Below are 56,862 nucleotides of genomic sequence, written 5' to 3' on the forward strand. Positions count from 1 at the left end.
TCACATTCCGAACCCGGAAGCTAAGCCTCACAGCGCCGATGGTACTGCAGGGGGGACCCTGTGGGAGAGTAGGACACCGCCGAACAATCATTGAGTGGGTTGGACCCGGAACTTCCGTTCCGGGTCCAACCCTTTTTTGTTCTGTGTCACTTGAAGTTCACGTTGCGCAACCACGATCCGCAGCATGGGTACTGCTGCAATGCTCAGGGCCGCCGGCATCGGAGTCGGTGACGAGGTCATCGTGCCGGCCTTCGGGAACGTCGAGGTCTCGGAAGCCGTGGCTCTGGCCGGTGCGCTCCCGGTGTTCGCGGACATCGACCCGGTGTCGTACTGCCTGGATCCGTCGGCTGTCGAAGCGGTCGTAACTCCGCGTACCGCGGCGGTCGTTGTCGTACACCGCTTCGGTCGGCCGGCGGATGTGGCGCGGCTGCACCGTGTTGGGCAGCGGCACGGGATTCTGGTGCTGGAGCAGGGGGAGTCCGAGTCGCCGTACGACGAGGTGGCTCAGCGACGGCAGCGGGCCGCTTACCTCGATGCCAAGTTGAAAGGTGTGTACACCCCTGATGGCGGTGTCGGGCACACCTATCAGCAATACGTCGTGCGGGTGCCGGGGAACGGGCGGCCGGACCGGGACGCCTTCGCGCGGGCCGTGCGGGCCAGGGGAGTTGAGTGCCGCGTTCCGGTGAAAACCCCGGTGCATCGGCTGCCCGGGTTCCGGCAGTGCGTGTCCTTGCCGGAGACTGAGCAGGCGGCGGCAGAAACGCTTGCGCTGCCTGTGGAAGGGGCTTTGACGAAGCGGGACATGCAGCGGATCGTGTCCGCGTGCAATGCCCTGGGTGGCCTGTTGCAGCCGGCCTTCTGACCGGTCTTGTCTCGGGCGGTCCTGGTTGGGAGCACGGGTCTGTTCGGGGTATGATCTATTCCGTTGCCGCGAGGGAAACCTCGGCAGGCGACCGGCCCCTATAGCTCAGTCGGCAGAGCGTCTCCATGGTAAGGAGAAGGTCAACGGTTCGATTCCGTTTGGGGGCTCCACTACAAGCTCCACTACAAAAGGCCTCCGCCCTTTCGGGCGGGGGCCTTTTGGTTGTTCGGGCGTTGTTTCAGGCGCTGTTGGGTCAGGCGCCGTTCAGGCCGTTGTGGAGACCCGGCACGCGCATGGCCAGGATCGCCATGTCGTCGGAGGGGGCGTCCGTGGCGAAGCGTTCCACGGCGCGCATGACGCGGGCCGCCACCGCGCCCGCCGTGAGGCCGGTGCAGGTGGTGAGGACGTCGGCGAGGCCGTCGTCGCCCAGCATGCGGGCGCCCTCGCGTCGTTCGGTGACGCCGTCCGTGACGCAGAGCAGGACGTCGCCGGGGTCGAGGATGACGGTCTGCTCGTAGAGGTCCAGGTCCTCCAGGACACCGAGGAGCGGCTGGGGCTCGGCCGCGGTCTCGACCGTGCCGTCCTGGCGCAGGCGGAGCGGCAGCGGGTGTCCGGCGCACACCACTTTCAGTTCCGCGCTGCCGTCCTCCTGCGGGCGCATCTCGCCGTACAGGAGCGTCAGGAAGCGGCTGCGGGCGCCCTCGTCGAGGATCGCGGAGTTGAGGCGTTGCAGGACCGCCGGGCCGCTGAGGCCCTCGCGGGCCAGCAACCTCAGCGCATGGCGGGCCAGGCCCGTGACCGCCGCCGCGTTGGGGCCCGTACCGCAGACGTCGCCGATGGCGAAGCCGTAGGCACCGTCGCGGATGGGGAACAGGTCGTAGAAGTCGCCGCCGACCTCGTTGCCCTCGCCGGCCGCGCGGTAGATGACCTCGACCTCCACGCCACCGATCTCGGGGAGCTCGGGCGGCAGGAGGCTGCGCTGGAGGGACTGGCTGATGGCCACGCGCTCCGAGTAGAGACGGGCGTTGTCCAGGGCCAGGGCGGCTCTGCGGGACAGGTCCTCGGCCAGTTCCAGGATCTCCTGGCGGAAGTGTTCGTCGGTCGGCTTGCCCAGCGTCAACATGCCGATGACGCGGTTGCGGGCCACCAGAGGGAGGACGACCGTCTCGCCGCCCACGGCCGAGGCCGTTGCCAGGGTCGGGCCGATTCCCCCGCTGACCGTGGCTGGTTCACCGAGGCCCAGGCTGCGCATGGACGTGCGCAGCGCCGCCTGGTGGGCGGCTTCCGCCGGGGCCGACCAGACGCGGGCGCCCGGGGTGGGGACCGGGTCGGGCGGGGCGATCTTCGACAGGAGGGACTTGATGCCGTCGATGAGTTCCTCGTCCTCGTGCAGGACGTACGACAGATATGGCTCCGAGGCCTGGTCGGCGATCGTGTAGACGGCGCACCAGGTGGCCAGCGTCGGGACCGTCATCTGGGCCATGAGGGCCAGTGTCTGGTCGCGGTCCAGGGTGCCGGCCAGGAGGTCGGAGGCCTCGACGAGGAAGCTGAGGGAGCCGCGGCGCAGACGTTCGAGTTCACCCAGGCGGGCGGATTCGACGGCCAGGGCGATACGGTCGGCGGCGAACTGGAGGCGCAGGGCCTCCTCGTTGGAGTATCTGCCGGGCGCCTCCGCGGCGACGCCGAGGGAGCCGGTGAGGCGGCCCTCGACCTTCAACGGGACCGTGACCACCGAGCGCATGCCGGTGCCGTTCAGCAGCGGCACCGCGCCGGAGACCGCCGTGAGGTCGTCATGGACGGCCGGCATGCGGGCGGAGCCGTAGCGGCCGGGGCCCGCCTCGACGGGGACGCGGGCGAAGCGCTGGCGGGCCGAGGGCAGGCCCGTGGAGGCACGGACCTCCAACTCCGTTTCGTCGTCGGTGGCGAGGAGCAGGAAGGCGGAGTCGCCGTCGAGCATGTCGCGGGCGCGTTCCACCGTGCGCTGGAGGAGGCCGTCGAGGTCGTCCGGGGCGGGGGAGCCGATGAACACCTCGAAGGGATCGGTGTTCTGGCCCTCCGAGGAGGTGCTCGTGTCGGATGCCGGCAGGCGCATCGGCGTCTGCAGGACGGCGCGTTCGTGGTCCCGTACGAGGAGGCAGACCGTGGAGGGCTCGCCGGCCGTGTCGCGGACGCGGAGGTGGGAGGCGTAGACGGGAATCACCCGCCCGTTCGCGTTGCGGATGCCGTAACTGCCTTCCCAGCGGGAGAGTTGAAGGGCCTCCGCGATGCCCGTGCTGGTGCCGGGCGTGTGCGGCCAGGCCGCGAGGTCGGTGAGGGGTTTTCCGGTGACCTGTTCCGCCTGGTAGCCGAACAGCTCCTCGGCGTCGTCGTTCCAGGCCGAGATGGAGCCGTTCCGGTCGATCTGGATGACCGCCACACGGACGCGGCCGTCGGCCAGCGGGAGCAGGTCGGCCGGGAGGGACGGGCCGGCGGTGCGGGTGCCCACCGCGCGCTCGGGGAGGTCGAGTTGGAACCAGACCTGCTTGTGCGTCGGGGTGTACTCGACGCCCCAGCGGCTGGCCAGGGCCGCGCACAGCTGGAGGCCGCGGCCGCCCTCGCGGTCGGGGCTGCCCATGTTGACGGCCGAGCCCTGGAGTGGGACTTCGCGTTCGGGGTAGTGGTCGGCGACCTCGATGCGTACGCCGCCGTCGGTGCGCAGACACAGGACGTCCGCGGTCGTACCGGCGTGCACGACGGCGTTGGTGACCAGCTCGCTGGTGAGGACCACCGCGTCGTCCACGATGTCGGCGTAGCCCCAGCCCTGGAGTGTGTCGCGGACGAAGGAGCGGGCGGAGGCGACCGAGCGCCCGACGGGCTCGAAGCTGGCGGCCGCGCGCGCGGTGATCACGGAACTCCTCGACCTGCTTTCTACGTGCTGGGCCCCGTGGTCGACCGGCTCCCGTCGCGTTTGCGACGGCAGGCCGCTCGTCGGCCGGGGGTCCGGGGGCTGTCCCCCGGGAATCAGTCCGGTGGTCATGTGTGCGGCCGCCCCTCCGATGCCCGCTCGTTCTCGTGCCACCGCCCAGGCCGGACGGACCGGCGCGGCTGGACAGCCGCATGCAAGGTTACTTACCTTCGCCATCCATGCGTGTGCCGGTCTGCAGTGTTTCCGTCCGGAGGGTGTGCGGACGATGTGCGAAGCTGCCGAACTGTTATGGCCTGGTTCGGCAGGGGTGAAACACTGGGCAGGCTTCTGGTGGAGGTTCTGGCAGGCCGAGAGTGTGTTCCGCGTATGGCGGGCAGCAGCCCTGGGTGCGGCCGGTACCCCTGGTGGTGATGGCGGCCCGGTACCGCCGGGCCGGTATACGCAGTAGTAACCGGTACGCCGAGCAGCAGTACCCGAGCACAGCAGTAACGGTCGATCCCTGCGGGAGGGACACAGTGGAGTCTGGCGCAGCGACGCGGGGCACTAAGCCGCGTGCAAAGGGCGGACAGTCCCCGAGCAACCGGAACGGGACCACCGAGGTGGACACGGCTGCCCTGAACCGGCTGCTCGCGGCTCTTGTGTCGATGCGGGACGGAAACTTCCGCAAGCGGCTCACGGTGTCCGGGGACGGCGTGATGGCGGAGATCGCGGCCGTGTTCAACGAGGTGGCCGACCGCAATCTGCACCTGACGGGTGAGCTGTCGCGCGTGCGCCGCGTGGTGGGACGTGAGGGCAAGCTCACGGAGCGGCTGGAGACGGGCGCCTGCGAGGGGTCCTGGGCGGCCGCCATCGACGCCTCGAACGCCCTGGTCGACGATCTCGTATGGCCGGTGTCCGAGGTCAGCCGGGTGCTGTCCGCGGTGGCGGACGGTGATCTGCTGCCCCGGATGGAGTTGCGGACGCAGGCGCCCGACGGGAGCGGGCACCCGCTGCGCGGGGAGTTCCTCAAGGTCGGGCGGACGGTCAACAACCTGGTCGACCAGTTGTCGACGTTCACCGACGAGGTCACGCGGGTGGCCAGTGAGGTGGGCACCGAGGGAAAGCTGGGCGGGCAGGCCCAGGTGCGCGGGATGTCGGGTTCGTGGAAGGACCTGACGGAGTCCGTCAACACGATGGCGTACCGGCTGACCGCTCAGGTGCGGGATATCGCGCTGGTGACGACGGCGGTCGCCAAGGGTGATCTGTCCCGGAAGGTCACGGTTCACGTGGCCGGCGAGATGCTGGAGCTGAAGGAAACCGTCAACACGATGGTGGACCAGCTCTCCGCGTTCTCCTCCGAGGTGACCCGGGTCGCCCGAGAGGTGGGGACCGAGGGCGAGCTGGGCGGTCAGGCGCAGGTGCCCGGCGTGGCTGGCGTGTGGAAGGAGCTCACCGATTCCGTCAACACGATGGCCGGGAACCTCACCGCCCAGGTGCGCGGTATCGCGGAGGTGACGACCGCGGTCGCCAGCGGTGATCTGTCGCGCAAGGTGACGGTGCAGGCGCGGGGTGAGGTCGCGCAGCTCGCCGAGACGATCAACCAGATGACCGAGACGCTGCGGATCTTCGCCGACGAGGTCACGCGCGTGGCCAACGAGGTCGGTGCAGAGGGACGGCTCGGCGGGCAGGCGAACGTGCCGGGTGCGGCGGGAACGTGGAAGGACCTGACGGACTCCGTCAACACGGTGTTCCGGAACCTGACGACCCAGGTGCGGGACATCGCCGCGGTGACGACGGCGGTGGCCAACGGTGATCTGTCGCAGAAGGTCACCGTGGACGTGGCCGGCGAGATGCTGGAGCTGAAGAACACCGTCAACGGGATGGTGGACCAGCTGTCGGCCTTCGGTTCCGAGGTCACGCGGGTGGCGCGCGAGATCGGTGACGAGGGTGAGCTGGGCGGTCAGGCACAGGTGCCGGGTGCGGCAGGGACGTGGAAGGACCTGACGGACTCCGTCAACACGGCGTTCCGGAATCTCACCGGACAGGTGAGGAACATCGCCCAGGTGACGACGGCGGTGGCCAACGGTGATCTGTCGCAGAAGGTCACCGTGGACGTCTCCGGCGAGATGCTGCAGCTGAAGAACACCGTCAACACGATGGTGGACCAGCTGTCGTCCTTCGCCGACCAGGTCACGACCATGGCCCGGGAGGTGGGCACCGAGGGGCGGCTCGGCGGGCAGGCGCGCGTGGAGGGCGTCTCCGGTACGTGGAAGGAGCTCACGGACGCCGTCAACTCCATCACCGGCAACCTGACCGCCCAGGTGCGACAGATCGCCCAGGTGACGACTGCTGTGGCGCGTGGCGACCTGTCGCAGAAGATCACCATGGATGTGCGCGGGGAGATCCTGGAGCTGAAGAACACCGTCAACACGATGGTGGACCAGCTGTCGTCCTTCGCCGACCAGGTGACGCGGGTGGCCCGCGAGGTGGGTACGGAGGGCCGGCTCGGCGGTCAGGCGCAGGTGCCCGGCGTGGCCGGTGTGTGGCGGGACCTGACGGACTCCGTGAACGGCATGGCCGGCAACCTGACCGCTCAGATGCGGCAGATCGCGCAGGTCGCGACGGCGGTGGCGCGGGGTGATCTGTCGCAGAAGATCACCGTGGACGCGCGTGGCGAGATTCTGGAGCTGAAGAACACCCTCAACACGATGGTGGACCAGCTGTCGTCCTTCGCCGAGGAGGTCACCCGCGTCGCCCGCGAGGTGGGCACCGAGGGGAAGCTGGGCGGTCAGGCCGAGGTGCAGGGCGTGTCCGGCACCTGGAAGGACCTCACCCAGTCCGTGAACTTCATGGCGAACAACCTCACCGTGCAGGTGCGCAGCATCGCCGACGTCACGACCGCGGTCGCCAAGGGTGACCTGTCGAAGAAGATCACCGTCGACGCCAAGGGCGAGATCCTCGAGCTCGTCACCACCGTGAACACGATGGTCGACCAGCTGTCGTCCTTCGCCGACCAGGTGACCCGGGTGGCCCGCGAGGTGGGCACCGAGGGCATCCTGGGCGGCCAGGCTCATGTGCCGGGTGTCACGGGCATCTGGAAGGACCTCAGCGACAACGTCAACCTGATGGCCAAGAACCTCACCGTTCAGGTGAGGAACATCTCCCAGGTCGCGGCGGCCGTCGCCAACGGTGACCTGACGCGGACGGTGACGATCGAGGCGCGCGGTGAGGTCGCTCAGCTCGCCGACACCTTCAACACCATGGTGAAGACCCTGAGCTCGTTCGCCGACCAGGTCACCAAGGTGGCCCGCGAGGTGGGTACGGACGGCATCCTGGGCGGGCAGGCGCACGTGCCGGGCGTGGCGGGCACCTGGAAGGACCTCACCGAGTCCGTGAACCAGATGGCGTCCAACCTGACCGGGCAGGTGCGCAACATCGCCATGGTTACCACGGCCATCGCCAAGGGTGACCTCACGAAGAAGATCGACATCGACGCGCGCGGTGAGATCCTCGAGCTGAAGACGACCATCAACACGATGGTCGACCAGCTGTCCTCGTTCGCCGAGGAGGTCACCCGCGTCGCCCGTGAGGTGGGTACGGAGGGCCAGCTGGGCGGCCAGGCACGCGTGCGTGATGTCGACGGCACCTGGCGTGACCTCACCGAGTCCGTGAACGAGATGGCCGGGAACCTGACCCGGCAGGTACGTGCCATCGCGCGCGTGGCGACCGCGGTGACCCGTGGCGACCTGAACCTGAAGATCGACGTGGACGCCTCCGGCGAGATCCAGGAACTTCAGGACTACATCAACAAGATGATCGCCAACCTGCGCGACACCACGATCGCCAACAAGGAGCAGGACTGGCTCAAGGGCAACCTCGCCCGTATCTCCGCGCTGATGCAGGGCCGCCGTGATCTGGAGGACGTGGCCTCACTGATCATGAGCGAGCTGACGCCGGTGGTCTCCGCGCAGCACGGCGCGTTCTTCGTCGCGATGCCGCTCGGCGACGGTGCCGGCGACCAGTTCGAACTGCGCATGCTGGGCTCGTACGGCTACTCGATGGGATCCATGCCGACGTCGTTCCGGCCGGGGGAGGCGCTGGTCGGCACGGCCGCGCAGGAGAAGCGCACGATCCTCGTCGAGAACGCCCCCAGCGGCTATCTGAAGATCTCCTCCGGGCTCGGCGAGGCGCCGCCCGCGCAGGTGATCGTGCTGCCGGTGCTGTTCGAGGGCAAGGTGCTCGGCGTCATCGAACTGGCGTCGTTCACACCGTTCACGCAGATCCAGAAGGACTTCCTCAACCAGATCGCCGAGATGATCGCGACCAGCGTCAACACGATCTCCGTCAACACCAAGACGGAGGTGCTGCTGAAGCAGTCGCAGGAGCTGACCGAGCAACTGCGTGAGCGGTCCGCCGAGTTGGAGAACCGGCAGAAGGCCCTCCAGGCGTCCAATGCCGAGCTGGAGGAGAAGGCCGAGCTGCTCGCCCGGCAGAACCGCGACATCGAGGTGAAGAACACCGAGATCGAGGAGGCGCGGCAGGTCCTGGAGGAGCGCGCCGAGCAGCTCGCGGTCTCCATGCGCTACAAGAGCGAGTTCCTCGCCAACATGTCGCACGAGCTGCGTACGCCCCTGAACTCGCTGCTGATCCTGGCCAAGCTGCTCGCCGACAACGCGGACGGCAACCTCACCCCGAAGCAGGTCGAGTTCGCCGAGACGATCCACGGGGCGGGCTCCGACCTGCTCCAGTTGATCAACGACATCCTCGACCTGTCGAAGGTCGAGGCGGGCAAGATGGACGTCTCCCCGACGCGGATCGCGCTCGTCCAGCTCGTCGACTACGTGGAGGCCACGTTCCGGCCGCTGACCGCGGAGAAGGGCCTGGATCTGTCCGTACGGGTGTCGCCGGAGCTGCCCGCCACGCTGCACACCGACGAGCAGCGGCTGCTGCAGGTGCTGCGCAACCTGCTGTCCAACGCGGTGAAGTTCACCGACTCCGGCTCGGTGGAGCTCGTGATCCGTCCGGCGCGCGACGACGTGCCGCAGAGAATCCGGGAGCAGTTGCTGGAGGCCGGTTCACTGACCGATCCGGACGCGGAGCTGATCGCGTTCTCGGTGACCGACACCGGCATCGGCATCGCGGCGAGCAAGATGCGGGTGATCTTCGAGGCGTTCAAGCAGGCGGACGGCACGACCAGCCGCAAGTACGGCGGTACCGGGCTCGGGCTGTCGATCTCGCGGGAGATCGCTCAGCTGCTCGGCGGTGAGATCCACGCGCAGAGCGAGCCGGGCCGCGGTTCGACGTTCACGCTGTATCTGCCCCTGCACCCGAGCGAGCTGCCGCCGCACGGCTACCAGCAGCCCACGCTCCCCGCGGGGGCCGGCGAGCTCGGCGAGGGCTGGCCGGAGTTGTCCGAGGCGGTCGTGGAGACGCCGGCCGAGGTGAAGTCGTACCGGGAGACGCAGAACGGTGCGGCCGCCCTGTTCCGGCGGCGCCGCAGGACTACGCCCGTCGCCGAACAGCGGGCCCTGCCGCAGGCGCAGTGGCCGGCCGGCGCGGAGGACGCGGACGCGCAGTCGCGCGGCGGGATCCGGTTCGGCGGCGAGAAGGTGCTGATCGTCGACGACGACATCCGTAACGTCTTCGCCCTCACCAGCGTCCTGGAGCAGCACGGGCTGTCGGTGCTGTACGCCGAGAACGGCCGGGAGGGCATCGAGGTCCTGGAGCAGCACGACGACGTGGCGGTCGTCCTGATGGACATCATGATGCCGGAGATGGACGGGTACGCGACGACCACGGCGATCCGTCGGATGCCGCAGTTCGCAGGACTGCCGATCATCGCGCTGACAGCCAAGGCGATGAAGGGCGACCGGGAGAAGGCGATCGAGTCGGGCGCCTCCGACTACGTCACGAAGCCGGTCGATCCCGATCATCTGCTCACGGTGATGGAGCAGTGGATGCAGGGGGAATGAACGGTGGATGTTCACCTGGAGTTGCTGACTCAGGGTGTTGGTAGTCGTGTACAAGTACGGGATTCGGGGAACCTTCTGGTCTCCCCCTACGTTTCTGCTACGTGCACAGTGACATCGCGGTGACAGGGTGTGGCGACAGGCGGGGTACGGCTACGATGACCGGCACGAGGATGGGCGGCGTAACGGAGTCGTCCCACGGGGCGGCGCCCGGTGCACTGCCGGGGCGAGGAGGGCGGGCCATGGTGCAGAAGGCCAAGATCCTCCTGGTCGATGACCGGCCGGAGAATCTGCTGGCGCTGGAGGCGATCCTCTCTGCGCTCGATCAGACGCTGGTGCGGGCATCGTCCGGGGAGGAAGCGCTCAAAGCACTGCTCACGGACGACTTCGCGGTCATTCTGCTGGACGTCCAGATGCCGGGAATGGACGGTTTCGAAACCGCCGCCCACATCAAGCGGCGTGAGCGGACGCGGGACATCCCGATCATCTTCCTCACCGCGATCAACCACGGTCCGCACCACACGTTCCGTGGCTACGCGGCGGGCGCGGTCGACTACATCTCCAAGCCCTTCGACCCGTGGGTGCTGCGGGCGAAGGTCTCGGTGTTCGTCGAGCTGTACATGAAGAACTGCCAGCTGCGGGAGCAGGCGGCGCTGCTGCGGCTCCAGTTGGAGGGCGGCGGCAAGAGCGCGGTCGGCAGCGGCAAGGAGCCGGCCGGTCTGCTCGCGGAACTGTCGGCGCGGCTCGCAGCCGTGGAGGAGCAGGCCGAGGCGCTGTCCAAGCAACTCGACGACGATTCGGCGGACGCGGCAGCGGTGGCGACGGCGGCCCATCTGGAGCGCAAGCTCACGGGGTTGCGGCGGGCGTTGGACGCGCTGGAGCCGGGTGCGGGCGGCGCGGCGTCGGTGCCGTCGCAGAACTGACGTCTGTGCGGGGCCAGTTGCCCGGTGCCCGCGCCGCGGCCGACGGCGCGGCGTTCACCAGTGCGTCACTCCTACGTGAACTCGCGTCAGTTTCACGCCTCTGCAAGGGCGACACGAACGGGTGAAGCAGTGGGCACGCGTGTCCGCTGTCGTCTCCACCGGTAATCTCACACCTATGGCCTCACGTCCCTCCGCAGCCAAGAAGCAGCCCGCGAAGAAGGCTGCCGGTTCCGCGAAGGCTCCGGCGAAGAAGGCCGCTGCGAAGAAGACCCCGGCGAAGAAGGCTCCCGCCAAGAAGGCCGCGGCGAAGAAGCCCGCGCCCAAGCCGGCACCCAATCCGACCGGAGGCGTCTACCGGCTCGTCCGCGCGATCTGGCTCGGCGTCGCGCATGCCGTCGGCGCCGTCTTCCGCGGCATCGGACAGGGCGCCAAGAACCTCGACCCGGCCCACCGCAAGGACGGCATCGCCCTGCTGCTCCTCGGCCTGGCGCTGATCGTCGCCGCGGGTACCTGGTCCAACCTGCGCGGCCCGGTCGGCGACCTCGTCGAGATACTCGTCACCGGCGCCTTCGGCCGGCTGGACCTGCTCGTGCCGATCCTCCTCGCGGTCATCGCGGTGCGCTTCATCCGGCACCCCGAGCAGCCCGAGGCCAACGGCCGCATCGTCATCGGCCTGTCCGCGCTCGTCATCGGCGTGCTCGGCCAGGTCCACATCGCCTGCGGCTCGCCCGCCCGCAGCGACGGCATGCAGGCCATACGGGACGCCGGCGGCCTCATCGGCTGGGGCGCGGCGACCCCGCTGACGTACACCATGAGCGAGATGCTCGCGGTACCGCTGCTCGTACTCCTGACGCTCTTCGGTCTGCTGGTCGTCACGGCCACCCCGGTCAACGCCATCCCGCAGCGGCTGCGGCTGCTCGGCACGAAGCTCGGCCTCGTCCGCGACCCGGCGGACGAGGAGTTCACCGACGACGACGAGCGGTACGACGACCAGTGGCGCGAGGCGCTGCCGGCCCGTCCCCGCAGGCGCGGGCCGGCCCCGCAGTCGTACGACCCCGACGGCGCCGAGCAGGAGGCGCTCTCCCGGCGTCGCGGCCGTCCGAGGCGCTCCGCTGTGCCGCAGCCCGAGATGGACCGGCAGATGGACGCCGTGGACGTCGCTGCGGCCGCCGCTGCCGCGCTCGACGGTGCCGTGCTGCACGGCATGCCGCCCTCGCCGGTCGTCGCCGACCTCACCCAGGGTGTGAGCGTCGGCGACCGCGCGGAGACCACACCGACTCCGACGCCGGTCCCGGCCGCGCGCCCCCAGCAGGAGAAGCTGAAGGGCGAGGTCCCCGACCTCACCAAGGCGCCGCCCCACGAGACCCGCGACCTCCCGCCGCGCGCCGAGCAACTCCAGCTGTCCGGCGACATCACGTACTCCCTGCCGTCCCTCGACCTCCTCACGCGCGGGGGCCCCGGAAAGGCGCGCAGCGCCGCCAACGACGCCGTGGTGGCCTCCCTCACCAACGTCTTCACCGAGTTCAAGGTCGACGCCGCCGTCACCGGCTTCACGCGCGGGCCGACGGTCACGCGGTACGAGGTCGAACTCGGCCCCGCCGTGAAGGTCGAGCGGATCACCGCGCTCACCAAGAACATCGCGTACGCCGTCGCCAGTCCCGACGTGCGGATCATCAGCCCGATCCCCGGCAAGTCCGCGGTCGGCATCGAGATCCCGAACACCGACCGCGAGATGGTCAACCTCGGCGACGTGCTGCGGCTGGCGGCGGCCGCCGAGGACGACCATCCGATGCTGGTGGCGCTGGGCAAGGACGTCGAGGGCGGCTACGTAATGGCCAACCTTGCGAAGATGCCGCACGTCCTCGTCGCCGGAGCCACCGGTTCCGGTAAATCCTCGTGCATTAACTGCCTGATTACGTCAGTCATGGTCCGCGCGACCCCCGAGGACGTCCGCATGGTCCTCGTCGACCCCAAGCGCGTCGAGCTCACCGCGTACGAGGGCATCCCGCACCTGATCACGCCGATCATCACCAACCCGAAGCGGGCCGCCGAGGCGCTCCAGTGGGTCGTACGGGAAATGGACCTGCGGTACGACGACCTGGCTGCGTACGGCTACCGGCACATCGACGACTTCAACGAGGCCGTGCGGAACGGCAAGGTGACGGCGCCGGAGAGCAGTGAGCGGGAACTCCAGCCGTACCCGTACCTCCTGGTGATCGTCGACGAGCTCGCCGACCTGATGATGGTGGCTCCGCGCGACGTGGAGGACGCCATCGTGCGCATCACGCAACTCGCGCGCGCGGCCGGCATCCACCTGGTGCTCGCCACGCAGCGGCCGTCAGTGGACGTGGTCACCGGTCTGATCAAGGCGAACGTGCCGTCACGGCTGGCGTTCGCCACCTCCTCACTGGCGGACTCGCGGGTCATCCTCGACCAGCCGGGCGCCGAGAAGCTGATCGGCAAGGGCGACGGACTGTTCCTGCCGATGGGCGCGAACAAGCCGGTGCGTATGCAGGGCGCGTTCGTGACCGAGGAGGAGGTCGCGGCCGTCGTCCAGCACTGCAAGGACCAGATGGCGCCGGTCTTCCGGGACGATGTCACCGTCGGCAGCAAGCAGAAGAAGGAGATCGACGAGGACATCGGCGACGACCTGGACCTGCTGTGCCAGGCGGCCGAGCTGGTGGTCTCCACGCAGTTCGGCTCGACCTCCATGCTCCAGCGCAAGCTGCGCGTGGGCTTCGCCAAGGCCGGGCGGCTGATGGACCTCATGGAGTCGCGGAACATCGTCGGGCCGAGCGAGGGCTCCAAGGCGCGTGATGTTCTTGTGAAACCCGATGACCTGGATGGCGTGCTCGCATTGATCCGTGGGGAGTCTGAAGCGTAGGGAGACGGGTGTCCTACGGTCGTCGTGCGGTGTGTTGTTCGATCGTGACTCACCCGTAAGCGATCATTGAGCAACCGTTTCCCTCCGGCGTACGTCAAGTTGAGGGAACCGCAAAGCACCTGCCCCATCATCAGTCAACACTCGACCCGCCATCAGGATGTCCGGCCATTCGGATGGCGTACAAAGTCCCGTCGCCCGGTTGCCCCACCCTTTCGTACCCCCCCTAGACTGAACCTCCAGCACAGGTGGCTACACGCTCGAAAGGCGCCCCCGTGTCCATCGGCAACTCCCCTGAAGACGAGCGTCCGTTCGAAGACGTATCCGAGGAAGCCCGCCCCTCCATCGGCCGCGCCCTGCAGCAGGCGCGCATGGCCGCCGGGCTGACCGTCGACGACGTCAGTACCGCCACCCGAGTCCGCATCGCCATCGTGCACGCCATCGAGTCGGACGACTTCGCGCCCTGCGGCGGCGACGTCTACGCCCGCGGGCACATCAGGACCCTGGCCAGGTTCGTCCACCTGGACCCGGCTCCACTCCTCGCGCAGTTCGACGCCCAGCACGGTGGGCGGCCGGCGCCGACACCGGCGGCACCCCTCTTCGAGGCCGAGCGCATCCGCCCGGAGCGGCGGGGGCCCAACTGGACCGCGGCCATGGTCGCCGCGATCGTGGTCGTGATCGGCTTCGTCGGGTTCACCGTGGTCAAGGGTGGCGACACCGGCACCGGCTCCGAGACACCGGTCGCCGAGGGTTCCAAGCCCTCGTCGGCCAAGACGGCCTCGCCCTCGGGCGGCAACAGCAAGCCGGCCGAACCGAAGCCCGACCCGACGGAGAGCGCCATCGCGGCCGCGCCCCAGGACAAGGTCACCGTCCAGGTGAGCGCCGTCAACGGCCGCAGCTGGATCTCCGCCAAGGACCACAACGGCCGGCTGCTCTTCGACGGACTCCTCAAGCAGGGCGAGTCCAAGACCTTCCAGGACAGCTCCAAGATCAACCTCGTGCTCGGCGACGCCGGCGCGATCCAGCTCTATGTGAACGGCAAGAAGATCGAGAGCGACTTCCAGCCGGGCTCCGTGGAGCGGCTCACCTACACGAAGGGCGACCCGCAGGCCGGATAGGCGTCTGAGGGGCTTGTCGTCGCTACGGGGTTGGCCATGATCGGCCAACCCCGTCGTCGTGGGGTGGTCGACATGGGGTGTCAGCGGGACGAAGTAGTCTTGAGCCCATGCCTGAACGCCGTACCGTCGCACTCGTCACCCTTGGCTGCGCCCGTAACGAGGTGGACTCGGAGGAGCTCGCAGGCCGTTTGGAGGCGGACGGCTGGGAGCTCGTCGAGGAAGCCGGGGACGCCGACGTCGCCGTCGTCAACACCTGCGGCTTCGTCGACGCCGCCAAGAAGGACTCCGTCGACGCCCTGCTGGAGGCCAACGATCTCAAGGGGCACGGAAGAACCCAGGCCGTCGTGGCGGTGGGCTGCATGGCCGAGCGGTACGGCAAGGAGCTCGCCGAGGCACTCCCCGAGGCCGACGGCGTGCTGGGCTTCGACGACTACGCGGACATCTCCGACCGGCTGCAGACGATCCTGAACGGCGGCATTCACGCCGCGCACACCCCGCGTGACCGGCGCAAGCTGCTGCCGATCAGCCCGGCGGAGCGGCAGGAGTCGGCGGCATCCGTCGCGCTGCCGGGGCACGCTCCCGCGGACCTTCCCGAGGGTCTCGCCCCGGCCTCCGGGCCGCGCGCGCCACTGCGGCGCCGGCTGGACGGCGCCCCCGTCGCCTCCGTGAAGCTGGCCTCGGGCTGCGACCGGCGCTGCTCCTTCTGCGCCATCCCCTCCTTCCGCGGCTCCTTCATCTCGCGCCGCCCGAGCGACGTGCTGAACGAGACGCGGTGGCTGGCCGAGCAGGGCGTCAAGGAGATCATGCTTGTCTCCGAGAACAACACCTCGTACGGCAAGGACCTGGGCGACATCCGCCTGCTGGAGTCGCTGCTGCCGGAGCTGGCTGAGGTCGACGGCATCGAGCGGGTGCGCGTGAGCTACCTCCAGCCGGCCGAGATGCGCCCCGGGCTGATCGACGTCCTGACCTCGACGCCGAAGGTCGCGCCGTACTTCGACCTGTCCTTCCAGCACTCCGCGCCCGACGTGCTGCGCGCGATGCGCCGCTTCGGTGACACCGACCGGTTCCTCGAGCTGCTCGACACCATCCGCAGCAAGGCGCCCGAGGCCGGCGTGCGCTCCAACTTCATCGTGGGCTTTCCCGGCGAGAGCGAGGCCGACCTGGCCGAGCTGGAGCGGTTCCTGAACGGCGCACGGCTGGACGCCATCGGCGTCTTCGGCTACTCCGACGAGGAGGGCACGGAGGCGGCCACGTACGACAACAAGCTCGACGAGGACGTCGTCGCCGAGCGCCTCGCCCGCATCTCGCGACTGGCCGAGGAACTCGTCTCGCAGCGGGCCGAGGAGCGCCTCGGTCAGACCGTGCGCGTGCTCGTGGAGTCGGTGGACACCGAGGACGGCACATACGGCCGTGCGGCGCACCAGGCGCCCGAGACGGACGGCCAGGTGCTGCTGACGAGCGGCGAGGGCCTGCGTATCGGTCGTATGGTCGAGGCGAAGGTGGTCGGTACGGAAGGTGTCGACCTGGTGGCCGAGCCGTTGCCGGGCGCGTTCGTCGGCGGTCGCGCAGGCGGTCTCCCGGGCAGTGAGGAGGCGGGCAGATGACCGGAGTACCAGCGTCCGCCGCAGGTGGCTCCGCCAAGGCGAACGGTGCCGCGGCCTCCTCGAGAGGGATCGCCGCGCGCGGGGCCTCGAAGGGGAAGGGGGCGGCCGCGGGTTCCACCGGGTCGGGCGCTTCCGGCGCGCAGGACGGGGGGAAGCCGGCGCGCGGCGGGAAGATCGCCGCCGCGGCCGTCGACCAGGCCAGCGTCTGGAACATCGCCAACCTCCTGACCATGCTCCGGCTGGTCCTGGTGCCGGGTTTCGTCGCGCTGATGCTGGCCGACGGCGGCTACGACCCGGCGTGGCGTTCGCTCGCCTGGGCAGCCTTCGCCATCGCCATGATCACCGATCTGTTCGACGGCCATCTGGCGCGCACCTACAACCTCGTCACCGACTTCGGGAAGATCGCCGACCCCATCGCCGACAAGGCGATCATGGGCGCGGCACTGATCTGTCTGTCGGCGCTCGGCGATCTGCCGTGGTGGGTGACGATCGTGATCCTCGGGCGGGAACTCGGGATCACACTGCTGCGTTTCTGGGTCATTCGGTACGGCGTCATCCCGGCCAGCCGCGGCGGCAAGCTGAAGACGCTCACGCAGGGCGTGGCCGTGGGGATGTACGTGCTGGCGCTGACGGGGTGGCTGGCCACCCTGAGGTTCTGGGTGATGGCTGCGGCGGTCGTCCTGACCGTGGTGACCGGGCTCGACTATGTGAGACAGGCCATTGTGCTGCGCAGGCAGGGAATGGCAGAGCGCAAGGCTGCGTTGGAGGAGACGGAAACGTGAGTTCCCCGGCCGCGGAAGTGGTGCGACTACTCACGGTGAGGGGCGAGACGGTCGCCGTCGCCGAGTCGCTGACGGGCGGCCTGGTGTCGGCGGAGCTGACGGCGGTTCCGGGGGCGTCCAAGGCGTTCCGGGGCTCGGTGACGGCGTACGCGACTGCGCTCAAGCACGAGCTGCTGGGCGTCGACGCCACTCTGCTGGCTCAGCGTGGAGCGGTGGATCCGCAGGTCGCACTCCAGATGGCGACCGGCGTCCGGAAGGCGCTGGGTGCCGACTGGGGCATCGCGACCACTGGTGTCGCCGGTCCGGAACCACAGGACGGGCAGCCCGTCGGGACGGTTTTCGTGGCCCTGGACGGGCCCTTCGGACCGGGTTCCGGTTCCGCCGGTGGCGGAAAAGTGGAGCCCCTGAGGTTGAACGGCCACCGCGCGGAAATTCGTATGGAGAGTGTACGGAGCGTACTCGCACTGCTTCTGAGGGAGCTTGCGGGCGAACAGACCGGGAATGAGCGGGCACAGGATACGGAACGGAACGGGGGGTTTTGATGTTTGCAGCCCTGAGTGAACACGACATCGCTCCCCGCACGGCCGCAGCGCAAGGCGGTACGGTGGGGCGTGAAGGATGCGGCTACGCGGTCCGAGGAGGGAGCCACCGATGATTCTGCTCCGTCGCCTGCTGGGTGACGTGCTGCGTCGGCAGCGCCAGCGCCAGGGCCGTACTCTGCGCGAAGTCTCCTCGTCCGCCCGAGTCTCACTCGGCTATCTCTCCGAGGTGGAGCGGGGGCAGAAGGAGGCTTCCTCCGAACTGCTCTCCGCCATCTGCGACGCGCTGGACGTACGGATGTCCGAGCTCATGCGGGAAGTGAGCGACGAGCTCGCCCTCGCCGAGCTGGCCCAGTCTGCTGCGGCCACACCCAGCGAGCCCGTACCCACGGCGGTTCGTCCGATGCTGGGTTCCGTGTCGGTGACCGGTGTGCCGCCGGAACGGGTGACCATCAAGGCGCCCTCCGAGACGGTCGACGTGGTCGCGGCGTGACGTACGCGCGCGTTGGACGCGTGGGCTGACGCTCACGCCACAGGAGTCGTGTGATGCCCCGGCCGGGGCTTCCCGGGAGATCCCCTGGGGAGTGCCGTCGGGGTTTTCGCATGTGTGGGGTCTTGCCTCGGATTCGCTTTGATTCCCGTTCGGGTGCGTTTGCCGGTCCCGGGTGCCGCGTTCATCGTGGAGGGACATGCCGGGCGAGCCAACGGAGGTGCGATGTACGTCGTCAAGAGCCCACTGTCCGATGCGCATCTGATGACCGTCTCCGAGGCGCTGCAGGGCGCACTCGTCGATCTGGTGGACCTCGCCCTGGTGGCCAAGCAGATCCACTGGAACGTCGTGGGGCCGCGCTTCCGGTCGGTGCACCTTCAGCTCGACGAAGTGGTCGCCACCGCGCGAACCCACTCCGACACCGTGGCCGAACGGGCCTCGGCCCTGGGCGTCTCGCCCGACGGGCGCGCTTCGACGGTGGCCGTCGGCAGCGGCATCGGGGCGGTGAACGGCGGCTGGATCCAGGACGGGGACGCCGTGGCGGTGCTCGTCGAGGCCCTCGGGGCGCTGATCGGGCGGATGCGGGAGCGGGTGGCCGCGACCGCGGAGGCGGATCCGGTGTCGCAGGACATCTTCATCGGGATCACGGCGGATCTCGAGAAGCACTACTGGATGTTCCAGGCCGAGAACGGTTGACCGGGGTTGCGCCTGCCCCGGCGGCGGAGCCCGGCGGTGCGGGGTGCCTCCCCCACGCTCGAACGAGCTCGCGCGGGGGCACCCCCATCGCCCACCCGTGCCCATGGGGGTCCGTCCCCCCAGGCCCTTGAGGCACTGAGGAGGCACGACTGCCCGCAGCTCAGCCCGTCCAGTCCGAGCGAGGTGACGGCCATGGTGGCGCGGACAGTGCGCTGGGGGGCCGTTCTGGGACTCGAGGCGGTGTGGTGGTGGGCCGTGCTGCGGCTTGCGGTGGCGCCGGACGCAGGGGCGCTGGAGGGGGTGGTCGCGGCCGGGGGGTGGGGATTGAGCCTGTTGCCGGTGCACTGCGCGCCCAGGGCGCGGGCGGCCGGGGCGCTCGGGGTGGCGCGGTGGCGGAACGCCTTGCGGACCAGCGCTACCAGGGCATCGCCACACCCCCGTTCGGACGCAGGATCTGGCCCGTGGTGAAGGCCGATGCGTCGGAGGCCAGGTGGAGGACCGCGTGGGCGACGTCCTCCGGTTCGCCGACCCGGCCCAGCGGCGACATCCGCGCCATCACCGCCTCGGTGTGCGCCTGGGCCGCGTCGTCGTGGCGGTCGGTCATGGGAGTGCGGATCCAGCCCGGCGCGACCGCGTTCACACGGATGCCGGACCGGCCCAGCTCCGTCGCCAGCGTCTTCGTCAGCTGTACGACGGCCGCCTTGGCTGCGCCGTAGCACAGCAGGCCGGGGCCGCCGGTGTCGACGGCGCCGGACGCCATCGTGATGATGCTGCCCCTGATGTTCCGGTCGAGCATCAGACGGGCCGACTCCTGGCAGGCGTACAGCACGCCCTTGAAGTTGACGTTCAGCACCCGGTCGAGGTCCTCGTCCCGGGTCTCCAGGACCGGGCTGCTGTGCATGATTCCGGCGATCGCGGCCAGCACGTCCAGCCGCTCGCAGGACTCGACGGCCTCTCTGACCTGGGTGCGGTCGGTGACGTCGAGGTGGTGGGTGCGGGCGGTGCCGCCGTGGTCCTTGATCCGGGTCGCCGTCTCGTGCAGGCCCTGCGCGTCGCGGTCGGCGCAGTGCACGGTGGCGCCGGCCCGGGCGAGCAGGACCGCCGAGGCGCGGCCGATGCCGCCGGCGGCGCCGGTGACGAATGCGGTGCGTCCGGTGAGGTCGTACGCCTTCACGGCCATGCTGGGACGGTACGAGCATTCCTGACGGGTCGTCAATTAGTACGGTGACGGGTTCCGTCTCGTACGCGAGGTGCCGGACGTCGGGGCCGGGCCTGGCTGGCAGGTCGGGCACCAGTAGGTGGGGCGCTCGCGGGAGCCGTCGCCCTGGTCGGCGACGCGGACGGGCGTGTGGCAGCGCAGGCAGGGGCGGGGCGCACGGCCGTAGACGAACAGGTCCTGGCCGCGGCGGCCCGTCGTGGTGCGGACCGGGCGGTCGCGGTTGGCCTCCAGGAGTTTCCTGGCGAGGGCCGGGAGCTTGGCCGCGCGGTCGGCGGGGAGGTCGCCGACCGGGAGCCACGGGGTGGCGTTGAGCAGGAAGCAGAGCTCGCTCTTGTACACGTTCCCGATGCCGGCGAGGTTGCGCTGGTCCAGGAGGGCTTCGCCCAGGGGGCGGGCGGGGTCTGCGAGAAGGTTGGCCAGCGCACGGTCCGGGTCCCAGTCCGGGCCCAGCAGGTCGGGGCCGAGATGGCCGACAGCGCGATCCTCGTCGGCGGTACGGAGGAGTTCGAGGACGGGGAGGCGGTAGCCGACGGCCGTGCGGTCGGCCGTGCCCAGGATCGCGCGGATCTGGTGTGCCGGGCCGCCGGTCCAGCGCCGGCCGCTCGCGTACACCTTCCAGGAGCCGTCCATCCGCAGGTGCGAGTGCAGGGTCAGGCCGCCTTCGATACGGGCCAGGATGTGCTTGCCGCGCGGGGTGACGTCCAGCACGGTACGGCCGGTGAGGTCGGCCGTCGCGTATTTCGGCACGCGCAGGTCGGAGCGGGTCAGCACCTTGCCCGCGAGGGCGCCGTGCAACCGCCTCGCGGCCTGCCAGACCGTGTCTCCTTCGGGCATGGGTTCAGGGTGGCACGGGGAGAGGGGCGTGTGCCGGGTCGCGTTGTGGGACGTGGTTCACGCTCGTAGGCGTAGGCCTCTCGGTGTTGCGACGAAGCCTGCTGTTTCCAGCAGGGTGCCTATCGGGGACGTCAGGGCGGGGGTGCCGTTGATGCGTTCCACCGTGACCGTGCCGAGGGAGCCGGCGCGGGCGGCTGCGGCGAGGGCCTCGGCGGCCGCGCCGAGGCGTGGGTCGTCGGTGGGTGTGAGGTCCGGGGCGGTGGGCCAGGCCAGCAGGGTCTTGCCGCCGCGTTCCATGTAGAGGGCCGGCTCGCCGTCGACGAGAACGACGAGAGAGCCCGCCTTGCGGCCCGGCTTGTGCCCGGCGCCCGTCGGGGGCTCCGGCCAGGGGAGAGCGGCGCCGTAGGCGTTCGCCGGGTCGGCGGCGGCGAGGACGACGGCACGGGAGGCGGCGGAGGGGCGGTTGCCGCGGGCGGGGGAGCCGGGGATCGTGCGGCCGCCGTTCTGCCAGGAGGGGGCGCCCTGCGGAGTGCCGGATGTGGGGAAGTCCCGGGGTGAGACATAGTCGCCCGGTGAGGGGTGGGGGAGCGGGGAGTCGGCGTCCAGGGGGTCGTACGCCAGGTCGGCCTGGTAGGCATGGTCGTCGAACGGGCCGAGGGCGTCGGCGGCGGTGAAGTAGCCCTCGGAGGCGCCGGTCCCGAACTGGGGGTCGGGCAGCCCGTCGCCCCGGTCGCGGGCATTGGCCACGGCCCGCAGGCGGTCCACGGCGCCGTCCATCGCGAACTGTGCGGCCCCGAGCCCCTCGACGACATAGCCGCGCCGTGCCTGACCGCTCTCCTCGAAGACGGACAGAATGCGGTACGTCGCCGAGAACCCGCCCTCGACGCCCTCCGAGGCGACGGCTCCCCGGGTCACGACGCCATGCCGGTCGAGGAGTGTGCGGGCCAGGGCGTGGGCACGCACGGTGAGGTCGGGTTCGTGGGCCGGGAGCAGGGACCAGCGGCCGGCGACGGTCGGCGGGCCGCTGCGGGAGGCGGGGCGGGCGGCAGCGGTCAGGGAGCCGTAGCGGCCCCGCGGGACCGTGCGTTTGGCGCGGTGTGCCGTGGAACCCGCGGTGCGGCCGGAGCCGAGCAGGGAGCGCAGGGGCGCGAGGGTGTCGTTGGTCAGTCGGCCGGACCAGGCCAGGTCCCAGACGGCGTCGGCCAGTTGGGGGTCCGTGGCCTCGGGGTGGGTGGTGGCACGGACCTGGTCGGCGATCTGGCGGAAGAACAGACCGTAGCCGCCGGAGAGGGCGTCCAGGACGGACTGGTGCAGGGCCGTCAGCTCCAGCGGATGCGGGGGCGGCAGGAGGAGCGGGGCCGCGTCCGCCAGGTACAGGGACACCCAGCCGTCCTTGCCGGGGAGCGCGCCGGCTCCGGCCCACACCACCTCGCCGGCGGCCGTGAGTTCGTCGAGCATCGCGGGGGTGTAGTTCGCGACGCGGGACGGCAGGACGAGCTTCTCCAGGGCGGAGGCGGGCACCGATGCGCCCTGCAACTGCTCGATGGCGCGCACCAGTCCGTCGATGCCGCGCAGCGCATGGCCCCTGCCGATGTGCTGCCACTGCGGCAGGAACTGCGCGAGCGCGGCCGGCGGGACCGGCTCCAGCTCGTGCCGCAGCGCGGCCAGGGAACGGCGACGCAGTCGGCGCAGTACGGCTGCGTCGCACCACTCCTGGCCGATGCCGGCCGGGTGGAACTCTCCCTGTACGACCCGCCCCGACGCCGCCATCCGCTGCAGGGCGCCCTCGGTGACGGCCACGCCCAGGCCGAAGCGGGCCGCGGCCGTCGTGGACGTGAACGGGCCATGGGTGCGGGCGTAGCGCGCGAGGAGATCGCCGAGGGGGTCCTTCACCGGTTCGGTGAAGGCTTCCGGGACCCCGACCGGCAGTGCCGTGCCCAGTGCGTCGCGCAGGCGGCCCGCGTCCTCGATCGCCGCCCAGTGGTCCGCCCCGGCGATACGGACCCGGATCGCCCGGCGGGCGCCCGCCAACTCCTTGGCCCACTGCGGTTCGGCACCCCGCTCGGCCAGCTCGGCGTCCGTGAGCGGGCCGAGAAGCCGCAGCACATCGGCGACGCCCTCGGCGTCCTTGACGCGCCTGTCCTCGGTGAGCCACTGCAGCTCCCGCTCCAGCTCGGTCAGCACCTCCGCGTCCAGCAGCTCGCGCAGCTCCGCCTGGCCGAGCAGCTCGGCGAGCAGACGCGAGTCCAGCGACAGGGCGGCGGCCCGGCGCTCGGCGAGCGGCGAGTCCCCCTCGTACAGGAACTGGGCGACGTACCCGAAGAGGAGGGAGCGCGCGAAGGGGGACGGCTCCGGAGTGGTGACCTCGACCAGGCGGACCTTGCGGGACTCGAGATCGCCCATCAGCTCGACGAGCCCGGGGACGTCGAAGACGTCCTGGAGGCATTCGCGCACCGCCTCCAGGATGATCGGGAACGAGCCGAACTCACCGGCCACCTGAAGCAGTTGGGAGGCGCGCTGGCGCTGCTGCCACAGGGGCGTGCGCTTGCCCGGGTTGCGGCGCGGCAGCAGCAGCGCGCGGGCGGCGCACTCGCGGAAACGCGACGCGAACAGGGCCGAGCCGCCCACCTGGTCGGTGACGATCTGGTCGACCTCGCCCTTGTCGAAGACCACGTCCGCCGCCCCGACGGGCGCCTGTTCGGCGTCGTATTCCGTGCCCACCTTCATCGGTTCCCGGTCGAGCAGGTCCAGGCCCATGAGGTCGGCGTCCGGCAGGCGCAGCACGATGCCGTCGTCGGCGTGCATGACCTGCGCGTCCATGCCGTACCGCTCGGAGAGCTTGGCGCCGAGGGCGAGCGCCCAGGGGGCGTGCACCTGGGCGCCGAAGGGGGAGTGCACGACGACCCGCCAGTCCCCGAGCTCGTCGCGGAAGCGTTCGACGACGATGGTGCGGTCATCGGGGACGTGGCCGCAGGCCTCGCGCTGTTCGTCCAGGTAGGACAGGACGTTGTCCGCCGCCCAGACGTCCAGGCCGGCGGCGAGCAGGCGCAGCCGGGCGTCCTCCTTGGTCAGTGAGCCGACCTCGCGCAGGAACGCGCCCACCGCACGGCCCAGTTCCAGTGGGCGGCCCAACTGGTCGCCCTTCCAGAACGGGAGCCGCCCCGGGACGCCGGGAGCGGGGGAGACCAGGACCCGGTCGCGGGTGATGTCCTCGATGCGCCAGGAGCTGGTGCCGAGCGTGAAGACGTCCCCGACCCGGGACTCGTAGACCATCTCCTCGTCGAGCTCGCCGACCCGGCCGCCGCCCTTCTTGGGATCGGCACCGGCGAGGAAGACGCCGAACAGGCCACGGTCGGGAATCGTGCCCCCCGAGGTGACGGCGAGGCGCTGCGCTCCGGGGCGGCCGGTGATCGTGCCGGCGATGCGGTCCCACACCACGCGCGGGCGCAGTTCCGCGAACGCGTCCGACGGGTAGCGCCCGGCGAGCATGTCGAGGACCCCGGTGAACGCCGACTCCGGGAGCGATGCGAAGGGGGCGGCCCGACGGACCATGGCGAGCAGGTCGTCGACCTGCCAGGTGTCCATCGCCGTCATGGCGACGAGCTGCTGGGCCAGGACGTCCAGGGGGTTGGCCGGAACCTTCAGGGACTCGATCGCGCCGGTGCGCATCCGCTCGGTGACCACGGCCGCCTGCACCAGGTCGCCGCGGTACTTGGGGAAGACCACGCCGGTGGAGACCGCGCCGACCTGGTGGCCCGCACGACCGACGCGCTGGAGGCCGGAGGCCACGGACGGCGGAGACTCGACCTGGACCACGAGGTCCACCGCGCCCATGTCGATGCCGAGTTCGAGGCTGGAGGTGGCGACCACGGCGGGGAGCCGGCCCGCCTTGAGGTCCTCCTCGACAAGGGCCCGCTGCTCCTTCGACACCGAGCCGTGGTGGGCGCGGGCGATGACGGGCGGGGCGCCCTGGGCGGCACCCGAGCCGCCCATGAGTGCGGCGGGGGCGTGGTGCTCGTCCAGGGGCTCGCCGGTGGCCCGCTCGTACGCGATCTCGTTGAGCCGGTTGCACAGGCGCTCCGCGAGGCGGCGGGAGTTGGCGAAGACGATGGTGGAGCGGTGGGCCTGGACGAGATCGGTGATGCGCTCCTCGACATGCGGCCAGATGGACGGGCGCTCGGCGCCCTCGGAGCCGTCGGCCACCGGGGAGCCACCCAGTTCGCCCAGGTCCTCGACGGGGACCACGACCGAGAGGTCGAACTCCTTGCCGGACTCCGGCTGAACGATCTCCACCCTGCGGCGGGGGGAGAGGAAGCGGGCGACCTCGTCGACCGGGCGGACCGTCGCGGAGAGGCCGATACGGCGGGCCGGCTTCGGAAGGAGCTCGTCCAGGCGCTCCAGGGAGAGAGCGAGGTGCGCGCCGCGCTTGGTGCCGGCGACCGCGTGCACCTCGTCGAGGATCACCGTTTCGACGCCGGACAGCGCGTCGCGCGTGGCCGACGTCAGCATCAGGAACAGGGACTCGGGGGTGGTGATCAGGATGTCCGGCGGGCGGGTGGACAGGGCGCGGCGCTCGGCGGCCGGGGTGTCGCCGGAGCGGATGCCGACCTTCACGTCCGGCTCCGGCAGGCCGAGGCGCACGGACTCCTGGCGGATGCCGGTCAGGGGGCTGCGCAGGTTGCGCTCCACGTCCACGGCGAGGGCCTTGAGCGGGGAGACGTAGAGGACGCGGCAGCGCTTCCTGGGGTCGGCCGGGTGGGGGGTCGAGGTGAGCTGGTCCAGGGCCGCGAGGAAGGCGGCCAGTGTCTTGCCGGAACCCGTGGGGGCGACCACCAGTACGTCCGATCCCGCACGGATGGCCTGCCACGCACCCGCCTGGGCCGCGGTGGGCGCGGAAAAGGCCCCCGTGAACCAGCCGCGGGTCGCGGGGGAGAAGCCGTCGAGGGCTCGGTGCCTGGAGCTCGCCATGGGTCCATCCTGCACCCGGCCACTGACAATACGGCTGACCTGCGCGTTTGCTGCTTCGGGCCAGGCGATGCCGGAGAATGGAGTCATGGCGGGTACCGGCGAGCGGGCGCGGCACTGGCAGTACGCGGAACTGCCCGGTGTTGATCTGTTGCGGGCCCGCTACATCCGGAAGACGTTCGTGCGGCACACGCACGAAAACTTCGTGATCGCCGCCATCGCCGACGGGGTGGAGGTCTTTCACCACGGCGGGGGCGATCAGTACGCGGGTGCCGGGGCGCTGGCCCTGGTCAATCCGGACACCCCGCACACGGGGCGAGCCGGGGTACCGGAGGGATGGCGGTACGGGGCCGTGTATCCGTCGCCGGAGGTGGTGGCGGACATCGCCGCGGAGACGACCGCGATACGCGGTACTCCGGGGTTCGTCCGGCCCGTGCTCGACGATCCGTACGCCGTGAGCCTTGTGCATCAGGTACTGCGTGCCGCCGACGAGGGCAACGCGCTGGCGGCCGACACGCTGCTGCGGGTCGCCGTGACGCGGCTGCTGCGGTTGAACGGCGGAGCACTGCCACAACGCCAGGTACGCACGGCGGGAACGCGGATCGCGGCACGCGCGCGTGAGGTGCTGGAGGAGCGGATGGCCGAGCCGCCGACCCTGGAGACGCTCGCCGGGAACCTCGGCACCAGCCCGTTCGCGTTGCTGCGGGCGTTCCGGGAGGTGTACGGCATGCCGCCGCACGCCTGGCTGACCGATGCCCGCGTGCGCCGGGCGCGCCGGTTGCTGGACGCGGGGACAGCGCCCGCCGAAGCCGCCGTCGCGGTCGGGTTCACCGACCAGCCGCACCTGAACCGGCACTTCAGCAGGATCGTGGGCGTGCCTCCGGGGGCTTACCAACGGGAGCGCAAGAACGTACAAGACGCTGCGCGACGGCTGCACCTACCGTCCGACGTATGGCAGAACGGACAGCTCACGCAGACACGCACGCAGACATACGGGCCGACCGCGGAGGAAGGCCGGACGCCGCCGTCGTACGGGACGCCCTCGGGGTCGGAGTCGCCGTAGGACTGTCGGGGTTCGCCTTCGGGGTGACCTCGGCGGGCAGTGGGCTCAGCTTGTTGCAGACATGTGCGCTCAGCCTGCTGGTGTTCACCGGCGCCTCCCAGTTCGCGCTGGTGGGGGCACTCGCCGCGGGCGGGAACCCGCTCACGGCGGCTGCGGGCGCCTTCTTCCTGGGCGTGCGCAACGCCTTCTACGGGCTGCGGCTGTCGCAGTTGCTGGCCCTCCCGCGCGCGGTGCGCCCGTTCGCCGCTCAGTGGGTGATCGACGAGACGACGGCGGTCGCCTTGGCCCAGCCCACGCGGCGCAGCATCCGGATCGGGTTCGTCGTGACCGGGCTCAGCCTGTACGTGCTGTGGAACCTGACCACGCTGCTGGGTGCGCTGGGGGCCGAGGCCCTCGGCGACACGGCCACCTGGGGGCTGGACGCGGCCGGGCCCGCGGTCTTTCTGGCGTTGCTGGCGCCGATGCTGAGGACCGGGACCGAGCGAGCCGTCGCCGGACTCGCCGTGGTCCTGGGGCTGGGGCTGCTGCCGGTGCTGCCCGCGGGTGTGCCGGTGCTGGCGGCCGCTCTCGCGGCGCCGGCCGTGCTGTTCGTGGAAGGACGCCGAGAGGCACGAAAGGGAATGCGTTGAACGTCTGGATCGCGATCGGTGTCACCGCCGTCGGCTGCTACGCCGTCAAGCTCGCCGGACTCCTCGTCCCGGCCGGTGTGCTCGAGCGGCCCCTCGTCAAACGGCTCGCAGCACTCCTCCCCGTCGCCCTCCTCGCCGCCCTCACGGCCCAGCAGACCTTCGCCGACGGGCAGGCGCTCGTGCTGGACGCGCGCGTGGCGGGGCTTGCAGCGGCGGCGCTGGCGCTGTTCCTGCGCGCCCCGTTCCTGCTTGTCGTCGCGGCGGCGGTCGTGGTGACGGCGGGGGTACGGGCAATGGGTGGGTGAGACGAGCCGAAGGGGCGGCGAGACATCCGCGGTCAGCCAATGGGCCGGCCGTATGCCCTGAGCGTGCGCAGTGCCTCGATCGTCACCATGGGGCGCGCCTCCAGCGCCGGGGCGGGTGCCCACTGACGCCATCGGATCGGCCAGCCGCCGTCTTCCTGCTGTTCGCTCGCGAGGAAGTCCAGGGAGCGGTTCATCTCGTCGTCGGTGAACCACGCGCGCGCGAGGGACTGCGGAGTCTTCGCGTAGTCGTGAGGGAAGTGGTGCTCCCCGGGGGCGTAGCCGGGGGCCAGGGGGTAGGCGTCCGGCTTCTCCGGGTCCAGGACCACGAGGTGTTGCTCGCGCACCAGGCGGCCCAGGCGGTCGGCGGCCGCCTCCGCGCGCGGGCGGTCGGGTGCCGAGTCCAGGAAGGCCACGGCGGCCTCGATCTCGTAGGGGTGGGACCGCTCCAGGGACTCGACCGTGTGCCAGCAGAAGTCCGTGGCCCGGAACAGCCAGGCGTGCCAGACCTCGTTGCGGTGCAGTAGGCCCACCACCGGGCCGGTGGCGAGCAGTTCGCTCGGAGGGTCGTCGACGACCGGCACGAAGGGGGCGGTCGGATAGCCCCGCTGGCTGGGATGGATCGCCGGCAGCGCGCCGTCCGCCGTGGACACGGAGGTCAGGTACCGGCACACACGCTCCACCCGCTGCCCGCCGCAGCGCCCGAGGGAGTCCAGGACGCGCAGGGCGTGGGAGGTGTGCAGCGGCTGGCTGACCGGGCCGCGCAGATCGGGTTCCAGGGCGTGGCCGTATCCGCCGTCCTGGTTGCGGTAGGCGTCCAGTGCGGTCTCCACCGGGTCGGCGCCGCCGTGCAGGAAGTGGTAGGCGAACAGGCGCTGTTCCAGCACGCGCGCGGTGAGCCAGACGAAGTGCTCGGCGCGGAAGAGCGGGGAGTGCGCCGGGGGCGTAGGGGGGAGTGGGGAAGCTCCGGTTTCGGCCATGGGTCAGACCGTAGGGCGGAAAGCGTTCTCGGCAAGCGGTCCCGGCTCGGGCCCACCCTCAGGGGCGGGATACTGGTGTCATGAGGTTGACGGTCTTCTGGGAGCGGATGGCGGAGCACTTCGGTACGGGCTACGCCGAGACCTTCGCGCGCGATCACGTGATGTCGGAGCTCGGCGGGCGCACCGTGCACCAGGCGCTCGACGCCGGCTGGGAGGCCAAGGACGTGTGGCGGGTGGTCTGCTCGGTCATGAACGTGCCACAGGAAAAGCGCTGACCGGTCACGAAGATCGCAGGACCGCATCCGATTGTCACCGGTGTGGGCGAGACTTGCACCGTGGCACCCATAGACGAGACCGGGCAGGCAGCCCAGCAAGCATCTCCCTCCGGCACCGCGCCGCCCGCCCGGCCCCGCGGCCGCGCGTCGGGCGCACGCATGCCGCGTTGGCTGCCACGCGCCATGGTGCTCGCGCTCGCGCTCATCGCCGTGTTCCAGCTGGGCAGCTGGGCCTTTCACCAGCTCACCGGCCTGCTGATCAACATCCTGATCGCGTTCTTCATGGCCCTCGCGATAGAACCCGCGGTGAGCTGGATGGCCTCGCGCGGCATGCGCCGAGGGGCCGCCACCGGCATCGTCTTCCTCGCCGTGATCATCGCGTCCGCGGGCTTCGTCACGCTGCTCGGCTCCATGCTCGCCGGCCAGATCATCACGATGGTCGAGGGATTCCCGGGCTATCTCGACTCCGTCATCAACTGGATCAACGCGCACTTCGACACCGACCTGAAGCGGGTGGACGTCCAGGAGGGCCTGCTCCGCTCCGACTGGCTGCGCAACTACGTGCAGAACAGCGCCACCGGCGTCCTGGACGTGTCCACGCAGGTCCTCGGGGGGCTCTTCCAGCTGCTGACGATCACCCTGTTCGCGTTCTACTTCGCCGCCGACGGACCCAGACTGCGCCGCGCGCTCTGCTCCGTACTGCCGCCCGCCCGGCAGGCCGAGGTCCTGCGGGCCTGGGAGATCGCCGTCAACAAGACCGGCGGCTACCTGTACTCGCGCGGCCTGATGGCACTCATCTCGGGGATTGCGCACTACATCCTGCTGGAGACCCTGAGCGTGCCCTACGCGCCCGTGCTGGCCGTCTGGGTGGGGCTCGTGTCGCAGTTCATCCCCACCATCGGCACGTATCTCGCGGGTGCGCTGCCCATGCTGATCGCCTTCACGGTCGACCCCTGGTACGCGCTGTGGGTGCTGGTCTTCGTCCTGATCTACCAGCAGTTCGAGAACTACATGCTGCAGCCCAAGCTGACCGCCAAGACCGTCGACATCCACCCCGCGGTCGCCTTCGGCTCGGTCATCGCGGGCACCGCTCTCCTCGGCGCGGTCGGCGCGCTGATCGCCATCCCGGCGGTCGCCACGCTCCAGGCGTTCCTCGGGGCGTATGTGAGGCGGTACGACGTCACGGACGATCCGCGCGTGGACGGGAACCACAGACGGGAGCCGGGGCGGCCCGGGGCGCTCATGCGCGCGCGACGCCTGTGGGAGCGGCTGCGGGAGACGGAGCGGAGCTCGACGGCGGAGCGTCAGTAGGGAGCCAGGGGCCGCTGTCGGTGTGCCGACGTAGTCTCGGAAGTGCCGTGTGGCGCGCTTGACACAAAAATCGAACATCCATTCTCATGGAGGCTCCGGCGAGGCTCTGGACGGGGATTTTCCGCAGGATTTGAGGGGGAAGTGCCCGAGTTATCCACAGGCCGGACCCACGTCGGGGCGCATTGTCAGTGGCAGGCGTTAGCGTCTTTGACGTGAAGCGATCGACTCAAGCAAACCGGGTGGAACCCATGGCAGGTACCGACCGCGAGAAGGCACTCGACGCCGCGCTCGCACAGATTGAACGACAATTCGGCAAGGGCGCGGTCATGCGCATGGGCGAGCGGTCGAAGGAGCCCATCGAGGTCATCCCGACCGGCTCGACCGCCCTCGACGTGGCCCTCGGCGTGGGCGGCCTGCCCCGCGGCCGTGTCGTGGAGATCTACGGACCGGAGTCCTCCGGTAAGACGACCCTGACCCTGCACGCGGTGGCGAACGCCCAGAAGGCCGGCGGCCAGGTCGCCTTCGTGGACGCGGAGCACGCCCTCGACCCCGAGTACGCGAAGAAGCTCGGCGTCGACATCGACAACCTGATCCTGTCCCAGCCGGACAACGGCGAGCAGGCCCTGGAGATCGTGGACATGCTGGTCCGCTCCGGCGCGCTCGACCTCATCGTCATCGACTCCGTCGCCGCGCTCGTCCCGCGCGCCGAGATCGAGGGCGAGATGGGCGACAGCCACGTGGGTCTGCAGGCCCGTCTGATGAGCCAGGCCCTGCGGAAGATCACCAGCGCGCTCAACCAGTCCAAGACCACCGCGATCTTCATCAACCAGCTCCGCGAGAAGATCGGTGTGATGTTCGGTTCCCCGGAGACCACGACCGGTGGCCGGGCGCTGAAGTTCTACGCCTCGGTGCGCATCGACATCCGGCGCATCGAGACCCTGAAGGACGGCACGGAGGCGGTCGGCAACCGCACCCGCTGCAAGGTCGTCAAGAACAAGGTCGCGCCCCCCTTCAAGCAGGCCGAGTTCGACATCCTCTACGGCCAGGGCATCAGCCGCGAGGGCGGCCTGATCGACATGGGCGTGGAGCACGGCTTCGTCCGCAAGGCCGGCGCCTGGTACACGTACGAGGGCGACCAGCTCGGCCAGGGCAAGGAAAACGCCCGCAACTTCCTGAAGGACAACCCCGACCTGGCCAACGAAATCGAGAAGAAGATCAAGGAGAAGCTGGGCGTCGGCGTACGGCCCGAGGAGCCCGCCGCCGAACCGGGCGCGGACGCCGCGGTTGCCACCCCCGCGGACGACGCGGCCAAGGCGGCACCGGCACCGACGGCGGCGAAGACGGCCAAGACCAAGGCCGCGGCCGCCAAGAGCTGACCCCGTGACACGGCGAACCGACTGGTCGGAGCACGCCTACTCCGGCCCCCCACACAGACCGGCGCCGGCGAGCGCGGGCGACGGAGGCTTTGCCGGGCACAGTGACGATGAGTCGGACGGAGGCTCGCACCCCGCTGAGGGCGTGAGCGGCAGCGGTCGGCTTCGCGGCGACCGCACAGGGCACGGCGAGGGCGGTTCACGACGTGGGCGTGGACGCCGTCGGCGCGGCTTCGGAGAGCCGTCCGCCGAGGACGGGGACGCCTTCTCCTCGTCGAGGGCCGAGAAGGGGGAGTCCTCAGGGGACCCGGCTGAGCGGGCGCGGGCGATCTGTCTGCGCCTGCTCACCGGGACCCCGCGGACGCGGAAGCAACTTGCGGACGCCCTGCGTAAGCGGGAGATCCCGGACGAGGTTGCCGAGGAGGTGCTGTCACGGTTCGAGGAGGTCGGGCTGATCAACGACAGCGCGTTCGCGGGCGCCTGGGTGGAGTCCCGGCATCACGGCCGGGGGCTGGCCCGCCGGGCGCTCGCCCAGGAGCTGCGGACCAAGGGGGTCGACCCCACGCTGATCGACGAGGCCGTCGCCCAACTCGACTCCGAGCAGGAAGAGTCGACCGCGCGTGAGCTGGTTGCCCGCAAGCTGCGCTCCACCCGCGGCCTCGACCGCGACAAACGACTCCGCCGCCTGGCGAGCATGCTCGCCCGCAAGGGCTACCCCGAGGGCATGGCCCTGCGGGTGGTCCGACAGGAGCTGGAGGAGGAGGGCGAGGACACGGAGTTCCTCGGCGACGAGGGGGTCTGACGCATGTGCCGCGCGCCGGTGACATCCAGAATCCCCGGAACTGCGAACCACGGTTGCACAGCCCACAGCCTCGGTGCGGGAGCAGCTGTGCAAGGGGGCGGGGCGGGGCCCTGTGGCACGGTGGACGCGCGGGGGCGCCGATCGCGTCCAGGGCCCTGCCCCACCCACTCTCGCCGAGCCGTGGTGCCCACGCCCCGCTCTGTCTACGACGTCACCGGAAGCCCCGCCGCCCGCCACGCCTGGAACCCGCCCACCAGGTCGGTCGCCCGGTGCAGCCCCAGCCGGTGCAGGGAATCGGCCGCCAGGCTCGAGGCGTAGCCCTCGTTGCAGATCACGACGACGCGCAGGTCGTGGCTCGTGGCCTCGGGGAGGCGGTGGCTGCCATGAGGGTCGAGCCGCCACTCCAGTTCGTTGCGTTCGACGACGAGGGCGCCGGGGATCAGCCCGTCCCGCTCCCGCAGGGCTGCGTACCGGATGTCCACGAGGAGCGCCTCGCCTGCGCGGGCGGCGTCGTAGGCGTCCTGCGGTTCGACCCGTTCGTATCCCTCCCGCACCCGCTCCAGCAACCCGTCGATGCCGACCGCCGGTTCGTGCTCACCGCTCATCGCCGGCGCTCCGACCCGTTGATGACGAAGCCCTCCTTGTTCGCCCACCCCGCTCACTGCCAGTCCTCCGGGCGCTCGACCTGCTCCAGTCGCAGCACATGCCCCGTACGGCTGTAGCGGCGGATGTGTGGCAGGGGCGGGTAGTAGGCGTGCACGGAGACCGCGTGCCGGTCGAGGGACTCGTTGAGCACCTCGTGAACATGGTGGCGTCCGAAGGAGCGCCCTCGGCCGGCTGGCAGCAGGCGCTCCCGGTCGACGTCGTCCGTGAGTTCGAGAGTCTTCCAGCCGTCGGTGGGCAGCCGGGCGGCGAGCGAGTTCTCCCGCAGCACTCCGCGGGCGGTGAGGAAGGCGCCCACCGAGTCGGCGTGGTCGTGCCAGCCGGTGCCCGTGCCCGGCGGCCAGCCGATCAGCCAGGCCTCGCTGCCGCCGGGCCCCTCCAGGCGCACCCAGGTGCGGCCCTGCGGGTCGAGCGGAAGCGAGTCGATCAGCGCGGCATCGGCGGCCGTACGCCGGACGAAGTCGAGAAGGTCCGCCTGTGTCGGGGTCTTGGCGGACCGGGAGCCGGGGCTGGGAAGGGAAGAAGAAGGGGAGACAGACACGTACACCGTCCTGATGAGCGTTCGCGTGAGCGCGCGCAGCGAGGCGTCAGCGGCGCGCGGGAAGACAGAGAGGCGAGATCAGCAGGAGGGGCGACACACACAGCCCGCATAGCGGACGAGGTCCATATGGACCCTCCGCCACAGGCGTACACAGGTGTCGGTCACGATCCGGAGTACACCATGCCGGCGTGGGCCGGTCAACTCACCGTCACCATGCGGACGCAGCGACGGTGAAGACGAGGCCACACCCCGGTGACGGTAGTCAGCGAGTACCGGCCGTGGCCTCTTCCGGGGCCTTCGCCGGGCCGCCGAGCGTGGCCTCGGCCGCCTCGTACAGGTCGGCCGGGCGTACGCCGTTCAGGGCCGTGACGAGGTGCCCGTCGGGCCGGACCAGGAGCACGGTGTGGGCGGCGGCGCCCGGATAGCTCTCGGCGACGAGCAGCTCGGCGGGGTGCGGCAGCGCGGTGACCGCGGCCGCGAGCCGGGGCATGATCCCCGCGGTCACCCAGTGCTTGCGCTCCCACACCCCGGTGCCTGGGGCGATCAGGACGACGAGTAGCGCGCCGCGGCCGAGCCGGTCGCGGAGCCGTACGAAGGAACCGTCCTCGGCGGTGACCCGTACGTCCGTGACGGGTGCTCCGAGGGCCGTGTGGACGGGTGCCTGGTCCTCGAGGTAGTGGGGGGTGAGCGGGGAGTCGGCGTAGGTGCCCGGGGCGCCCAGCGGACCGCGCCCCAGGTGTCCGTCGGTGAGCAGTGCGTCATGGCCGCGGGCGGTGCCGGGGACGTACGAACGCAGGCTCCCGCTGCCGCGGAGGAGCGGGAGCACCTGGTCGGCGTTGCGCAGCCGGGCGGCGACCACCGCGCGGCGCTCGGTCTGATAGCTGTCCAGCAGCGCCTCGTGCGGCCCGTGGTGCCAGGCCAGCGCCAGCTTCCAGGCGAGGTTGTCGGCGTCCCGGAGCCCCTCGTCCAGACCGTGCGTGCCCAGCGCGCCCAGCAGGTGGGCGGCGTCCCCGGCGATGAACACCCGGCCGACCCGCCAGCGGCGGGCCAGCCGGTGGTGGACCGTGTGGACTCCGGTGTCCAGGAGCTCGTACGACGGTGTGGGGCCGTCGGTCCAGCCCGCGAGGGTCTCCCGGATGCGGGCCACCAGCAGCTCGGGCGTGACCAGGTCCTTGCCGGGCGGCAGCAGCCAGTCCAGCCGCCAGACGCCGTCGGGCAGCGGTCGTCCGGTGATCTCCCCGCCCGAAGGTCCCGACGTCCGCCACGGCGGCATCCGATGGAGCAACGCCCGACCGGGCCACGGAAGTTCCGCCCGCAGCGCGGCGACGGCGTACCGCTCCACCGCGGTGCGGCCGGGGAAGCGGATGTCCTGGAGCTTGCGTACGGTCGAGCGGGGACCGTCGCAGCCGACCAGATAACTGCCGCGCCACCACGTGCCCTTGGGACCTCGGGTGTGCGCGCTGACGCCGGAGGGCTCCTGCTCGATGGTGTCGAGGCGGCTGTCCACGGCGACCTTGACGAGCCGTTCGTGCGCGAGGGCCGCGCGCAGGGCGTTGGTCAGGACGTGCTGGGCGATGTGCAGGGGGGCGAACTCGACGGGAGGCGCGGCCTCTGCGGCCTCCGCACCGTCCGGGCCCTCTTTTCCCGCGTCGCCGAACGTGACCTCGCGCATCACCTGCTTGCGCCGCATCGACCGCCATCCGGCCCAGCGCATCCCGACCTCGTCGAGCGGCACCCCGGTCAGCCGTTCCATGAGGGCGGCGGTGTCCTCGCGCAGCACGACCGTCCGCGCGAGCCGCGGTTCGTCCTTGCCCGGCCCCTCGTCCAGGACGACGGACGGCACTTCCTGACGCGCGAGCGCCAGGGCGAGCGTGAGCCCGACAGGCCCCGCTCCGACGATGATCACCGGGTCCACGGCGCGCCGCTCCCCGTTCCCAGTGGTGCCTCGACGTACGTGTGTGAACAGGAGGTTGGAGCAGGGTGCACGATCACAGAACGTATGCAACCCATTGCCAGTGCTTGCGTCAAGCGACGAGGGGCAGTGGCGATCATGCCACTGCCCCTCGTGTCACCGACGGTTATTGACCGACCATCAGGCCTTGCCGACCGCACCGGCCCCGGGCGCACCACCGACCTCGGCAGCATTGAGGTCGTCCACGTCCTCTACGCCGAGCACGGCACCCGTGCTCCGCTTGCTGCGCCGCAGCCTGCCCTCGAGCCAGCTTGCGAAGCTGGTCAGGATGAAGTTGAGGATGATGTAGATGACGGCCACCACGATGAAGCTCGGGATGACGTTGGCGTAGTTGGCGGCGAGCGTGCCGCGCGAGTTCAGCAGCTCGGTGAAGTTGAGCAGCACGCCGCCGAGCGCGGTGTCCTTCACGATGACGACCAGCTGGCTGACGATGGCCGGCAGCATCGCGGTGACGGCCTGCGGCAGCAGGATGCTGGTCATCGTCTGGCCCTTGCGCAGACCGATCGCCTTGGCGGCCTCCGTCTGGCCCCTGGGCAGGGCGAGGATGCCGGCGCGGACGATCTCGGCAAGGACCGAGGCGTTGTAGAGCACCAGGCCCGTGACGACCGCGTACAGCGGACGGTCTTCGGTGCTGATGTCCGTGGAACGGGCGTAGAACTCGTTGGCGAACAGCATCAGCAGCAGCACCGGGATCGCCCGGAAGAACTCGACCACCGCACCGGCCGGGATCCGCACCCACCGGTGGTCGGACATGCGGGCAATGCCGAAGAACGCGCCCAGCGGGAGGGCGATGACCATGGCGAGCGCCGCGGCCTTCAGTGTGTTGCTGAGGCCGGGCAGCAGGTACGTCGTCCAGGCCTCTGACTCGGTGAACGGCTTCCACAGCGCCCACTTGAGCTGGCCCTTGTCGTCCATGGTCTGCCAGACCCACCACAGCAGCAGGGCGAGCAGGGCGAAGAAGACCACCGAGAGGATCAGGTTGCGCCGCTTGGCCCGGGGGCCGGGGGCGTCGTAGAGAACGGAGGTCACCGCTTCACCGCCAGTCGCTTGCTCAGCCAACCGAGGAACAGGCCGGTGGGCAGGGTCAGTACCACGAAACCGAAGGCGAAGATCGCGCCGATGAGGACCGTCTGAGCCTCGTTCTCGATCATTTCCTTCATCAGGAGGGCCGCCTCCGCCACACCGATCGCGGCCGCCACGGTCGTGTTCTTCGTCAGTGCGATCAGTACGTTGGCCAGCGGACCGATGACCGAGCGGAACGCCTGCGGCAGCACGATGAGCGAGAGGACCTGGCTGAAGCTCAGCCCGAGGGCGCGGGCCGCCTCGGCCTGCCCGACGGGCACGGTGTTAATACCGGAACGCAGCGCCTCACAGACAAAGGCGGCTGTGTAGGCGACGAGGCCGAGCACCGCGAGGCGGAAGCCCTGGAGTTCGAAGTCGTCGGGCGCGCCCATCGTCACCCTGAAGATGTCGGCGAGGCCGAGCGAGGTGAAGACGATGATGACCGTCAGGGGGATGTTCCGGACGATGTTCACATAGGCGGTGCCGAACCCGCGCATGAGCGGGACCGGGCTGACCCGCATGGCCGCCAGCAGGGTGCCCCAGACCAGGGAGCCGATGGCCGAGAAGACGGTGAGCTGCACCGTCACCCAGAAGGCGCCCAGCAGGCTCGGGTCGTCATAGTCTGAAAGAAAGTCGAACACGATCTCCCGCACTTCCGGGTGTGTGACGTACATGGCGGACGCGGCGCGCCGCCGCTGTGAGCACGGCGACGGCGGCGCGCCGGTGAAACTCCGCGTTACCTGCGGGCATCCGCGTGCGTCACGGATGCCCGCTTACTGGACAACCTGGGAGCTACTGAACGATCTGCCCGATCTTCGGGGCCTCCTCGTTCTTGTAGTTCGCCGGGCCGAAGTTCTCCTTGACCGCGGTCTCCCAGGAGCCGTCGCTGACCATCTTCTCCAGCGCGTCGTTGATCTTGTTGACGGTCTCGGTGTCGCCCTTCTTGACGCCGACGCCGTAGTTCTCGTTGCTGAGCTTCAGGCCCGCGAGCTTGAACTGGCCCTTGTACTGCTCCTGCGACGCGAAGCCCGCGAGGATCGAGTCGTCGGTGGTCACCGCGTCCACGGCGCCGCTCTGCAGACCCGCGATGCACTCCGAGTACGTGCCGTACTCCCTCAGCTGGGCCTTGGGGGCGATCTCGTCCTGGACGTTCTGCGCCGAGGTCGAGCCGGTCACCGAGCACAGCTTCTTGCCGTTGAGGTCGGTGCCCTCGGTGATGTCCGAGTCCGCCTTGACGAGCAGGTCCTGGTGGGCCAGCAGGTACGGGCCGGCGAAGTCGACCTTGGCCTTGCGCTCGTCGGTGATCGAGTACGTGGCCGCGATGAACTTCACGTCGCCGCGGGCCAGCGCGTTCTCGCGGTCGGCGCTCTTGGTCTCGACCCACTCGATCTGGTCGGCCTCGTAGCCGAGCTCCTTGGCGACGTAGGTGGCCACATCCACGTCGAAGCCGGAGAACGAACCGTCGGGCTCCTTCAGACCGAGACCCGGCTGGTCGTACTTGATACCGATCTTGATCTTGTCGCCGCCACCCGAGCCCGAGCCCGAACCCGAGTCGCCGTCGCCGTCGTCGCCGCCACACGCGGTCGCGGTCAGGGACAGGACAAGCGCGGCGGCCGCCGCGGCGGTGACCTTGCGGAGCTTCATGGTGAACATCCTTTGCGTGGTGAAGGGGACGCGGGCCGTCCAGTGCGGGTGACGCAGCTCGTCGCGGACACGACGGGCGCGGTCAGTGGTGCAGGATCTTCGACAGGAAGTCCTTGGCGCGGTCGCTGCGCGGATTGCTGAAGAACTGGTCCGGCACAGCCTCTTCGACGATGCGGCCGTCTGCCATGAACACCACACGGTTCGCAGCCGACCGGGCGAAGCCCATCTCGTGCGTGACGACGATCATGGTCATGCCGTCGCGAGCGAGCTGCTGCATGACCTCGAGGACCTCGTTGATCATCTCCGGGTCGAGGGCCGAGGTCGGCTCGTCGAAGAGCATGACCTTCGGGTCCATGGCCAGGGCGCGCGCGATCGCGACACGCTGCTGCTGGCCTCCGGAGAGCTGGGCGGGGTACTTGTCCGCCTGCGAGGCCACGCCGACCCGGTCGAGCAGGGCGCGCGCCTTCTCCTCGGCCTTCTTCTTGTCCGCCTTGCGGACCTTGATCTGGCCGAGCATCACGTTCTCGAGCACGGTCTTGTGCGCGAAGAGGTTGAACGACTGGAACACCATCCCGACGTCGGCACGCAGCCGGGCCAGCTCCTTGCCCTCCGCGGGCAGCGGCTTGCCGTCGATGGTGATCGCGCCCGAGTCGATCGTCTCCAGGCGGTTGATGGTGCGGCACAGGGTGGACTTCCCGGACCCGGAGGGCCCGATGACCACGACGACCTCGCCGCGGGCGATCGTCAGATCGATGTCCTGGAGTACGTGCAACGCGCCGAAGTGCTTGTTGACATTCTTCAGGACCACGAGCTCGCCGGTCGCGGCCACATCTTCCTTGGCCACCGATACTTCGGTCATCGCTCTCAGGCTCCGTCCTCCTCGCGGTTTCGGAGGACAGTAGCTACCCTACGCGACCTGCGTCATTACATCTGAGGCGAATTTGAGTATCACGATCCGGTAGCAGCCGGACACGTGTCGTAGCACTTGTGAGCGGAGCTCGTATCGGCCGGATAACGGAAGCCCTTCGCAACCGGAAGCCTCTTGACGCCGTCCTCACCCATCAGCGTGACTGCCTTGGTGCACGCGCGCGTGCCCGCGATTTCTACACACACAGACCGTACTGCCGATGAACCGAAGGAGGCCGGGATGAGACTGCTCCTCGTCGAGGACGACAACCATGTCGCCGCCGCTCTGTCCGCGGTCCTGGCGCGGCACGGTTTCGACGTCACGCACGCGCGCAGTGGGGAGGAGGCCCTCCAGGCGCTCGTCCCGGAAGGCCCCGGATTCGGTGTCGTGCTGCTCGACCTCGGCCTGCCCGACCAGGACGGATACGAGGTGTGCAGCAAGATCCGCAAACGCACCAGCACCCCGGTGATCATGGTCACCGCGCGCTCCGACGTCCGCTCCCGCATCCACGGTCTCAACCTGGGCGCCGACGACTACGTGGTGAAGCCGTACGACACGGGGGAGCTGCTCGCCCGGATCCACGCCGTCAGCCGGCGCAGCGTCCCCGAAGAGGCCACGGGCAGCAGCGAGAGCGCGCTCCAGCTGGGCCCCGTGCGCATCGAACTGCCCACCCGCCAGGTCAGCGTGAACGGTTCGGTTGTCCAACTGACCCGCAAGGAGTTCGATCTGCTCGCCCTGCTCGCCCAGCGCCCCGGGGTGGTCTTCCGCCGGGAGCAGATCATCAGCGAGGTGTGGCGAACCAGCTGGGAGGGGACCGGACGCACCTTGGAGGTGCACGTCGCCTCACTGCGCGCCAAGCTGCGCATGCCGGCGCTGATCGAGACCGTACGCGGCGTCGGCTACCGGCTCGTCGCCCCGGCCGGGTAGCGGGGCAGGGTGCGCACACGTCTCCTGCCGCTGCTCATCGTCCTGATGGCGGCCGTACTGCTGGCGCTGGGCATTCCGCTCGCCGTCAGCGTGGCAGCGGCCCAGCAGCAGAAGGTGGTCGTCGACCGGATCGACGACACGGCGTTCTTTGCGGCCCTCGCCCAGTTCGTCACCGCCCCGCCCAGTGGATCCCGCCGCACGGACCCGGACGAGCGGCTGGAGACGCTGAGTCGCGAACTCGAAAGCTACTACAAGGTCTACGGCATTCGTGTCGGTGTCTTCTACGCCAATGACGCCCCCATGGCTCATGCACCGACGGACTGGTACCTCCCCCGGGAGGGCGAGGTGCGCAACGCATTCGACGAGGCGCTGCTCAGTCGGCGCAGTGACGACCCCGAGCAGGTGTGGCCGTGGCAGCGGCACCGGCTCGTCGTCGCGTCGCCGGTCATCCGGGACGGCGACGTCGTCGCGGTCGTGGTCACCGACTCGCCCACGGGCCAGATGCGTTCACGGATCCTGTCCGGCTGGCTGGTCATCGCCGCGGGCGAGACGGCCGCGATGCTGCTGGCCGTCGGTGCCGCCCTGCGGCTGACGGGCTGGGTGCTCAGACCCGTCCGGGTTCTGGACGCCACGACGCACGACATCGCCACGGGACGCCTGAAGTCCCGGGTCGCGGCGGCCGGCGGACCGCCGGAACTCCGCAGGCTCGCCCGATCGTTCAACGAAATGGCGGACAACGTCGAGGCCGTGCTGGAGCAGCAGCGCGCCTTCGTCGCCGACGCCTCGCACCAACTGCGCAACCCGCTGTCCGCACTGCTGCTGCGCATCGAACTGCTCGCCCTCGAACTCCCCGAGGGCAACGAGGAGATCGCCTCGGTCCAGGCCGAGGGCAAGCGCCTGGCACAGGTCCTGGACGACCTGCTCGACCTGGCGCTGGCCGAGCACGCCGAGGCCGACCTGAGCCTCACGGACATCGGAGCGCTGACCGCCGAGCGCGTCGCCGCCTGGGCGCCGACCGCCGAGGCCAGGGGCGTCCGGCTGGTCGGGGACTGCCCGCCCACGACCGCCTGGGCGGACCCGGTGACGTTGTCCAGCGCACTGGACGCGGTGATCGACAACGCGGTGAAGTTCACGCCGAAGGACGAGCGCGTCGAGGTCACCGTCGCCTCCAACGGCGACACCTCGACGATCGTGGTCGCCGACGGCGGACCCGGCCTGACCGACGAGGAGCTCACCCGCGTCGGCGACCGCTTCTGGCGCAGCAGCCGCCACCAGAACGTCAAGGGCTCCGGCCTCGGCCTGTCCATCACGCGCGCCCTGCTCGCGGCGGCCGGCGGCTCCATCGCGTACGGCCATCATGAGCCGCACGGGCTGAAGGTGACGGTGACCCTGCCGAGGACCGGACCTACGGCTTGACCGAGCGGTAGTAGCGCCGGGCACCCTCGTGCAGCGGCAGCGGGTCGGTGTAGATCGCCGTGCGCAGGTCGACCAGCTGGGCGGAGTGGACGTGGGCGCCGATGCGATCACGGCTCTTGAGCACCGTGCGGGTCAGCCACTCGGTGAGCTCGGGATCCATGTCCGTGCGGGTGATCAGCACGTTGGACACCGCCATCGTCGGCACGGTGGCCCCGTTCTGGGCGGTGCCGTAGGCCGACTCCGGCATGTTGGTGGAGCGGTAGTAGTGGGTGGCCCGGCCCTGGCGGTGCAGCTCGGACACGAAGTCGGCATCGATCGGGACGAACCGGAAGTCGAACGTGTCCGCGAGCTGCTTCAGGCCGTCCGTCGGCAGTCCACCGGACCAGAAGAACGCGTCGATCTCGTCCCGCTTCAGCCGGTTCGGCCCGGTGTCGATGCCGTCGGACAGCGGCGTGATGTCCTGCTGCGCGTCGATGCCCGCCGTCTTGAGCACCCGGGTCGCGATCAGCCGCACACCTGAGCGGGGAGGCCCTATGGCAACCCGCCGGCCGCGCAGGTCGGCGACGGACTGGATGTCCGAGCCGCGCGGGACGACGAGATGCACATAGTCGTCGTACAGGCGGGCGACCCCGCGCAGCCGCTCGGCGCCGGGCCCGTTGTTGAGCTCGTACGTCTCCACCGCGTCCGCCGCGGCGATCGTGAAGTCGACCTCGCCGGTCGCCACGCGCGCGACGTTCTCCTGCGAACCGTCGCTGGTCATCAGCTGCACCTCGAGGTTCGGCATGTCCTTGGCGAGCTCGGTGCGCAGCAGGGTGCCGTACCGCTGGTAGACCCCGCGCGGTGTGCCGGTGCTGAAGGTGATCGTCCCGCTCGGCGGCTCCTCGCCCAGCGGGAGCAGCCACCACAGCAGCAGCCCGAAGGCGACGAAGCCGGCGGCCGCGCCCTGCAGGGCCCGGCGTCTGCCGATACGGGACAACACCTTGGACATGCGCGCGATCCTGCCAGCCCGTACGCCGTGCTGACCAGGGCCGGAATCACACGGGGTTGTCAGAGGCGGCCGTTAGAGTCGGCGTATGAGCTCCTCGCCCGCCGACCTGGTCCGTGAATTCCACCTCGCCTTCGGCCTCGACGTCCGCACCGCCCCGACGCAGATCCCGCAGGCGCTGGCCGCGCACCGCGGTGAACTGCTGGCGGAGGAGGCCGCGGAGGTCGCCGAGGTGTCGGTGACCGGACCGCTCGACCGGCTCGCGCACGAACTGGCCGACGTCGTCTACGTGGCGTACGGCACGGCGCTCGTGCACGGCATCGACCTGGACGAGGTCATAGCCGAGATCCACCGTTCCAACATGACCAAGCTGGGCCCCGACGGCCAGGTCGCCCGCCGCGCCGACGGCAAGGTCCTCAAGGGGGAGCACTACGAGGCGCCGGACGTGACAGAGGTTCTGCGCCGCCAGGGGTGGGAGCCCGGCGGCGCGTGAGCGGGCGGGGCGGCTCAGTCGCCCCACCCTCAGTCCCCCACCGGTGCCTCCGTTCTGGCATCCTCCGGCGGCCGTACCGGCCTCGGCGTGTCCTTGCCTTCCTTGCCGCCCCGGAATCGGCGGCTCCAGCGCATGGCGAGCGGCTCGGTGTACCGCGCGGTGATTGGGCCGAGGACCACCAGGATGAGGACGTACGCCGTGGCCAGGGGACCCAGCGACGGTTCGATGCCGGCGGTGACCGCCAGCCCGGCGATCACGATCGAGAACTCACCGCGGGCCACCAGAGCTCCGCCCGTGCGCCAGCGGCCCCGCACGGAGATCCCGGCCCGCCGCGCCGCCCAGTAGCCGGTGGCGATCTTCGTGAGGGCGGTGACGGCGGCCAGCGCCAGGGCGGGCAGCAGGACGGGCGGGATGCTCGCCGGGTCGGTGTGCAGCCCGAAGAAGACGAAGAAGACCGCGGCGAACAGGTCCCGCAAGGGACTCAGCAACGTGTGGGCGCCCTCCGCGACCTCCCCGGACAGCGCGATGCCCACCAGGAACGCGCCCACCGCCGCGGACACCTGGAGCTGCTGGGCCACACCCGCGACGAGGATCGTCAGGCCCAGCACGACGAGCAGCAGCTTCTCCGGATCGTCGCTGGAGACGAACCGTGAAATGACCCGGCCGTAGCGCACGGCCGCGAACAGGACGAGCCCGGCCACACCCAGCGCGATCGCCAGCGTCACGCTGCCGGCCGCCAGCCCGGCCCCGGCCACCACCGCGGTGACGATGGGCAGGTACACGGCCATCGACAGGTCCTCCAGGACGAGGACACTGAGGATCACTGGTGTCTCCCGGTTGCCGATCCGGCCCAGCTCGCCGAGCACCTTGGCGATGACTCCGGACGACGAGATCCAGGTGACGCCCGCCAGCACCACGGCGGCCACCGGACCCCAGCCCAGCAGCAACGCAGCGGCGGCACCCGGAAGGGCGTTGAGCGCGCAGTCGACGAGCCCGGCCGGATAGTGGGCCTTGAGGTTGGTGACGAGATCGCTGGCCGTGTACTCGAGGCCGAGCATCAACAGCAGCAGGATGACGCCGATCTCGGCGCCGGTGGCGATGAACTCCTCACTCGCTCCGAGCGGCAGCAGTCCGCCCTCGCCGAAGGCCAGCCCGGCCAGTAGATAGAGCGGGATGGCGGAGAATCCCAGCCGGCCGGCCAGCCGCCCGAGCAGACCGAGGCCCAGGAGCAGGGAACCGAACTCGATCAGCAGGATCGCTGAGTGCACCGGTTCACTCCCGCCCGAGAATCGCGGCGGCGGCCTCGACGCCCTCGCGGGTGCCGATGACGATGAGGATGTCTCCGCCCGCGAGCCGGAAGTCCGGCGCGGGGGACGGGATCGCGTCGGCCCGGCGCAGCACGGCCACGACGGACGCGCCGGTCTCGGTCCGCATCCGGGTGTCGCCCAGAACCCGCCCGTTCCAGTGGGAGGTCGCGCCTACCTCGATGCGCTCGGCCACCAGGCCCAGGTCCGTCGTGTAGAGCAGGCTGGTGCTGTGGTGGGACGGCTGCAGTGCATCGATCAGCGCGCTGGCCTCGGCGCCGGTGAGCCGAAGCGACTGGGCGCAGGAGTCAGGGTCGTCGGCCCGGTACACGTTGACCGACCGGGTGCCGTCGCGGTGGGCCACCACGGACAGGTGGCGGTGTTCCCGGGTCACCAGGTCGTACTGGACCCCGATCCCCGGCAGCGGCGTCGCCCTCAGGCGTGGAGCAGACACGTTTCTTCCCCTTGTTGATCGTTCCTGCGCTCCAGGGCTTCCCGGCCCCGGAACACTGCGCCGAGCCGCCATGCTGTCATCCGCCCGTACGGTGGTGACATGGGTGTCAGCACGGATGGACGGGGCCGACGAGGAGCGGAGAGGCTGGTCAGGGCTGTGCCGTCGATTGAGGCGGGGGAGCGGTCGGCCGGCGTTGCGTTGCCGAACGTCATGACCGGGAGAGGAGTCACCAGAGGCGTGTCGCTGTTCTGGCGGATCTTCTCCCTGAACGCCGCCGGCCTGATCGTGGCCGCCGCCCTGCTGCTTGGCCCGGTCACCGTGTCGACGCCGGTGCTGCCGGGCGAGGCGTTGGTCGTCATCGGCGGGCTCGCCGCGCTGCTGGCGGTCAACGCGGTCGTGCTGCGGGTCGGGCTGGCCCCGCTGGCCGTCCTGGGCCGCGCCATGGCCACGGCGGACCTGCTACGGCCGGGTACCCGGGCCGAGGTCGCCGGCCCCGTGGAGGCGGCGACGCTCATCACGACGTACAACACGATGCTCGACCGACTCGAGACCGAACGCGCCACCAGCGCCGCCCGCGCGCTGTCCGCCCAGGAGAGCGAACGCCACCGCATCGCCCGTGAACTCCACGACGAGGTCGGCCAGACTCTGACCGCCGTGCTCCTCCAGCTCAAGCGGCTCGCGGACCGGGCCCCCGAAGAGTTGCGGGACGAAGTGGGCCACGCCCAGGAAGCCACCCGCGCCGGTCTCGACGAGATCCGGCGTATCGCCCGCCGCCTGCGCCCCGGTGTCCTCGAGGAACTCGGCCTGGCCAGTGCCCTGCGCGCGCTCGCGACCGAGTTCACCGCGCACGGACTGACCGTGCGCCACGACGTCCGGGGCGATCTCCCTCCGCTCCCCCAGGAGACCGAACTGGTGGTCTACCGGGTCGCCCAGGAAGGCCTCACCAACACCGCCCGGCACTCGGGCGCCGACCGCGCCGAACTCCGGCTGGAGCCGGTCGCCGACGGTGTCGAGCTCCTCGTACGCGACAACGGCAACGGTCTCGGTGCGAGGCCGGAAGGAGCCGGAATCGGCGGGATGCGTGAGCGTGCGCTGCTGGTCGGCGCGGTGCTCACCCTCGAACCGGCGCCCGAGCAGGGCACCGACGTACGTCTGCGGATACCGCTCACGGCCGGGAGCAGCTGATGTCGTCCCCGATCCGGGTCCTGCTCGCCGACGACCACACGCTCGTACGCCGTGGGGTGCGCCTCATCCTGGACGGCGAACCGGATCTGACGGTCGTCGCCGAGGCGGGCGACGGCGCCGAGGCAGTCGCGCTCGCGCGCGCGGGCGAGGTGGACCTGGCCGTCCTGGATGTCGCGATGCCCCGCATGACCGGTCTGCAGGCGGCCCGGGAACTCTCACAGCGACTGCCCGCCCTGCGCATCCTGATCCTCACGATGTACGACAACGAGCAGTACTTCTTCGAGGCCCTGCGGGCCGGAGCCTGCGGCTACGTCCTGAAGTCCGTCGCCGACCGCGACCTCGTCGACGCCTGCCGGGCGGCGATGCGCGACGAACCGTTCATCTACCCCGGCGCCGAGCGTGCCCTCGTCCGCTCCTACCTGGACCGCCTGCACCGCGGAGACGGCCTGCCCGCGCGGGCCATCACCGAGCGCGAGGAGGAGATCCTCAAGCTCGTCGCCGAGGGCCACTCATCCAAGGAGATCGGCGAGCTGCTCTTCATCAGCGTGAAGACGGTCGAACGCCACCGCGCCAACCTCCTGCACAAACTCGGCATGCGCGACCGCCTGGAACTCACCCGCTACGCGATCCGCTCCGGGCTCGTCGAGCCGTGACCGCCTGAACTCGCCGGGGACGCCGTCCGCACCGGCACTCATGGCAGTGCCGCATCGTCCGGCGGGAAGCCGTATCGCCCCAGCAGCCGGACGAAGCAGGCCGCGCTCAGCACCCGCAACTGCTCCAGCCCCGACGCGGTGCGCTCGAAGCACACCACCTGCTCGTGTCCGCCCGGCCCGATCGGCTGCACCAGCCGACCGCCCGGCCGCACCTGCGCGACCAGCGGCGCGGGCACCTCCGGGAACGCGGCCGACACGAGGACCGCGTCGTACGGAGCACGGTCCGGCACGCCGCCACTACCGTCACCGACCCGCAGCTCCACGTTCCGCACGCCCTGGCGTGCGAGATCCGCGCGCGCCTGCGCGGCGATGTCGGGCCGCATCTCGATGCTGACCACGTCAGCGGCCAGCCGGGCGAGCAGCGCGGTCTGGAAGCCCAGACCGGTACCGACCTCGAGGACGTGTTCGCCCCCGCCCAGAGCAAGGCTCTCGATCATCATGGCGGACAGCGACGGCTGCGTGGTGACCTGTCCCTGCCCGATGGCAACGGGTACGTCCCGGTAGGCGGCGGCCACCTGACCGGGCGGGACGAATCCCGCCCGGGGCGTCGTTCGCACGGCCTCCAGCAGCCGCTCGTCCCTGATCCCGGCGGCTCTGAGGGCTCGCACGAGGTCCTCGGGCTCCCTGGGGACGGTCACCACACCACCAGGCTAGGCGCCCCGCCCGGTCAGTCGGTGAAGCGTTTGACGAAGGCGAGTGCGGTCTCGGCGACCTCATGCCAGCCGTTGTCGATGGTGAGGGCATGGCCGCGCCCGGGCATTTCGGTGATCTCGGTCACCGCGTGCTCGTTGCGGGCCTGCTTCTTGTACGAGGCGTTCGCGATGGCCCATGGCACGGTGTGGTCCTTCTCGCCGGAAATGATCAGGAGAGGGCCGCGTTCGGGTGCGAGGGTGTCGACCTTCACCTCGGTCCACGGGTTGATGTTGGCGACGGCCGCCTGGAACAGCGGCTCGCCCGGCGCGGGTACGGCGAACCGCTCGTACAGCTCCTTGGCCTCCTCCTCGCTCACCGCGTTGGCGAAGGAGTAACGGAACTGGTCGTAGGTGAGCGGCACCGCGCGGTGGTAGTTCGCCGGGTTGCCCAGGATGGCGCTCGCGGCGCGCAGCGACGAGATCGGCAGCGGCAGCACACCGCGGAAGGGTGCAGGGTCGATGGCGACGGACGCCGCCGACAGCCCGCGGCCGGCGATCATCTGGGTGATGAGGCCGCCGAAGGAATGGCCAATGACGACGGGCGTGCGCTCCAACTTTCCGATGAGGTCCGCGAAGTGGTCGGCGACCTGACCGACGCTCTTGCCCGCGAAGACCTCGGGGTGCGCGTTGGCCTCGGCCACGGTGTCGGGGTCGTCGGGCCAGCCGGGGGTCAGGGGCGCGTATCCGGCCTCTTCGAAGACCGCCGCCCAGCGGTCCCAACTGCTGGGCAGCAGCCACAGACCGTGGACGAACACGACGGGAGTGCGGTCGCCCGCGTTGATGCGCGCGATCTGCTCGAGGTCATTGACTGTCGACATGGAGGGGTCCTCACTCGGGAAGGGCGACACGGGCTCAGGCTGAGGTGACAGTGCGCCCGGCGGTCTTGATCGGACCGGCCACCGCGCGTCCGGACGGCTGTGGAGCGGGATCAGGCCGCACGCTATGACGGCAGGGTTCGCGCGGATTGCCCGTGCGCGCACGGCGTTGTGCCGTCGGTGCACGGAAGCGGACCGCCGCGTTCGGCGTCTCACAGCCGACGCCCCACGGTCAGTTCACGGCGGCGGAAGAGGCTCTCCCAGGACCGCCTACTCTTGAGGCATGACCAGCAGCAGCGACCGGAGCCCCGCAGTGGACGTTCAAGCACCCAAGAGCTACGAAATCCGCACCTACGGGTGCCAGATGAACGTCCATGATTCCGAGCGACTGGCCGGTCTGCTGGAGGACGCCGGCTATGTGCGCGCGCCGGAGGGGTCGGACGGCGACGCGGACGTCGTCGTCTTCAACACCTGCGCCGTACGCGAGAACGCCGACAACCGGCTGTACGGCAACCTCGGGCACCTCGCGCCGAAGAAGGCCAAGCGGCCCGGCATGCAGATCGCGGTCGGCGGCTGCCTCGCGCAGAAGGACCGCGACACCATCGTGAAGCGGGCGCCCTGGGTGGACGTCGTCTTCGGCACGCACAACATCGGCAAGCTGCCGGTCCTGCTGGAACGCGCGCGTGTCCAGGAAGAGGCACAGGTCGAGATCGCCGAGTCGCTCGAAGCCTTCCCGTCGACGCTGCCGACGCGGCGCGAGAGCGCCTACGCGGCCTGGGTGTCGATCTCCGTCGGCTGCAACAACACCTGCACCTTCTGCATCGTCCCGGCGCTGCGCGGCAAGGAGAAGGACCGCCGCCCCGGCGACATCCTGGCCGAGGTCGAGGCGCTGGTCGCCGAGGGTGTCTCGGAGATCACGCTGCTCGGCCAGAACGTCAACGCGTACGGCTCCGACATCGGCGACCGCGAGGCCTTCAGCAAGCTGCTGCGGGCCTGCGGGAAGATCGAGGGCCTGGAGCGCGTCCGCTTCACCTCTCCGCACCCGCGCGACTTCACCGACGACGTCATCGCCGCCATGGCCGAGACGCCGAACGTGATGCCGCAGCTGCACATGCCGCTCCAGTCCGGCTCGGACACCGTCCTGAAGGCGATGCGCCGCTCCTACCGTCAGGAGCGCTACCTCGGGATCATCGAGAAGGTCCGCGCCGCCATCCCGCACGCCGCGATCACCACCGACATCATCGTGGGCTTCCCGGGCGAGACGGAGGAGGACTTCGAGCAGACCCTGCACGTGGTGCGCGAGGCCCGCTTCGCCCAGGCGTTCACCTTCCAGTACTCCAAGCGCCCCGGCACTCCGGCCGCCGAGATGGACAACCAGATCCCCAAGGAGGCCGTCCAGGCGCGCTACGAGCGTCTCGTCGTCCTCCAGGAGGAGATCTCCTGGGACGAGAACAAGAAGCAGGTCGGCCGCACCCTGGAGCTGATGGTCGCCGAGGGAGAGGGCCGCAAGGACGGCGCCACCCACCGACTCTCCGGCCGCGCCCCCGACAACCGGCTGGTCCACTTCACCAAGCCGGAGCAGGAGGTACGCCCCGGCGACGTGGTCACCGTCGAGGTCACCTACGCCGCCCCGCACCACCTCCTCGCCGAGGGCCCCGTCCTCGACGTACGCCGCACGCGCGCGGGTGACGCCTGGGAGAAGCGGAACGCAGCTCAGGCGGCCAAGCCGGCCGGTGTGCTGCTCGGGCTGCCGAAGGTCGGCGTGCCCGCGCCGCTGCCGGTCGCCTCCGGCAGCGGCTGCGGCTGCGACTGACCTCGCACCTCGGCGGAGCAGGTCCCACGCGCGCGTGGCACCCTCTTCGGAGCTACTCTGCCGATCATGCTTGTCGCCGCCGCAGTATGCCCCTGCCCGCCGCTCCTCGTGCCCGACATCGCCTCGGGTGCCGCACCCGAGCTGGATGCTGCTCGTGCCGCGTGCACTGACGCCGTAGGGCTGCTCGCCGCTGCCCGGCCCGACCGGCTGGTGGTCGTGGGGCCCGAGCTCGCGGGCGGTGCCGAGTCGTACCTGACGTATCCGGAGGGCACCCGAGGCTCGTTCCGTGGCTTCGGCGTGGGACTCGATGTACGGCTGGGCCGGGAGAAGGCTGCCGACGCGGACGTGCAGCGTGAGCTTCCGCCTTCGCTCGCGGTCGCGGCATGGCTGCTGGAGCGGACCGGATGGTCGGACGCACCGATCGAGGGACTCGGCGTGGGGGAACCGCTCGGGCCCGAGCGGTGTATCGATATCGGAAGGGACATAGCCGCGCGGGCCGAGCGGGTGGCCCTGCTGGTGATGGGCGACGCCAGCGCGTGCCGTTCGCTGAAGGCGCCGGGCTATCTCGACGAGCGGGCGGAGCCCTTCGACGCGGCGGTCGCGCGTGCGCTGGGGGCGGCGGACGTCGCGGCCCTCGAGGCGCTGGACGTGGGACTGGCGCGGCAGCTGAAGGCATCGGGCCGGGCGCCCTGGCAGGTGCTCGCGGGCGCGGCCGAGGGCACCGGGCTCGCGGGCGCGCTGCTGTATGAGGACGCGCCGTACGGGGTGGGGTACGTGGTGGCGGCCTGGTCGTAGAGGGCGTTCGGAAACAGCGGGGCGTTCGGAAACGCGGCGGAGGCGTCCGGCCACGGCGAACGGCCGGGAGCTTTCTGCTCCGCGGCCGCCCGTCGTGTGCCGTGTGCCCTTCAGGAGACCGGTGGCGGTGGGCCCGGCGGTGTGGCGGGGCCTTCTCCCGCGTCGGTGCGGTCCTTGTGCGCGAGTCGGTCCATGGCGCCCTTGGCCTTGTCGGTGCCCGTGTGGATCCTGTCGCTGTACTTGCCCTTGGTCCGCTCGTCGACGACCTTCGCGGCCTTGTCGATGCCGTGCTGGATCTTGTCCTCGTGCTTCTGCGCGAGATCAGAGACCTTGTCCTTGGCCGGGGTGAGCTTGGCCTTCAGATTGTCCAAGAGTCCCATGGTTCACCTTCCCTCGCGGGAACTCTACGTGTGGGCGCTCTCGTCGGCCTCGCTGTCGGCCGCCTTCCCGGCCGACTGCTGCTGGGGGATCCCGACCGCCTCCGGGCCGGTGCCGTCGCCCTCGTCCGTCGCCGTGGTCGTCTCCGTACCGGCCCCGGCTTCGGCCTCCGCCTCCGTCGTCCCCTTCGCTTCCCCAGCCTCATCCGCCTCGGACCCCGCCGACGGCGTGTCGGCCTGGGTCTCGGCGGTCGCCGCCTCCTCCTTGGCCTTCGACCTTCGGAGAAGTCGCGCAAAAACGCCCATATCAACTCCATACGTTACTCGTGCGGGCGAAATCCCGCGTAGCCCGGTGCGTCCGGTTGCATCGCCCGGGTCACCGCCTCTGTGCACTGGCGGCGAGAACCTCGCAACGGGCAACGACCCCGGACTCCCGCCGTCACGTAACTCGTTCGAGGGCGGGGCGGAAGGTTTGCGAGACTGGTGCAGTGAGTAGCGCACCCCCCACGCCCCGCGTCATCGCCGTCGTCGGACCGACCGCGGCAGGAAAGTCCGATCTGGGTATCCACCTAGCCCGGGAACTCGGTGGGGAGGTCGTCAACGCCGACTCCATGCAGCTCTACCGAGGGATGGACATCGGCACCGCCAAGCTGACGCCCGAGGAGCGGGCCGGCATCCCGCACCACCTCCTGGACATCTGGGACGTCACCGTCACGGCCTCCGTCGCCGAGTACCAGCGGCTCGCCCGGGAGCGGATCGACGCGCTGCTCGACCAGGGCCGCTGGCCGATCCTGGTCGGCGGGTCCGGCCTGTACGTCCGCGGGGCCGTCGACAACCTGGAGTTCCCCGGCACCGACCCCGAGGTCAGGGCCCTGCTGGAGGAGGAACTCGCACTGCGCGGCTCCGGCGCGCTGCACGCCCGTCTCGCCGCCGCGGATCCCGAGGCGGCGCGCGCGATCCTGCCCAGCAACGGCCGTCGTATCGTCCGGGCGCTGGAGGTGATCGAGATCACCGGCAGGCCCTTCACCGCCAACCTCCCCGGCCATGACTCCGTCTACGACACCGTGCAGATCGGCGTCGACGTGGCGCGTCCCGAGCTGGACGAGCGCATCGCCCGCCGGGTCGACCGGATGTGGGAGGCGGGGCTGGTCGAGGAAGTGCGCGCACTGGAGGCGCAGGGGTTGCGCGAGGGGCGTACGGCGTCGCGTGCGCTCGGCTACCAGCAGGTTCTCGCGGCGCTCGCCGGCGAGTGCACGCTGGACGAGGCGCGGGTCGAGACCGTCCGTGCCACCAAGCGCTTCGCGCGCCGTCAGGATTCGTGGTTCAGACGGGATCCCCGGGTGCACTGGCTGAGTGGGGCTGCGGCGGATCTCACGGAACTTCCGCACCTCGCTCTGGCGTTGGTCGAACGACCGGTTACAGCCTGATCACGTGATGGCATCGGGACGCTCCGGCCGTCATCCGGGCCTCCGGCGCCATGCCATCATCGAGCTTCGATCGACCAAGTGGAGTCCAAGTTGGGAGGGCGCGTGGCGATGGAGGCCGGCCCTCGCGACACCGCACAAGGCCCCGAGCGCGCCACCACCGAGCGTGGCGAACCGGAGCGGGACGCCGACGGCCGTCTGAGCCCCGACGGGCTCGACGAGACACCGGACGGCATGACCGACGACGGCCCCGAGCCCGACGAGATGTTCGTCGGCGGGCCCGAGGTCGAGGTCGAACTGCGTCCCCAGCGCCGACTGCGCCTGTGGCAGCTCGCGCCCATCGTGGGCCTGGCCGCGCTCGGCTCCCTGATGTTCGCGTTCCCGCTGGCCTTCGACTTCGGTGACAGCGGGGCCGTGATCGCCATGCTGGGGCTGCTGATCTGCTCCTGTGCGGCCGGGTGGGGCATGATGGCCGCGCGCAGGGTGGGCTACACCTGGCCGGGGCTGCCGCAGCGGGGATCGGGCCGGCGCCCGGACTGGCGGGTGGTGCTGGCCTACATGATCGTGGTCGCCGCCGTGGTGGTGCTGGCCGTCTGGCGAGTGGCCCGGCTCCGCTGACCGGCTGGCTGGCGCGTGACCGGGTGGGTTGCTCCGCTGACGAGCCGGCCGCATGGTGACCAGGCGGGGCGCTCCATGATCAGCCGGTCGCCGCGTAACCGCGTGGGTCGCTCCCGCTGACGAGCTGGGCCGTCGCGTGACCGCCTGGGTCGCACCGTGACCACATGGCCGCGCGCCATGACGTGGGCCGCGCGCCGTGACCTGGGCCACGAGCCGTGACCATCTGGCCTGCCCGTGATCCCCGGCTGTCATACCCACCCCGTACGATCGAGGAATGAGCACGCGGATCGCCTTCCTCAAGGGGCACGGCACCGAGAACGACTTCGTGATCGTCCCGGACCCCGAGAACACCCTTGACCTGCCCCCGGCCGCCGTCGCCGCCCTGTGCGACCGTCGTGCGGGCATCGGCGGTGACGGGCTGCTGCACGTCGTGCGGTCCGCCGCACACCCCGAGGCCAGGGAGATGGCGGCCGAGGCCGAGTGGTTCATGGACTACCGCAACGGCGACGGATCCATCGCGGAGATGTGCGGCAACGGCGTGCGTGTGTTCGCGCGCTACCTCCAGCATGCCGGGCATGTGGCCGAAGGGGACATCGCCATCGCCACGCGTGGGGGCGTGAAGACCGTGCACCTCGCCAAGGACGGTGACATCACTGTCGGCATGGGCAAGGCGCTGCTCCCCGACGGGGACGTCACGGTGAGCGTGGGCGAGCGCAGCTGGCCCGCGCGGAACGTGAACATGGGCAACCCGCACGCGGTCGCCTTCGTCGAGGACCTCGCCCAGGTCGGCGACCTGTTCGCGCCGCCGCCGTTCAGCCCGGCCTCCGCCTACCCGGACGGGGTGAACGTCGAGTTCGTCGTCGACCGCGGCCTCCGGCACGTCGCGATGCGCGTGCACGAGCGCGGCGCCGGCGAGACCCGCTCCTGCGGCACGGGCGCATGCGCCGTCGCCGTGGCGACCGCCCGGCGGGACGGCGCCGACCCGGCCGTCACCGGGACTCCGGTGACGTACACCGTCGATGTCCTCGGCGGACGCCTCGTGATCACCGAACGGCCCGACGGCGAGATCGAGATGACCGGCCCCGCGGTGATCGTCGCCGAGGGCGAGATCGACGGGGAGTGGCTGGCGGGCGCCGTCCGCTGAAAGGGCGGCCCTGGAGCGCGTGTTCGACGCCAGGCCCGCTCCAACTCACGCTGTTGGCAGCCGTAAACCTCCAAACCCTCGCTCGAATGGGTGATCCGTTTCACGCTCGGCGAGAGGCGGTCCGTCGCGCGTGATGGGCTCGGTAGCATCAAGCACCGGCCCGGACGGGGGAGAAGACGCCGACCCCTGAGCCGTGTCCGCCATGGGGCACCCCGTTCGCCGGTCCACGCAGCCGGAGGTGCCCATGAGTGCGGAGGCCACGAACCCTGCGAGCCCAGGCGCGGTGACGGGCCCCGCGACAGGCCCGGTGGCGCCCGCGGCGCCGCGCCGCAGGTCGCTCCCCCGGATCGATCTGCGCCGACTGGGGCGCGCCGCGCTGCTCGGCTCCGCCACCCGCGATCGACTGCCCGACGCCATCGGCCACGTGGTCGACGCGCACCGCGCCCACCACCCCGACGCCGACCTGGAACCCCTGCGCCGCGCCTACGTACTCGCGGAGTCCTCGCACCGCGGCCAGATGCGCAAGAGCGGCGAGCCGTACATCACGCACCCGCTCGCCGTCACCCTGATCCTCGCCGAACTCGGGGCAGAAACCACCACGTTGACCGCCTCTCTCCTCCACGACACCGTCGAGGACACTGAGGTGACCCTCGATCAGGTCGGCGAGCAGTTCGGCGAGGAGGTCCGCTATCTCGTCGACGGCGTCACGAAGTTGGAGAAGGTCGACTACGGGGCGGCCGCCGAGCCCGAGACCTTCCGCAAGATGCTCGTCGCCACCGGAAACGACGTCCGCGTGATGTCGATCAAACTCGCCGACCGGCTGCACAACATGCGCACGCTCGGCGTGATGCGCCCCGAGAAACAGGCCCGGATCGCGAAGGTCACCCGGGACGTTCTCATTCCGCTCGCCGAACGGCTCGGTGTCCAGGCGCTCAAGACCGAACTCGAGGACCTGGTGTTCGCCATCCTCCACCCCGAGGAGTACGAACACACCCGGGAGTTGATCGTCGAGAACGCGGCGCGCCCCGACGACCCCCTCGCCGAGATCGCCGACGAGATGCGCAGCGTGCTGCGCGAGGCCGGCATCCAGGCCGAAGTCCTCATCCGGCCCCGGCACTTCGTCTCCCTGCACCGCGTCTCCCGCAAGCGCGGCCGACTGCGCGGCACCGACTTCGGCCGCATCCTGGTCCTGGTGAACGAGGACGCCGACTGCTACGGCGTCCTGGGCGAACTGCACACCTGTATGACGCCCGTCGTATCGGAGTTCAAGGACTTCATCGCCGTACCGAAGTTCAACCTGTACCAGTCGCTGCACACCGCAGTCGCCCTTCCCCGGGCCCGACCGGACTCGCCGGGGGGCACCGCCATGGACCGTCAGGTCGTCGAGGTCCTCATCCGCACCCACCAGATGCACAAGGTCGCCGAGGCCGGCGTCGTGGCGCTCGGCAATCCCTACGCTCCTCCTTCGGAGGAGCAGTCCCCGGCCGACGGCGAGCGCGTCGACCCCACCCGGCCCGGCTGGCTCTCCCGCCTCCTCGACTGGCAGCAGTCCGCACCCGACCCCGACACCTTCTGGTCCACCCTGCGCGAGGACCTCGCCCAGGACCGCGAGATCACCGTCTTCCGCCCCGACGGCGGCACGCTCGGCCTGCCCGAGGGCGCCACCTGCGTGGACGCCGCGTACGCGCAGTACGGCGAGGACGCGCACGCATGCATCGGCGCGCGGGTCAACGGCCGCCTGGCGACGCTGAGCACGGTCCTGAAGGATGGCGACACAGTCCAACTCCTCATGGGCCAGGACCCCGCCTCCGAGCCCTCCCGGGAGTGGCTGGAGCACGCACACACGCCCGCCGCCCGCATCGCCATCCAGCGCTGGCTCGCGACCCATCCGGCGCCCGCCGCAGCGGACGCCGAGACGCCGACCCGGACACCCCCCGTCGCCGAAGCCGCCCCCCGGCGTGCCGTCGACGGTCCCGCACCGCGCACCGCAGCCGACGCCGTCGTCGTCGACCGGCCCGGCGCGAGCGTGCGACTCGCCGGCTGCTGTACGCCCGTACCGCCCGACGAGGTCACCGCGTTCGTCGTGCGCGGGGGAGCGGTGACCGTGCACCGCGTCGGGTGTGCCGCGGTGGCCCGGATGAAGAGTGCGGGGCGCGCCGAGGTCGGCGTGCGCTGGGGAGACACCGCGGAGTGCCGCGTCACCCTCGTCGCCGAATCGTTCGGCCGACCGCATCTCCTCGCCGACCTCACCGAGGCCATCGCTCTCGAGGGCGCCGAGATCGTCTCGGCCACCGTCGAACCCCCGAGCCAGCAGCGTGTCCGCCACACGTACACGCTCCTGCTCGCGGACGCGGCCCAGCTGCCCTCCCTCATGCGCGCGATGCGCAATGTGCCGGGGGTGTACGACGTGAGCCGGG

General features: G+C 70.5%; 48 protein-coding genes, 1 tRNA gene and 1 rRNA gene (1 of these 50 only partly in view). 30 read left to right on the forward strand and 20 right to left on the reverse strand.

What is annotated here, in order from left to right; translation table 11 throughout:
- From rrf to ACFVJQ_RS35170, 3 genes are all read left to right on the forward strand, one after another.
- A 5S ribosomal RNA gene (gene rrf, locus ACFVJQ_RS35160) occupies positions 1-85 on the forward strand; the annotation flags it as partial.
- A gap of 114 nt (positions 86-199) precedes the next feature.
- On the forward strand, positions 200-862 hold the full coding sequence (locus tag ACFVJQ_RS35165; RefSeq protein WP_385514832.1) for a DegT/DnrJ/EryC1/StrS family aminotransferase: 663 nt from the start codon (positions 200-202) through the stop codon (positions 860-862).
- A 94-nt stretch (positions 863-956) separates the two neighbouring features.
- Positions 957-1,032, forward strand: a tRNA-Thr gene (locus ACFVJQ_RS35170).
- A gap of 83 nt (positions 1,033-1,115) precedes the next feature.
- On the opposite strand, the gene ACFVJQ_RS35175 is transcribed toward ACFVJQ_RS35170, so the two are convergent.
- Positions 1,116-3,878, reverse strand: a complete 2,763-nt coding sequence (locus ACFVJQ_RS35175) for a SpoIIE family protein phosphatase (RefSeq protein ID WP_385514829.1) — start codon at positions 3,876-3,878, stop codon at positions 1,116-1,118.
- A 404-nt stretch (positions 3,879-4,282) separates the two neighbouring features.
- On the opposite strand from ACFVJQ_RS35175, the gene ACFVJQ_RS35180 reads away from it, so the two are divergent.
- From ACFVJQ_RS35180 to ACFVJQ_RS35220, 9 genes are all read left to right on the forward strand, one after another.
- Positions 4,283-9,718: a HAMP domain-containing protein gene (locus ACFVJQ_RS35180; RefSeq protein WP_385789719.1), complete on the forward strand. Its 5,436-nt coding sequence runs from the start codon at positions 4,283-4,285 to the stop codon at positions 9,716-9,718.
- A 239-nt stretch (positions 9,719-9,957) separates the two neighbouring features.
- A complete protein-coding gene (locus ACFVJQ_RS35185) occupies positions 9,958-10,638 on the forward strand; it encodes a two-component system response regulator (protein ID WP_385514827.1) in 681 nt (226 codons plus the stop codon).
- Positions 10,639-10,813: 175 nt separating this feature from the next.
- Positions 10,814-13,522, forward strand: coding sequence for a DNA translocase FtsK (locus ACFVJQ_RS35190; RefSeq protein WP_385514826.1), 2,709 nt, complete (start codon positions 10,814-10,816; stop codon positions 13,520-13,522).
- Positions 13,523-13,794: 272 nt separating this feature from the next.
- A complete protein-coding gene (locus ACFVJQ_RS35195; RefSeq protein ID WP_385514825.1) occupies positions 13,795-14,637 on the forward strand; it encodes a helix-turn-helix domain-containing protein in 843 nt (280 codons plus the stop codon).
- Positions 14,638-14,744: 107 nt separating this feature from the next.
- Positions 14,745-16,241: a 30S ribosomal protein S12 methylthiotransferase RimO gene (gene rimO, locus ACFVJQ_RS35200; protein ID WP_385514824.1), complete on the forward strand. Its 1,497-nt coding sequence runs from the start codon at positions 14,745-14,747 to the stop codon at positions 16,239-16,241.
- Positions 16,238-17,023 carry a CDP-diacylglycerol--glycerol-3-phosphate 3-phosphatidyltransferase gene (pgsA, locus tag ACFVJQ_RS35205; RefSeq protein WP_385514823.1) on the forward strand — a complete coding sequence of 262 codons (786 nt, stop codon included), beginning with the start codon at positions 16,238-16,240 and terminating at the stop codon, positions 17,021-17,023. The genes rimO and pgsA overlap by 4 nt, the downstream gene beginning before the upstream one ends.
- Entirely contained in the window at positions 17,020-17,565 is a 546-nt protein-coding gene (locus ACFVJQ_RS35210; protein ID WP_224735736.1) for a CinA family protein, read from the forward strand. Before pgsA ends, ACFVJQ_RS35210 begins: the two co-directional genes overlap by 4 nt.
- Positions 17,566-17,674: 109 nt before the next feature.
- Positions 17,675-18,055 carry a helix-turn-helix domain-containing protein gene (locus ACFVJQ_RS35215; protein WP_129801119.1) on the forward strand — a complete coding sequence of 127 codons (381 nt, stop codon included), beginning with the start codon at positions 17,675-17,677 and terminating at the stop codon, positions 18,053-18,055.
- A 222-nt stretch (positions 18,056-18,277) separates the two neighbouring features.
- The gene (locus tag ACFVJQ_RS35220; protein WP_224735737.1) at positions 18,278-18,748 is read left to right on the forward strand and encodes a Dps family protein; all 471 of its coding nucleotides are present in this window, start codon (positions 18,278-18,280) and stop codon (positions 18,746-18,748) included.
- Between the two features lie 415 nt (positions 18,749-19,163).
- On the opposite strand, the gene ACFVJQ_RS35225 is transcribed toward ACFVJQ_RS35220, so the two are convergent.
- From ACFVJQ_RS35225 to ACFVJQ_RS35235, 3 genes are read right to left on the reverse strand one after another with little or no spacing between them, the layout of a single operon-like run.
- Positions 19,164-19,928 carry an SDR family NAD(P)-dependent oxidoreductase gene (locus ACFVJQ_RS35225; RefSeq protein WP_385514821.1) on the reverse strand — a complete coding sequence of 255 codons (765 nt, stop codon included), beginning with the start codon at positions 19,926-19,928 and terminating at the stop codon, positions 19,164-19,166.
- Between the two features lie 36 nt (positions 19,929-19,964).
- On the reverse strand, positions 19,965-20,801 hold the full coding sequence (locus ACFVJQ_RS35230; RefSeq protein WP_385514820.1) for an Fpg/Nei family DNA glycosylase: 837 nt from the start codon (positions 20,799-20,801) through the stop codon (positions 19,965-19,967).
- Positions 20,802-20,858: 57 nt separating this feature from the next.
- Positions 20,859-25,769, reverse strand: coding sequence for an ATP-dependent helicase (locus ACFVJQ_RS35235; protein WP_385789724.1), 4,911 nt, complete (start codon positions 25,767-25,769; stop codon positions 20,859-20,861).
- Between the two features lie 85 nt (positions 25,770-25,854).
- Here ACFVJQ_RS35235 and ACFVJQ_RS35240 point away from each other — a divergent pair, with 85 nt between their 5' ends.
- The 3 genes from ACFVJQ_RS35240 to ACFVJQ_RS35250 are packed head-to-tail and all read left to right on the forward strand — an operon-like array spanning position 25,855 to position 27,763.
- Positions 25,855-26,829 carry an AraC family transcriptional regulator gene (locus ACFVJQ_RS35240; protein ID WP_385514818.1) on the forward strand — a complete coding sequence of 325 codons (975 nt, stop codon included), beginning with the start codon at positions 25,855-25,857 and terminating at the stop codon, positions 26,827-26,829.
- Positions 26,718-27,458: an AzlC family ABC transporter permease gene (locus tag ACFVJQ_RS35245; RefSeq protein ID WP_385514817.1), complete on the forward strand. Its 741-nt coding sequence runs from the start codon at positions 26,718-26,720 to the stop codon at positions 27,456-27,458. The genes ACFVJQ_RS35240 and ACFVJQ_RS35245 overlap by 112 nt, the downstream gene beginning before the upstream one ends.
- The gene (locus tag ACFVJQ_RS35250; RefSeq protein WP_385514816.1) at positions 27,455-27,763 is read left to right on the forward strand and encodes an AzlD domain-containing protein; all 309 of its coding nucleotides are present in this window, start codon (positions 27,455-27,457) and stop codon (positions 27,761-27,763) included. Before ACFVJQ_RS35245 ends, ACFVJQ_RS35250 begins: the two co-directional genes overlap by 4 nt.
- A gap of 32 nt (positions 27,764-27,795) precedes the next feature.
- On the opposite strand, the gene ACFVJQ_RS35255 is transcribed toward ACFVJQ_RS35250, so the two are convergent.
- Entirely contained in the window at positions 27,796-28,740 is a 945-nt protein-coding gene (locus ACFVJQ_RS35255) for a hypothetical protein (RefSeq protein ID WP_385514815.1), read from the reverse strand.
- An 80-nt stretch (positions 28,741-28,820) separates the two neighbouring features.
- On the opposite strand from ACFVJQ_RS35255, the gene ACFVJQ_RS35260 reads away from it, so the two are divergent.
- The 4 genes from ACFVJQ_RS35260 (at position 28,821) to recX (ending at position 32,501) form a co-directional block, all read left to right on the forward strand.
- Positions 28,821-29,015 (forward strand): DUF3046 domain-containing protein, encoded by a 195-nt coding sequence (locus ACFVJQ_RS35260; protein WP_385514814.1) that lies wholly within the window; start codon positions 28,821-28,823, stop codon positions 29,013-29,015.
- A gap of 60 nt (positions 29,016-29,075) precedes the next feature.
- Complete coding sequence (locus ACFVJQ_RS35265; RefSeq protein WP_385789727.1) at positions 29,076-30,326, forward strand: AI-2E family transporter; 1,251 nt, start codon at positions 29,076-29,078, stop codon at positions 30,324-30,326.
- Positions 30,327-30,574: 248 nt separating this feature from the next.
- Complete coding sequence (recA, locus tag ACFVJQ_RS35270) at positions 30,575-31,702, forward strand: recombinase RecA (RefSeq protein ID WP_385789729.1); 1,128 nt, start codon at positions 30,575-30,577, stop codon at positions 31,700-31,702.
- A gap of 4 nt (positions 31,703-31,706) precedes the next feature.
- Positions 31,707-32,501 (forward strand): recombination regulator RecX, encoded by a 795-nt coding sequence (gene recX, locus ACFVJQ_RS35275; protein WP_385789731.1) that lies wholly within the window; start codon positions 31,707-31,709, stop codon positions 32,499-32,501.
- A 203-nt stretch (positions 32,502-32,704) separates the two neighbouring features.
- Here recX and ACFVJQ_RS35280 read toward each other — a convergent pair whose 3' ends face one another.
- The 8 genes from ACFVJQ_RS35280 to ACFVJQ_RS35315 form a co-directional block, all read right to left on the reverse strand.
- Positions 32,705-33,106, reverse strand: a complete 402-nt coding sequence (locus ACFVJQ_RS35280; protein ID WP_385514811.1) for a rhodanese-like domain-containing protein — start codon at positions 33,104-33,106, stop codon at positions 32,705-32,707.
- Positions 33,107-33,159: 53 nt separating this feature from the next.
- Complete coding sequence (locus ACFVJQ_RS35285; RefSeq protein WP_385789733.1) at positions 33,160-33,705, reverse strand: cysteine dioxygenase; 546 nt, start codon at positions 33,703-33,705, stop codon at positions 33,160-33,162.
- A 78-nt stretch (positions 33,706-33,783) separates the two neighbouring features.
- Positions 33,784-33,951, reverse strand: a complete 168-nt coding sequence (locus tag ACFVJQ_RS35290; RefSeq protein ID WP_385789735.1) for a putative leader peptide — start codon at positions 33,949-33,951, stop codon at positions 33,784-33,786.
- Between the two features lie 16 nt (positions 33,952-33,967).
- Positions 33,968-35,620, reverse strand: a complete 1,653-nt coding sequence (locus ACFVJQ_RS35295) for an FAD-dependent monooxygenase (RefSeq protein WP_385514809.1) — start codon at positions 35,618-35,620, stop codon at positions 33,968-33,970.
- A gap of 177 nt (positions 35,621-35,797) precedes the next feature.
- Positions 35,798-36,706, reverse strand: a complete 909-nt coding sequence (locus ACFVJQ_RS35300; RefSeq protein ID WP_385789737.1) for an amino acid ABC transporter permease — start codon at positions 36,704-36,706, stop codon at positions 35,798-35,800.
- The gene (locus tag ACFVJQ_RS35305) at positions 36,703-37,380 is read right to left on the reverse strand and encodes an amino acid ABC transporter permease (RefSeq protein WP_224734177.1); all 678 of its coding nucleotides are present in this window, start codon (positions 37,378-37,380) and stop codon (positions 36,703-36,705) included. Before ACFVJQ_RS35305 ends, ACFVJQ_RS35300 begins: the two co-directional genes overlap by 4 nt.
- Before the next feature lie 151 nt (positions 37,381-37,531).
- On the reverse strand, positions 37,532-38,383 hold the full coding sequence (locus ACFVJQ_RS35310; protein WP_385789739.1) for a glutamate ABC transporter substrate-binding protein: 852 nt from the start codon (positions 38,381-38,383) through the stop codon (positions 37,532-37,534).
- An 82-nt stretch (positions 38,384-38,465) separates the two neighbouring features.
- A complete protein-coding gene (locus tag ACFVJQ_RS35315) occupies positions 38,466-39,242 on the reverse strand; it encodes an amino acid ABC transporter ATP-binding protein (protein WP_385789741.1) in 777 nt (258 codons plus the stop codon).
- A gap of 288 nt (positions 39,243-39,530) precedes the next feature.
- Here ACFVJQ_RS35315 and ACFVJQ_RS35320 point away from each other — a divergent pair, with 288 nt between their 5' ends.
- Together ACFVJQ_RS35320 and ACFVJQ_RS35325 are read left to right on the forward strand one after the other, a co-directional pair.
- Positions 39,531-40,217: a response regulator transcription factor gene (locus tag ACFVJQ_RS35320; RefSeq protein ID WP_385514805.1), complete on the forward strand. Its 687-nt coding sequence runs from the start codon at positions 39,531-39,533 to the stop codon at positions 40,215-40,217.
- 9 nt (positions 40,218-40,226) lie between these two features.
- Positions 40,227-41,633 carry a sensor histidine kinase gene (locus ACFVJQ_RS35325; RefSeq protein WP_385514804.1) on the forward strand — a complete coding sequence of 469 codons (1,407 nt, stop codon included), beginning with the start codon at positions 40,227-40,229 and terminating at the stop codon, positions 41,631-41,633.
- Here ACFVJQ_RS35325 and ACFVJQ_RS35330 read toward each other — a convergent pair.
- The gene (locus ACFVJQ_RS35330) at positions 41,623-42,621 is read right to left on the reverse strand and encodes a TAXI family TRAP transporter solute-binding subunit (RefSeq protein ID WP_385789743.1); all 999 of its coding nucleotides are present in this window, start codon (positions 42,619-42,621) and stop codon (positions 41,623-41,625) included. The two genes, ACFVJQ_RS35325 and ACFVJQ_RS35330, sit on opposite strands and share 11 nt — an antisense overlap.
- An 85-nt stretch (positions 42,622-42,706) precedes the next feature.
- Between ACFVJQ_RS35330 and ACFVJQ_RS35335 the strand changes: the two genes are divergently transcribed.
- Positions 42,707-43,111: a MazG nucleotide pyrophosphohydrolase domain-containing protein gene (locus tag ACFVJQ_RS35335; RefSeq protein ID WP_385514802.1), complete on the forward strand. Its 405-nt coding sequence runs from the start codon at positions 42,707-42,709 to the stop codon at positions 43,109-43,111.
- 29 nt (positions 43,112-43,140) lie between these two features.
- On the opposite strand, the gene ACFVJQ_RS35340 is transcribed toward ACFVJQ_RS35335, so the two are convergent.
- Both ACFVJQ_RS35340 and ACFVJQ_RS35345 read right to left on the reverse strand, forming a co-directional pair.
- Entirely contained in the window at positions 43,141-44,379 is a 1,239-nt protein-coding gene (locus ACFVJQ_RS35340; RefSeq protein ID WP_385514801.1) for a cation:proton antiporter, read from the reverse strand.
- 4 nt (positions 44,380-44,383) lie between these two features.
- Positions 44,384-44,869, reverse strand: a complete 486-nt coding sequence (locus tag ACFVJQ_RS35345; RefSeq protein ID WP_385514800.1) for a cation:proton antiporter regulatory subunit — start codon at positions 44,867-44,869, stop codon at positions 44,384-44,386.
- Positions 44,870-45,106: 237 nt separating this feature from the next.
- On the opposite strand from ACFVJQ_RS35345, the gene ACFVJQ_RS35350 reads away from it, so the two are divergent.
- A complete protein-coding gene (locus ACFVJQ_RS35350) occupies positions 45,107-46,054 on the forward strand; it encodes a sensor histidine kinase (protein ID WP_385514799.1) in 948 nt (315 codons plus the stop codon).
- Positions 46,054-46,707, forward strand: a complete 654-nt coding sequence (locus ACFVJQ_RS35355; protein ID WP_129801096.1) for a response regulator transcription factor — start codon at positions 46,054-46,056, stop codon at positions 46,705-46,707. The genes ACFVJQ_RS35350 and ACFVJQ_RS35355 overlap by 1 nt, the downstream gene beginning before the upstream one ends.
- A gap of 38 nt (positions 46,708-46,745) precedes the next feature.
- On the opposite strand, the gene ACFVJQ_RS35360 is transcribed toward ACFVJQ_RS35355, so the two are convergent.
- Complete coding sequence (locus ACFVJQ_RS35360) at positions 46,746-47,408, reverse strand: protein-L-isoaspartate(D-aspartate) O-methyltransferase (RefSeq protein ID WP_385789746.1); 663 nt, start codon at positions 47,406-47,408, stop codon at positions 46,746-46,748.
- A 26-nt stretch (positions 47,409-47,434) separates the two neighbouring features.
- Entirely contained in the window at positions 47,435-48,277 is an 843-nt protein-coding gene (locus ACFVJQ_RS35365) for an alpha/beta hydrolase (RefSeq protein WP_385514797.1), read from the reverse strand.
- A gap of 280 nt (positions 48,278-48,557) precedes the next feature.
- Here ACFVJQ_RS35365 and miaB point away from each other — a divergent pair, with 280 nt between their 5' ends.
- Both miaB and ACFVJQ_RS35375 read left to right on the forward strand, forming a co-directional pair.
- The gene (miaB, locus tag ACFVJQ_RS35370; RefSeq protein WP_385514796.1) at positions 48,558-50,087 is read left to right on the forward strand and encodes a tRNA (N6-isopentenyl adenosine(37)-C2)-methylthiotransferase MiaB; all 1,530 of its coding nucleotides are present in this window, start codon (positions 48,558-48,560) and stop codon (positions 50,085-50,087) included.
- Positions 50,088-50,153: 66 nt separating this feature from the next.
- Positions 50,154-50,882, forward strand: coding sequence for a class III extradiol dioxygenase subunit B-like domain-containing protein (locus ACFVJQ_RS35375; protein ID WP_385514795.1), 729 nt, complete (start codon positions 50,154-50,156; stop codon positions 50,880-50,882).
- Positions 50,883-50,992: 110 nt separating this feature from the next.
- On the opposite strand, the gene ACFVJQ_RS35380 is transcribed toward ACFVJQ_RS35375, so the two are convergent.
- Positions 50,993-51,262, reverse strand: a complete 270-nt coding sequence (locus tag ACFVJQ_RS35380; RefSeq protein WP_385514794.1) for an antitoxin — start codon at positions 51,260-51,262, stop codon at positions 50,993-50,995.
- A gap of 24 nt (positions 51,263-51,286) precedes the next feature.
- Positions 51,287-51,565, reverse strand: coding sequence for a hypothetical protein (locus ACFVJQ_RS35385; RefSeq protein ID WP_385514793.1), 279 nt, complete (start codon positions 51,563-51,565; stop codon positions 51,287-51,289).
- Positions 51,566-51,747: 182 nt separating this feature from the next.
- Here ACFVJQ_RS35385 and miaA point away from each other — a divergent pair, with 182 nt between their 5' ends.
- From miaA to ACFVJQ_RS35405, 4 genes are all read left to right on the forward strand, one after another.
- Complete coding sequence (gene miaA / locus ACFVJQ_RS35390; protein WP_385514792.1) at positions 51,748-52,686, forward strand: tRNA (adenosine(37)-N6)-dimethylallyltransferase MiaA; 939 nt, start codon at positions 51,748-51,750, stop codon at positions 52,684-52,686.
- Positions 52,687-52,794: 108 nt separating this feature from the next.
- On the forward strand, positions 52,795-53,301 hold the full coding sequence (locus tag ACFVJQ_RS35395; protein ID WP_385514831.1) for a hypothetical protein: 507 nt from the start codon (positions 52,795-52,797) through the stop codon (positions 53,299-53,301).
- Positions 53,302-53,575: 274 nt separating this feature from the next.
- Positions 53,576-54,445, forward strand: a complete 870-nt coding sequence (dapF, locus tag ACFVJQ_RS35400) for a diaminopimelate epimerase (protein ID WP_385514791.1) — start codon at positions 53,576-53,578, stop codon at positions 54,443-54,445.
- A 244-nt stretch (positions 54,446-54,689) separates the two neighbouring features.
- Positions 54,690-56,862 carry the 5' portion of a RelA/SpoT family protein gene (locus ACFVJQ_RS35405; RefSeq protein ID WP_385514790.1) on the forward strand. Its footprint extends 26 nt past the window's final position, so the window shows 2,173 of its 2,199 coding nt (coding positions 1-2,173); its start codon is at positions 54,690-54,692; the stop codon falls past the right edge of the window.

The sequence above is a fragment of the Streptomyces sp. NPDC127197 genome, assembly GCF_042672405.1.
GTDB classification, from domain to species: domain Bacteria; phylum Actinomycetota; class Actinomycetes; order Streptomycetales; family Streptomycetaceae; genus Streptomyces; species Streptomyces flavusporus.

Bases quoted from the DNA above. Each gene is read 5' to 3' on its own strand.
- ACFVJQ_RS35165 (WP_385514832.1), top strand. From the start codon at position 200: ATGCTCAGGGCCGCCGGCATCGGAGTCGGTGACGAGGTCATCGTGCCG.
- ACFVJQ_RS35175 (WP_385514829.1), bottom strand. From the start codon at position 3,878: ATGACCACCGGACTGATTCCCGGGGGACAGCCCCCGGACCCCCGGCCG.
- ACFVJQ_RS35185 (WP_385514827.1), top strand. From the start codon at position 9,958: ATGGTGCAGAAGGCCAAGATCCTCCTGGTCGATGACCGGCCGGAGAAT.
- ACFVJQ_RS35190 (WP_385514826.1), top strand. From the start codon at position 10,814: ATGGCCTCACGTCCCTCCGCAGCCAAGAAGCAGCCCGCGAAGAAGGCT.
- rimO (WP_385514824.1), top strand. From the start codon at position 14,745: ATGCCTGAACGCCGTACCGTCGCACTCGTCACCCTTGGCTGCGCCCGT.
- pgsA (WP_385514823.1), top strand. From the start codon at position 16,238: ATGACCGGAGTACCAGCGTCCGCCGCAGGTGGCTCCGCCAAGGCGAAC.
- ACFVJQ_RS35215 (WP_129801119.1), top strand. From the start codon at position 17,675: ATGATTCTGCTCCGTCGCCTGCTGGGTGACGTGCTGCGTCGGCAGCGC.
- ACFVJQ_RS35220 (WP_224735737.1), top strand. From the start codon at position 18,278: ATGTACGTCGTCAAGAGCCCACTGTCCGATGCGCATCTGATGACCGTC.
- ACFVJQ_RS35225 (WP_385514821.1), bottom strand. From the start codon at position 19,928: ATGGCCGTGAAGGCGTACGACCTCACCGGACGCACCGCATTCGTCACC.
- ACFVJQ_RS35230 (WP_385514820.1), bottom strand. From the start codon at position 20,801: ATGCCCGAAGGAGACACGGTCTGGCAGGCCGCGAGGCGGTTGCACGGC.
- ACFVJQ_RS35235 (WP_385789724.1), bottom strand. From the start codon at position 25,769: ATGGCGAGCTCCAGGCACCGAGCCCTCGACGGCTTCTCCCCCGCGACC.
- ACFVJQ_RS35240 (WP_385514818.1), top strand. From the start codon at position 25,855: ATGGCGGGTACCGGCGAGCGGGCGCGGCACTGGCAGTACGCGGAACTG.
- ACFVJQ_RS35245 (WP_385514817.1), top strand. From the start codon at position 26,718: ATGGCAGAACGGACAGCTCACGCAGACACGCACGCAGACATACGGGCC.
- ACFVJQ_RS35255 (WP_385514815.1), bottom strand. From the start codon at position 28,740: ATGGCCGAAACCGGAGCTTCCCCACTCCCCCCTACGCCCCCGGCGCAC.
- ACFVJQ_RS35260 (WP_385514814.1), top strand. From the start codon at position 28,821: ATGAGGTTGACGGTCTTCTGGGAGCGGATGGCGGAGCACTTCGGTACG.
- recA (WP_385789729.1), top strand. From the start codon at position 30,575: ATGGCAGGTACCGACCGCGAGAAGGCACTCGACGCCGCGCTCGCACAG.
- ACFVJQ_RS35280 (WP_385514811.1), bottom strand. From the start codon at position 33,106: ATGAGCGGTGAGCACGAACCGGCGGTCGGCATCGACGGGTTGCTGGAG.
- ACFVJQ_RS35310 (WP_385789739.1), bottom strand. From the start codon at position 38,383: ATGAAGCTCCGCAAGGTCACCGCCGCGGCGGCCGCCGCGCTTGTCCTG.
- ACFVJQ_RS35315 (WP_385789741.1), bottom strand. From the start codon at position 39,242: ATGACCGAAGTATCGGTGGCCAAGGAAGATGTGGCCGCGACCGGCGAG.
- ACFVJQ_RS35320 (WP_385514805.1), top strand. From the start codon at position 39,531: ATGAGACTGCTCCTCGTCGAGGACGACAACCATGTCGCCGCCGCTCTG.
- ACFVJQ_RS35330 (WP_385789743.1), bottom strand. From the start codon at position 42,621: ATGTCCAAGGTGTTGTCCCGTATCGGCAGACGCCGGGCCCTGCAGGGC.
- ACFVJQ_RS35335 (WP_385514802.1), top strand. From the start codon at position 42,707: ATGAGCTCCTCGCCCGCCGACCTGGTCCGTGAATTCCACCTCGCCTTC.
- ACFVJQ_RS35355 (WP_129801096.1), top strand. From the start codon at position 46,054: ATGTCGTCCCCGATCCGGGTCCTGCTCGCCGACGACCACACGCTCGTA.
- ACFVJQ_RS35365 (WP_385514797.1), bottom strand. From the start codon at position 48,277: ATGTCGACAGTCAATGACCTCGAGCAGATCGCGCGCATCAACGCGGGC.
- miaB (WP_385514796.1), top strand. From the start codon at position 48,558: ATGACCAGCAGCAGCGACCGGAGCCCCGCAGTGGACGTTCAAGCACCC.
- ACFVJQ_RS35375 (WP_385514795.1), top strand. From the start codon at position 50,154: ATGCTTGTCGCCGCCGCAGTATGCCCCTGCCCGCCGCTCCTCGTGCCC.
- ACFVJQ_RS35380 (WP_385514794.1), bottom strand. From the start codon at position 51,262: ATGGGACTCTTGGACAATCTGAAGGCCAAGCTCACCCCGGCCAAGGAC.
- ACFVJQ_RS35385 (WP_385514793.1), bottom strand. From the start codon at position 51,565: ATGGGCGTTTTTGCGCGACTTCTCCGAAGGTCGAAGGCCAAGGAGGAG.
- ACFVJQ_RS35395 (WP_385514831.1), top strand. From the start codon at position 52,795: ATGGAGGCCGGCCCTCGCGACACCGCACAAGGCCCCGAGCGCGCCACC.
- dapF (WP_385514791.1), top strand. From the start codon at position 53,576: ATGAGCACGCGGATCGCCTTCCTCAAGGGGCACGGCACCGAGAACGAC.